The sequence below is a fragment of the Staphylococcus sp. HMSC059F04 genome (genome assembly GCF_001812565.1).
Classification (GTDB): domain Bacteria; phylum Bacillota; class Bacilli; order Staphylococcales; family Staphylococcaceae; genus Staphylococcus; species Staphylococcus lugdunensis.
This window is the reverse complement of the sequence record NZ_KV809472.1, coordinates 14,436-65,388: the sequence shown is the minus strand read 5'-3', so window position 1 is coordinate 65,388 and position 50,953 is coordinate 14,436. Positions and strand designations below refer to the sequence as shown.

Annotated in this window: 46 protein-coding genes and 1 tRNA gene; 3 read left to right on the top strand and 44 right to left on the bottom strand. The window is 34.7% G+C overall.

Annotated features, from left to right (window positions below):
• Positions 1-112 precede the first annotated feature (112 nt).
• The 31 genes from HMPREF2864_RS08375 to bshC form a co-directional block, all read right to left on the bottom strand.
• On the bottom strand, positions 113-529 hold the full coding sequence (locus HMPREF2864_RS08375) for a VOC family protein (RefSeq protein ID WP_002459339.1): 417 nt from the start codon (positions 527-529) through the stop codon (positions 113-115).
• Between the two features lie 319 nt (positions 530-848).
• Entirely contained in the window at positions 849-1,079 is a 231-nt protein-coding gene (locus HMPREF2864_RS08370) for a hypothetical protein (protein WP_002459340.1), read from the bottom strand.
• Between the two features lie 27 nt (positions 1,080-1,106).
• Complete coding sequence (pyrE, locus tag HMPREF2864_RS08365) at positions 1,107-1,718, bottom strand: orotate phosphoribosyltransferase (RefSeq protein ID WP_002459341.1); 612 nt, start codon at positions 1,716-1,718, stop codon at positions 1,107-1,109.
• Positions 1,719-2,411, bottom strand: coding sequence for an orotidine-5'-phosphate decarboxylase (pyrF, locus tag HMPREF2864_RS08360; RefSeq protein WP_002459342.1), 693 nt, complete (start codon positions 2,409-2,411; stop codon positions 1,719-1,721).
• Positions 2,412-2,600: 189 nt separating this feature from the next.
• Positions 2,601-5,774, bottom strand: coding sequence for a carbamoyl-phosphate synthase large subunit (gene carB / locus HMPREF2864_RS08355; RefSeq protein WP_002459343.1), 3,174 nt, complete (start codon positions 5,772-5,774; stop codon positions 2,601-2,603).
• Positions 5,767-6,867 carry a glutamine-hydrolyzing carbamoyl-phosphate synthase small subunit gene (gene carA, locus HMPREF2864_RS08350; protein ID WP_070572177.1) on the bottom strand — a complete coding sequence of 367 codons (1,101 nt, stop codon included), beginning with the start codon at positions 6,865-6,867 and terminating at the stop codon, positions 5,767-5,769. Before carA ends, carB begins: the two co-directional genes overlap by 8 nt.
• A gap of 1 nt (position 6,868) precedes the next feature.
• Entirely contained in the window at positions 6,869-8,143 is a 1,275-nt protein-coding gene (locus HMPREF2864_RS08345; protein ID WP_002459345.1) for a dihydroorotase, read from the bottom strand.
• On the bottom strand, positions 8,143-9,039 hold the full coding sequence (locus HMPREF2864_RS08340; RefSeq protein WP_037553650.1) for an aspartate carbamoyltransferase catalytic subunit: 897 nt from the start codon (positions 9,037-9,039) through the stop codon (positions 8,143-8,145). Before HMPREF2864_RS08340 ends, HMPREF2864_RS08345 begins: the two co-directional genes overlap by 1 nt.
• Positions 9,040-9,062: 23 nt before the next feature.
• Positions 9,063-10,373 (bottom strand): uracil-xanthine permease family protein, encoded by a 1,311-nt coding sequence (locus HMPREF2864_RS08335; protein ID WP_002459347.1) that lies wholly within the window; start codon positions 10,371-10,373, stop codon positions 9,063-9,065.
• A gap of 122 nt (positions 10,374-10,495) precedes the next feature.
• Positions 10,496-10,618, bottom strand: a complete 123-nt coding sequence (locus HMPREF2864_RS12330; protein ID WP_256277704.1) for a hypothetical protein — start codon at positions 10,616-10,618, stop codon at positions 10,496-10,498.
• A 43-nt stretch (positions 10,619-10,661) separates the two neighbouring features.
• The gene (gene pyrR / locus HMPREF2864_RS08330; protein WP_002459348.1) at positions 10,662-11,189 is read right to left on the bottom strand and encodes a bifunctional pyr operon transcriptional regulator/uracil phosphoribosyltransferase PyrR; all 528 of its coding nucleotides are present in this window, start codon (positions 11,187-11,189) and stop codon (positions 10,662-10,664) included.
• A gap of 304 nt (positions 11,190-11,493) precedes the next feature.
• Positions 11,494-12,411, bottom strand: a complete 918-nt coding sequence (locus HMPREF2864_RS08325; protein WP_070545161.1) for an RluA family pseudouridine synthase — start codon at positions 12,409-12,411, stop codon at positions 11,494-11,496.
• A gap of 13 nt (positions 12,412-12,424) precedes the next feature.
• Positions 12,425-12,898, bottom strand: a complete 474-nt coding sequence (gene lspA / locus HMPREF2864_RS08320; protein ID WP_002459350.1) for a signal peptidase II — start codon at positions 12,896-12,898, stop codon at positions 12,425-12,427.
• A 306-nt stretch (positions 12,899-13,204) separates the two neighbouring features.
• Entirely contained in the window at positions 13,205-14,002 is a 798-nt protein-coding gene (locus HMPREF2864_RS08315; RefSeq protein WP_002478325.1) for a VOC family protein, read from the bottom strand.
• A gap of 374 nt (positions 14,003-14,376) precedes the next feature.
• The gene (ileS, locus tag HMPREF2864_RS08310; RefSeq protein WP_070545163.1) at positions 14,377-17,127 is read right to left on the bottom strand and encodes an isoleucine--tRNA ligase; all 2,751 of its coding nucleotides are present in this window, start codon (positions 17,125-17,127) and stop codon (positions 14,377-14,379) included.
• 227 nt (positions 17,128-17,354) lie between these two features.
• Positions 17,355-17,987, bottom strand: coding sequence for a DivIVA domain-containing protein (locus HMPREF2864_RS08305; protein WP_002478327.1), 633 nt, complete (start codon positions 17,985-17,987; stop codon positions 17,355-17,357).
• A gap of 23 nt (positions 17,988-18,010) precedes the next feature.
• A complete protein-coding gene (locus HMPREF2864_RS08300) occupies positions 18,011-18,805 on the bottom strand; it encodes a YlmH family RNA-binding protein (protein WP_002459355.1) in 795 nt (264 codons plus the stop codon).
• Positions 18,806-18,867: 62 nt separating this feature from the next.
• Positions 18,868-19,164, bottom strand: a complete 297-nt coding sequence (locus HMPREF2864_RS08295; protein WP_070545165.1) for a YggT family protein — start codon at positions 19,162-19,164, stop codon at positions 18,868-18,870.
• Positions 19,165-19,175: 11 nt separating this feature from the next.
• Positions 19,176-19,754, bottom strand: coding sequence for a cell division protein SepF (locus tag HMPREF2864_RS08290; protein WP_002459357.1), 579 nt, complete (start codon positions 19,752-19,754; stop codon positions 19,176-19,178).
• A 13-nt stretch (positions 19,755-19,767) separates the two neighbouring features.
• On the bottom strand, positions 19,768-20,436 hold the full coding sequence (locus HMPREF2864_RS08285) for a YggS family pyridoxal phosphate-dependent enzyme (RefSeq protein ID WP_002478328.1): 669 nt from the start codon (positions 20,434-20,436) through the stop codon (positions 19,768-19,770).
• Between the two features lie 18 nt (positions 20,437-20,454).
• Positions 20,455-21,246 (bottom strand): peptidoglycan editing factor PgeF, encoded by a 792-nt coding sequence (gene pgeF / locus HMPREF2864_RS08280; protein ID WP_002459359.1) that lies wholly within the window; start codon positions 21,244-21,246, stop codon positions 20,455-20,457.
• Positions 21,247-21,402: 156 nt separating this feature from the next.
• Positions 21,403-22,584 (bottom strand): cell division protein FtsZ, encoded by a 1,182-nt coding sequence (ftsZ, locus tag HMPREF2864_RS08275; RefSeq protein ID WP_002459360.1) that lies wholly within the window; start codon positions 22,582-22,584, stop codon positions 21,403-21,405.
• A 29-nt stretch (positions 22,585-22,613) separates the two neighbouring features.
• Entirely contained in the window at positions 22,614-24,023 is a 1,410-nt protein-coding gene (gene ftsA, locus HMPREF2864_RS08270; protein ID WP_002459361.1) for a cell division protein FtsA, read from the bottom strand.
• Between the two features lie 102 nt (positions 24,024-24,125).
• Positions 24,126-25,400 carry a cell division protein FtsQ/DivIB gene (locus tag HMPREF2864_RS08265; protein ID WP_070545167.1) on the bottom strand — a complete coding sequence of 425 codons (1,275 nt, stop codon included), beginning with the start codon at positions 25,398-25,400 and terminating at the stop codon, positions 24,126-24,128.
• Positions 25,401-25,415: 15 nt separating this feature from the next.
• On the bottom strand, positions 25,416-26,765 hold the full coding sequence (murD, locus tag HMPREF2864_RS08260; RefSeq protein WP_002478330.1) for a UDP-N-acetylmuramoyl-L-alanine--D-glutamate ligase: 1,350 nt from the start codon (positions 26,763-26,765) through the stop codon (positions 25,416-25,418).
• 1 nt (position 26,766) lies between these two features.
• Positions 26,767-27,732, bottom strand: a complete 966-nt coding sequence (gene mraY / locus HMPREF2864_RS08255) for a phospho-N-acetylmuramoyl-pentapeptide-transferase (RefSeq protein WP_002493096.1) — start codon at positions 27,730-27,732, stop codon at positions 26,767-26,769.
• A gap of 359 nt (positions 27,733-28,091) precedes the next feature.
• A complete protein-coding gene (locus tag HMPREF2864_RS08250; protein WP_037540435.1) occupies positions 28,092-30,395 on the bottom strand; it encodes a penicillin-binding protein in 2,304 nt (767 codons plus the stop codon).
• Entirely contained in the window at positions 30,376-30,777 is a 402-nt protein-coding gene (ftsL, locus tag HMPREF2864_RS08245; RefSeq protein WP_002459366.1) for a cell division protein FtsL, read from the bottom strand. Before ftsL ends, HMPREF2864_RS08250 begins: the two co-directional genes overlap by 20 nt.
• 13 nt (positions 30,778-30,790) lie before the next feature.
• Positions 30,791-31,726, bottom strand: a complete 936-nt coding sequence (gene rsmH, locus HMPREF2864_RS08240) for a 16S rRNA (cytosine(1402)-N(4))-methyltransferase RsmH (RefSeq protein WP_002459367.1) — start codon at positions 31,724-31,726, stop codon at positions 30,791-30,793.
• Positions 31,727-31,740: 14 nt separating this feature from the next.
• Complete coding sequence (mraZ, locus tag HMPREF2864_RS08235; protein ID WP_002459368.1) at positions 31,741-32,172, bottom strand: division/cell wall cluster transcriptional repressor MraZ; 432 nt, start codon at positions 32,170-32,172, stop codon at positions 31,741-31,743.
• A gap of 143 nt (positions 32,173-32,315) precedes the next feature.
• Positions 32,316-33,929: a bacillithiol biosynthesis cysteine-adding enzyme BshC gene (gene bshC, locus HMPREF2864_RS08230; RefSeq protein ID WP_070545169.1), complete on the bottom strand. Its 1,614-nt coding sequence runs from the start codon at positions 33,927-33,929 to the stop codon at positions 32,316-32,318.
• Between the two features lie 173 nt (positions 33,930-34,102).
• Here bshC and HMPREF2864_RS08225 point away from each other — a divergent pair, with 173 nt between their 5' ends.
• Positions 34,103-34,549 carry an N-acetyltransferase gene (locus HMPREF2864_RS08225; protein ID WP_002459370.1) on the top strand — a complete coding sequence of 149 codons (447 nt, stop codon included), beginning with the start codon at positions 34,103-34,105 and terminating at the stop codon, positions 34,547-34,549.
• Positions 34,550-35,018: 469 nt separating this feature from the next.
• Here the strand turns inward: HMPREF2864_RS08225 and HMPREF2864_RS08220 are convergent.
• A tRNA-Arg gene (locus HMPREF2864_RS08220) sits at positions 35,019-35,092 on the bottom strand.
• A gap of 246 nt (positions 35,093-35,338) precedes the next feature.
• Here HMPREF2864_RS08220 and HMPREF2864_RS08215 point away from each other — a divergent pair.
• The gene (locus tag HMPREF2864_RS08215; protein ID WP_002478336.1) at positions 35,339-36,031 is read left to right on the top strand and encodes a YjjG family noncanonical pyrimidine nucleotidase; all 693 of its coding nucleotides are present in this window, start codon (positions 35,339-35,341) and stop codon (positions 36,029-36,031) included.
• A 168-nt stretch (positions 36,032-36,199) separates the two neighbouring features.
• On the opposite strand, the gene HMPREF2864_RS08210 is transcribed toward HMPREF2864_RS08215, so the two are convergent.
• The 12 genes from HMPREF2864_RS08210 to zapA all read right to left on the bottom strand — a co-directional run bounded on the left by HMPREF2864_RS08210 (position 36,200) and on the right by zapA (position 49,379).
• On the bottom strand, positions 36,200-36,709 hold the full coding sequence (locus tag HMPREF2864_RS08210) for a YfcE family phosphodiesterase (RefSeq protein WP_002459372.1): 510 nt from the start codon (positions 36,707-36,709) through the stop codon (positions 36,200-36,202).
• Positions 36,709-37,290: an XTP/dITP diphosphatase gene (locus HMPREF2864_RS08205; RefSeq protein WP_070545170.1), complete on the bottom strand. Its 582-nt coding sequence runs from the start codon at positions 37,288-37,290 to the stop codon at positions 36,709-36,711. Before HMPREF2864_RS08205 ends, HMPREF2864_RS08210 begins: the two co-directional genes overlap by 1 nt.
• Before the next feature lie 11 nt (positions 37,291-37,301).
• Positions 37,302-38,102, bottom strand: coding sequence for a glutamate racemase (racE, locus tag HMPREF2864_RS08200; RefSeq protein WP_002493101.1), 801 nt, complete (start codon positions 38,100-38,102; stop codon positions 37,302-37,304).
• A gap of 406 nt (positions 38,103-38,508) precedes the next feature.
• Positions 38,509-39,345, bottom strand: coding sequence for a succinate dehydrogenase iron-sulfur subunit (gene sdhB, locus HMPREF2864_RS08195; protein WP_002459375.1), 837 nt, complete (start codon positions 39,343-39,345; stop codon positions 38,509-38,511).
• A complete protein-coding gene (gene sdhA / locus HMPREF2864_RS08190) occupies positions 39,345-41,111 on the bottom strand; it encodes a succinate dehydrogenase flavoprotein subunit (protein ID WP_002459376.1) in 1,767 nt (588 codons plus the stop codon). Before sdhA ends, sdhB begins: the two co-directional genes overlap by 1 nt.
• A 51-nt stretch (positions 41,112-41,162) precedes the next feature.
• Entirely contained in the window at positions 41,163-41,777 is a 615-nt protein-coding gene (gene sdhC / locus HMPREF2864_RS08185) for a succinate dehydrogenase, cytochrome b556 subunit (RefSeq protein ID WP_070545172.1), read from the bottom strand.
• A gap of 344 nt (positions 41,778-42,121) precedes the next feature.
• Positions 42,122-43,900, bottom strand: coding sequence for an excinuclease ABC subunit UvrC (gene uvrC, locus HMPREF2864_RS08180; protein WP_070545174.1), 1,779 nt, complete (start codon positions 43,898-43,900; stop codon positions 42,122-42,124).
• 89 nt (positions 43,901-43,989) lie between these two features.
• Positions 43,990-44,304, bottom strand: a complete 315-nt coding sequence (gene trxA, locus HMPREF2864_RS08175) for a thioredoxin (RefSeq protein WP_002459379.1) — start codon at positions 44,302-44,304, stop codon at positions 43,990-43,992.
• Positions 44,305-44,466: 162 nt separating this feature from the next.
• Entirely contained in the window at positions 44,467-46,818 is a 2,352-nt protein-coding gene (locus HMPREF2864_RS08170; protein ID WP_060795262.1) for an endonuclease MutS2, read from the bottom strand.
• 9 nt (positions 46,819-46,827) lie between these two features.
• Positions 46,828-48,540, bottom strand: a complete 1,713-nt coding sequence (gene polX, locus HMPREF2864_RS08165) for a DNA polymerase/3'-5' exonuclease PolX (RefSeq protein ID WP_002459381.1) — start codon at positions 48,538-48,540, stop codon at positions 46,828-46,830.
• Positions 48,541-48,595: 55 nt separating this feature from the next.
• Positions 48,596-49,117, bottom strand: a complete 522-nt coding sequence (locus HMPREF2864_RS08160) for a CvpA family protein (protein ID WP_070545175.1) — start codon at positions 49,115-49,117, stop codon at positions 48,596-48,598.
• A 1-nt stretch (position 49,118) separates the two neighbouring features.
• Positions 49,119-49,379, bottom strand: a complete 261-nt coding sequence (gene zapA, locus HMPREF2864_RS08155; protein WP_002459383.1) for a cell division protein ZapA — start codon at positions 49,377-49,379, stop codon at positions 49,119-49,121.
• Positions 49,380-49,609: 230 nt separating this feature from the next.
• On the opposite strand from zapA, the gene rnhC reads away from it, so the two are divergent.
• Positions 49,610-50,542, top strand: coding sequence for a ribonuclease HIII (gene rnhC / locus HMPREF2864_RS08150; RefSeq protein ID WP_002478344.1), 933 nt, complete (start codon positions 49,610-49,612; stop codon positions 50,540-50,542).
• The last annotated feature ends 411 nt before the right edge of the window (positions 50,543-50,953 follow it).

Genomic DNA, 50,953 nt, shown 5'->3' with positions numbered 1-50,953 from the left:
ACGCTTATACCAAGCTTTTTTCAATCCTAGTCAATCTTGCCGGGTCGGGACTACAAATTCATTATGAATTCTGTCCCGCTCCCATAAACTTATAACACGTGCAAAACTAGCTTCAGTTTCTTTTTGTTGGAGGCTCCTGTGCGAGCTGAAAGCTAACGCCATACTTGTCTTGAACCCAAGCAAATTGTTTATATGGCGGCATTTCTGTTTTAGGCATGAGGATTGCGCCTTCTTTTTTTAGTCCATTATATAGCCGTTCCATTTCGGCGTTGTCTTTTACTGTAACATATAGTGATATCGCTGGGTTCATTGGAAGTTCTTGGCCACTGTTTGCATCAATAGCCATAAAAACTTGACCATTTAATGTAAAGATGGAATGTTGAACTGTTCCAGGTTCTCCTGGACCATCTTCATCATATTTAACCATCGTTATAATCTCGCTATCATCAAATAATGACGTATATAAATTTATTGCTTCTTCTGCTTGATTATTATACATAAGAAATGTCGTAATTTTAGGGATTTCCATTTATCTTGTCCACCTTTAAGTTTATTTTTCTTTGCTCTTATTTTAATATATATACAAGTCATAAATAAATTAAACTTATGCTTTATTAAATTACGTAACTCTAGATGTTGATTTTTATATAAAAAGGTAAAAATCAATTCTAAATGAAGGGAGTCTTATTAATGTCAATTGGCATTATTTCGCTATTAGCCTTTTTTATCGTTTTGTTTCTAGGATGGTTATGCGTCAAATTCTTTATTCGATAATTTAATCACTTTTATTAAAAATGCATGTCACATAAACGCGCACTTACCTGCTTATGTGACATGCATTTGTTTAATTATATATGACCCTTTTCTCTTAAATTAGCTTTGGCTTCTTTAAATATATCACTTGGACGTACAAAAACATCAATTTCTTGGTGTATGCCTTGACTTTGTGACGTATGTTGTTCATATTCTTCAACATTTTGTGCAATCGGAGAGTTAAAGTCTTCTGGTCTTTGTAAAAATTCATTTACATGCTTAAGCTGATGATAAAAATCATTGCCTTGGTTACTTTCATTAGACATTATTGTCCCCTCCTTTTATACACTATATTATGCTAAATTATCGCGCCAATCAACTAATGTTTTTATATCTTCTTCCTTAATTGCACCCATTTCACGTGCAACCTGAATTAACTCATTGTAATGGCTCAACGTGTAAAACGGCAATTTTTGTTCCTCAAACATTTCATCTGCTTTAGCTAAGCCATAAGTAAATATAGCAACAACACCTAATACTTCTGCACCAGCCTCTTCCAATGCTTGTACGGCATTGATAGAAGAACCACCTGTAGAGATTAAATCTTCAACAACAACAACCTTTTTCCCTTTGCTTGCAGCACCTTCAATTTGATTTTGTTTACCATGACTTTTACTTTTAGAGCGCACATAATTCATTGGTAGATTCATTGTTTCTGAAATATATGCAGCATGTGGAATACCTGCTGTAGCTGTACCAGAAATAACCTCAACCTCTTCAAAATGCGCTTGAATTAAATTAACTAATCCATCTCTAATTTGACGACGTACTTTTGGAAAACCTAACGTTACTCGATTATCACAATATATCGGAGATTTAATACCTGAACTCCAAGTAAATAACGCATCAGGTGATAATGAAACTGCTTCAATTTGTAATAAAGCTTTTGCAATCTCTTTTGCCATTTAACTTAACCAACTTTCTTTTATAGAATGATAACTTTCAACTGGGTGTTCACTTTGTGTAATTGGTCTACCCACAACAATATGAGTTGAGCCTAACTGCTTAGCGTCTTCTGGTGTTGTAATACGCTGTTGGTCGTCCGCTGTTACGCCTTTTGGTCGAATCCCTGGTGTCACTTTTAAGAAGTCAGCACCTAAATGTTCTGTAAGTAATCTGGCTTCTAGCGGTGAGCATACCACACCATCTAAGCCAGCTTGTTGTGTAAGCTGTGCATAGTTTAATACGGCCTCTTCAATTGATGTTTGAATATTTTGCTCTTGATGTAACATCGCTTCAGTTGTAGAAGTTAGCTGTGTAACAGCAATTAGTTTAGTGTTTTGATTAAACACGCGTAACCCTTTCATTGCTTCTTGCATCATAAGTGTTCCACCTGCTGCATGCACGTTAACTAAGTCTACATCAAGCTTGGCTAAACCTTGCATCGCTTTATTAACGGTATGTGGTATATCATGCAATTTTAAGTCTAAAAAAATATCATGGCCTCGTGCTTTAATATCGCGAATAAACTGTGGTCCACTTTGATAAAATAATTCCATACCTACTTTTACAAATAATGGCTCGTTAAATTGATTTAAAAAGTCATTGACTTTGTCTGTAGACTCAAAGTCTAATGCAATAATTGGTAGATTTTTCATATTAAATTTCCACCTCCAATTCTATCTTGAAATATGGGTATGGGACACCATTATGTTTTAGGATACAAACTAAATATTGGCAGTAGTTGACTGGATTGAAAATAAACTTTTACCAAGTTTTTCTCAATCCTAGTTAACCTTGCCAGGGCGGGACTACGAATTCATAATACATTCTGTCCCGCTCCCTAATTACATATTTCTCATTGTAAAGGTCATGCTCTCTATCACATTTGTTAATGCATTTGCTGTATCTAATGATGTTAAGCAAGGCACACCATTTTCAACTGTTGTGCGACGGATTTGGAAGCCGTCTCGTTCTACTTCTTTACCTTTAGTCATGGTGTTAATAACAATTTGAACATCACCATTTTGAATGCGCGTCAACAAATCATTTTCTCCACCAATTTTACCAACTACTTCAGCTGGAATATGATGCTGAGCAAGTTTATCCGCTGTGCCTTTCGTCGCTAAAATTTTATATCCCACTTCATTTAAGCGCTGTGCGAGTTTAACTATTTCTTCTTTGTCTTTATCACTCACTGTCATGAGCACCGTTCCGTGATCTTTAACTTCAACACCACTGCCTGTCAAGCCTTTGAACAATGCCTTTTCAAGTGTTAAGTCTTTACCCATCACTTCACCTGTTGATTTCATTTCAGGTCCGAGTGTTACATCGACATTTTTTAGTTTATTAAAACTAAACACCGGTGCTTTAACAAAAACACCTTCACTATATGGTTGCACACCTGGTTGATAACCTAAATCTGCTAATTTCTCACCTATAATTGCACGCATTGCTAATTGTGCCATTTGTATATCCGTAATTTTACTTAAAAATGGCACCGTACGACTAGAACGCGGATTTACTTCTAATACGTAAACACCATCATGAGCTATCACAAACTGAATATTAATCAACCCTACAATATTTAACCCTTTGGCTAACTTGATTGTATAATCTTCTAACGTATCAAGTTCTTCTTGTGATAATGTTTGCGGTGGATAAACAGCGATTGAATCACCACTGTGCACGCCAGCACGCTCAATATGTTCCATAATACCTGGAATGATAACTGTATCGCCATCACTAATAGCATCGACTTCTATTTCTTTACCCGTCAAATATCTATCAACTAATACAGGATGTTCTGGACTAGCTTTTACCGCTTGTTCCATATAATTTTCTAATTCTTGATCATTGTCGACAATTTCCATAGCACGTCCACCTAGTACGTACGACGGTCTTACAACTACTGGATAACCAATTTCACGTGCATTATTTAAAGCTTCTTGTGGTGACGTAGCCGTTTTTCCTTTTGGTTGTGGCACATGAATATCTCTTAACAATGCTTCAAATTCTTTTCGATCTTCAGCTCTATTCAAGTCTTCTAGTGAAGTACCTAATATTTGAACACCATGCTTTGTTAATTTATCCGCTAGGTTAATTGCTGTTTGCCCACCAAATTGCACAACCACACCTTTAGGTTGTTCTAAATTAATGATATTCATTACATCTTCTTCTGTTAACGGTTCAAAATATAATTTATCTGAAATTGAAAAGTCTGTTGATACGGTTTCTGGATTATTATTAACAATAATTGCTTCATAACCTGCTTGCTGAATCGCCCATACAGCATGAACGGTTGCATAGTCGAATTCTACACCTTGACCGATACGAATAGGCCCAGAACCAAGTACTAAAATCTTTTCTTTATCTGTTACAACTGATTCATTCTCAGTTTCATATGTTCCATAATAATATGGCGTTGATGATTCGAATTCTGCAGCACATGTATCTACCATTTTGTAAACTGGTTTAATTTGATGTGCCATGCGCAGTTGATAAACCGCTTCTGTTTCCATATCCCAACGATGGGCAATAACTCGGTCACTAAAGCCATAATCTTTAGCATATTTAAGATAATCTAAATCTCCAGGATGTGCTTTTAATTCATGCTCAATATTGATAATGTTTTGGAATTTATGTAAGAAGAAATAATCAATTTTAGTCATTTCATGTATTTCTTCTAATGTTGTACCCCTACGAATTGCTTCACCAATAAAGAATAAACGTTCGTCATCTTGATGACTAATTCGCTCTTTAATATAGTCTAAATCAAAACTTTCACCATTAGGTAGTCCAAGGTGATGCACCCCATATTCTAACGAGCGAATCGCTTTCAATAACGATTCTTCATACGTGCGCCCTATCGCCATCACTTCACCTGTAGCTTTCATTTGTGTACCTAATTCACGTTCACCTTTTTCAAATTTATCGAATGGAAAACGCGGAATTTTCGATATAACATAGTCTAATGTAGGTTCAAATGCTGCATAAGATGTGCCTGTAATAGGATTAAGCATTTCATCTAATGTTAATCCTACTGCAATTTTAGCGGCTAATTTCGCAATAGGATATCCCGTTGCTTTAGAAGCTAATGCTGATGAACGAGACACACGTGGATTAACTTCTATAATGTAGTAATTAAATGAATGCGGATCTAAAGCGAGTTGAACATTACAACCCCCTTCTATTCCTAAGGCTCTAATCACCTTCAGTGAGACATCACGCAACATTTGATATTCAACGTCTGATAATGTTTGACTTGGTGCTACAACAATAGAATCCCCAGTATGAATACCTACTGGATCAATGTTTTCCATATTACAAACCACGATAGCATTATCATTTTTATCGCGCATCACTTCGTATTCGATTTCTTTAAATCCTGCGATAGACTTTTCAATCAAACATTGCGTTGCTGGACTATAATGTAAACCATTGCTAACGACTTCTTTTAGTTCTTCATCATTGTGACAAATGCCGCCTCCGGTACCACCCATCGTAAATGCTGGTCGCACAATTAACGGATAACCAACCTGTTCTTTAAAACTAAACGCTTGTTCAACCGTATTAACGATATCACTTTCTGGTACTGGCACATCCAAATCATTCATCAAAGTACGGAATAGTTCTCGATCTTCTGCTTGTTGAATTGACTTTAATTCTGTGCCTAACAATTTAACATTATTCGCCTCTAACACACCACTCTCATGAAGTTGAATTGCCATGTTTAATCCCGTTTGACCACCTAATGTTGGCAATAAAGCATCGGGTTGTTCTTTGCGAATAATACGCGCAATAAAATCATGTGTTAACGGTTCGATATATACTTTATCTGCAATTTCTTTATCAGTCATAATCGTAGCAGGGTTAGAATTAACTAGAATGACTCGGTAGCCTTCTTCTTTAAGTGCTAAACACGCTTGTGTACCTGCGTAGTCAAATTCTGCTGCTTGTCCAATGATAATTGGTCCTGAACCTATTACTAAAATCGTTTTGATATCGTCACGTTTAGGCATGAGTATTACGCTCCTTTTCTTTAAACTCATTAATCATTGCTATAAAATCATCAAACAAATAATTAGAATCACTTGGACCTGGTCTTGCTTCAGGGTGATACTGCACTGAAAAAGCTGGTAATGTTTTGTGACGTAAACCTTCAACCGTATCGTCATTTAGTGCAATATGTGTAATTTCTAAATCAGTTTGTGCTAATGAATCTTTGTCAATCGCATAGCCATGGTTTTGACTTGTAATATCTACTTTTCCAGTTCTCAAATCTTTAACTGGATGATTAGCACCTCGATGACCAAATTTCATTTTAAATGACGATGCCCCTTGTGATAATGCAAATAGTTGATGTCCTAAACAAATACCAAAAAATGGTATTTTCCCTAAAATTCCTTTTATCATGTTGATGGCAACTTCAACAACATCTGGATCACCTGGTCCATTTGATAGCATGACGCCATCCGGTGACATCGCTAAAATTTCTTCAGCAGTTGTATCGTAAGGAACCACAATCACATTACATCCTCTTAAATTGAGTTCACGTACAATATTTTGTTTTTTCCCAAAGTCTAATAATACTACGCTAAGATTCGAACCAGTAGATACATATGGTGTCTTTGTTGATACTGTCATTACTTCGTCTCTCGGTAATTCCGTTGACTTTAATTTGTTAATAAGTTCATCAATATTTTCTCTGCAATCTGTAAACGCTGCGCGTAATACACCATGCTGACGAATTTTGCGTGTAATACTACGTGTATCTACGCCAGAAATTCCAGGTATCTTGTATTGAACAAGTACTTCGTGCAATGTTTTTTGCTGTCTAAAGTTACTTGGATGTGTACTAGCTTCTTTGACGACAACACCATTTAAAGTTGGTGTTAACGCTTCAAAGTCATCTCTATTAATTCCATAATTACCAATAAGTGGATAAGTAAAGGTAATAATTTGTCCAGTATATGACGGATCAGAAATCGTCTCTTGATAACCAGTCATAGCAGTGTTAAAGACGATTTCGCCTATTGATAGTTCATCAGAACCTAACTTATAACCTTCATAGAATGTTCCATCTTCTAATACAAGATAACGTCGTTCCAGCATATTACACTTCCTCCTTATATTTAACATCGCCTGCTACCATTGTTAACACAGGGTTCCCGTATACTTTATACCCTATAAATGGTGTGTTATCAGCTTTAGACAAGAAATCTTCTCCTCTGATTTCTCGCTCTTCATCAAGGTTGATGATTGTTAAGTCAGCAAAACTTCCTTCTTCTAATCGTCCGTATGGCAAATCAAAAGTTTGAGCTGGTTTAATAGTTAAATAATCAACTAATTGTTGTAATGACCAATCCCCATTTTTAACAAAATGTGTGTAAAGTAATGGAAAAGCTGTTTCACTACCAACGATACCAAATGGCGCTTTCGTCATTGGTTGTGCTTTTTCTTCTTTTGCATGAGGCGCATGATCTGTTGCAATACAATCAATTGTACCGTCTAACAAGCCTTCTAATAACGCCTCTCTATCTTCTTTACTTCTTAAAGGAGGATTCATTTTAAAAATCGCATTATCTCCAGGTACATCATCTTCTGTTAATAGCAAATGATGTGGCGTTACTTCTGCAGTTACATGAATGCCCGCTGCTTTAGCATCACGAATGGCTCTAACGCTTTCTTTTGTTGAGACATGACAAACGTGATAATGGCAATGAGCTGCTTCAGCTAATAGCACATCTCTCGCAATTTGAACGGCTTCACAAATATTGGGTATACCTGGTATGCCTAGTTCTTCACTCCGCTTACCTTGATGCATTGCACCACCGTATATTAAGCTATTATCTTCACAATGTGCAACAACCGCTTTATTAACTTTGGCAGCGGCCTGCATTGCTTCGTACATCATTGCAGATTCTTGAACACCTACCCCGTCATCAGTAAAAGCAAATGCACCATCTTGAGCTAACGCTTCAAAATCAACATGTTCTTTACCTGCTTGTCTCACTGTAATAGCAGCATAAGGTAAGACTCTAACTTGTGCAGTTTCTTTAATTAATTGTTTTAAATTATCAAAATGCGTCACTGAATCAGGCACTGGACGCGTATTGGGCATAGGACATACTGTTGTAAATCCACCGCGTGCGGCTGCCTTAGTTCCTGTTTCAATTGTCTCTTTATGTTCTCCACCCGGTTCTCTCAAATGAACATGAACGTCTACAAATCCTGGTGCTACAAATTGTCCATGAGCATCTATCACTTCAACGTTATCATCTATGTTAATCGTGTCATTGATTTCTTTAATGTATTGTCCATCGATTAAAATTGACTTTTGTTTAAGTTCGCCATTATCTAAGATTTGTGCATTTTTAATTAATTTCATTAGTGATTCTCCTTTTCCTTTAAAAGTTCATTAATGACTGCCATGCGTAAGTACATACCATTTTCCATTTGCTTAAAAATACGAGATTTAGGTGCTTCAACCAAAGATGTATCGATTTCAACACCACGATTTACTGGTGCCGGATGCATAATAATCGCACTATCTTTTAATCGTTCATATCTTGACTTTGTCAAACCAAATTGTTCATGATAATGCTGCGCTTCAAAAGATGTTTGTGACGCTGCTTCATGACGTTCATGTTGCACACGGAGCAACATCACGATATCTACTTCTTCAATCACATCATCGATATCAACATATGGTGCTGATAATGTATCATCAATCCATTGTGGTGGACTTGAGAAACAGACATGTGCACCTAGTTTAGTCAAACTATCATAATTGCTACGTGCAACTCTCGAGTTCTTAATATCACCACAGATGAGTATGTTTAAACCAGCAAAATCTTTAAATTCTTCATAAATGGTCATAATGTCTAATAAACTTTGAGTTGGATGTTGACCACTACCATCTCCTGCATTAGCTATTGGGATATTAATATCTGCAAGTTCTTTGTAATAAGCATTCTGCGGATGTCTGATAACTAATAAATCTACCCCTATATGCTCTAATGTCTTACATGTATCATATAAAGATTCACCTTTTTGAACTGATGAAGTTGCTGTTTCAAAGTTAACTAGTGATAAACCTAACTTTTGTTCTGCTACTTCAAAACTACATTTCGTGCGTGTTGAATTCTCGAAGAATAAATTAGCAACAAACTGTTGTTGATGCGCCTTATCAGGATAATGTCCAGCTTTATATTGACTCGCAGTTTCAATTAAATGATAAATTTCTTCAATACTTAATTCTTCCATAGACAGTAGATGCTTCATCATTCATCCTCCTTATACATTCATTATTTTATTTGCTGTGCTTTTTCTTTTGGTAAAATCAAATTAAGTATAATTCCAGATAAAGCGGCTAAAGCCATACCTTCTAATTGAAGATTGATGCCAATGTCCTTTAAATTAATCACTAAGTTTCCTATACCCACAACTAAGACAACAGAAGCAATCACAAGATTACGATTATCCGCGAAATTAACATTGCTCTCAACTAACATGCGTAAACCACTTGCAGCAATAATTCCGAATAATAGAATGGACACACCGCCCATAACTGGTGTCGGTATAGATGAAACTAAGGCCGTGAATTTACCTATAAATGCTAAAACAATTGCGATGACAGCTGCACCACCTATAACATAAATGCTATATATTTTCGTAATAGCTAGTACACCAATATTTTCACCATAGGTTGTACTTGGTGGTCCACCAATAATACTTGCAAACATAGTCGAAATACCATCACCAATAATTGATCGATGCAAACCTGGATCTTCGAAAAAGTTCTTCCCTACAATCTTATTTATTACTAATTGATGGCCAATATGTTCACTTACAGTTACAAAGACAACTGGTATTAAAACCAAGATAAGCCCTAAATGAATAGACGGCTCATAATCTCTAAACGGTAAATAGATATGAGGCACATCTAACCATTTAGCTTTAGCTATAGGTGCAAAATGTACAAGCCCCATAAATATTGCAACGATATATCCAACAATAATACCGCATAATACTGGAATTAATGATAAGAAACCTTTAAAGAAACCTTGAACAACAATCGTAACTAGCAAAGTGATAAGTGCTACGACTAAATAGCTCAAGCTATAACCTTTCATATGTGCTGAATCTTGATAAACAGCCATATTCACTGCAGTTGGCGCTAAACTTAAACCGATAACCATAATTACTGGTCCTACAACTACAGGCGGTAAAAGATGCATTAACCACCCTGTTCCACTTATTTTAATTAAAATACCAATGATAATGTACATCACACCACTCATAAATAATGCGACAAGCATATCACCTAAACTATGTGTACTTAATCCAGTAATAATTGGCGTAATAAACGCAAAACTAGATCCAAGATATGCTGGAATCTTAGCTTGTGTAATCAATATGTATAATAATGTCCCAATACCAGAAGCCAACAAGGCTGCTGATATAGGAAGTCCAGTCAAATAAGGAACCAATACTGTTGAGCCAAACATTGCAAATAAATGTTGCAAACTTAACAGTCCCCACTGAGCCGGTCTAGGCTTATCCTTTACATCTAACACGGGTTTAACCGTGCGTTCAAACATTTGTTCATTCTCCATATTTGTTCTTCCTTTCTTATAAAAAAAGCTCTTTACATTAATTAATGTAAAGAGACTAAAAATCAAATTTATAGCACATTCTTACTCAAGTCGTGCTCAAATGATTAAAATGAAGTATGGTATTATACACAATCGGTAACGGTTAAATCTACTTTGCAACTAAATACAGAAATACTTATCAAGGTTAACTTCTGATATTGTTGCGCTGCTTTCATTAATACAATCGGATTTTTGTGTATATTCATTTACTTCACCTTTTCCAGTCTCTCGTACTGCTTTAAAAGGCGGCTATGATATAACGACTGCCGTACGCGAATCTTTTTCTGCTAAAAATACTGAAACTGATTCGTTTTTGGAAGTCGGTATGTTTTTTCCAACAAAATCTGCGCGAATTGGCAATTCTCTATGTCCTCTATCGACAAGTGCAGCTAAGCCAATTTTGATTGGCCTTGAATGTTTAAGTATCGCATCAAGTGAAGCTCTAACAGTCCTACCCGTATATAGAACATCATCAATGATAATAACTACTTTACCAGTAATATCGACATCGATATCATAAGCAAGTTGCGAAGACGTTTGCTCAGTCAGTTCAATATCATCTCTAAATGATGTAACATCAATTGTTCCAGTAGGCACGAGTTGTTGCTCAATTTTTAATATACGTTCTTGAATGCGTTGTGCTAAAAATTCTCCACGCGTTTTGATGCCTAAAAGCACTAAATTGTCAGTGCCTTTATTATATTCTAAGATTTCATGTGCTATTCTTGTCACTGTACGTTGAACAGCTGCTTCATCCATAATAATACGTTCTGACACATTAACACCTCTTTTAAGAATTACAACACAAAAACCTCATGTCTTACAAGACATGAGGTTATCTATACAAAAGGTGTACAATATTTCTCAAGCAACTATAGTGAAATAGGCTATTTAAAATCGACAAATACACCATACATATATTAAACGTTATCATGCCTTTGAAGTCTCTCTGGACGTTCAATTAAAGACGTTGTTGGTTTTAAACTGTCCTTAGTTTACCGTTATTTTAGTAGCTTGTCAATCATGTTTTAATGCTACAGTTATCTCATTTTAAACCTCAAAGAAATGGTCACATCATACGCTACGCATCTCTCTTGCGAATGTCTTCAAGCAACTGTTCAAATGCATCAGGAAGTGCTGCTTGACGTTCAATATACTCCCCAGTTACCGGATGTTCAAAGCCAATTAAACCAGCATGCAAGGCTTGACCACCGATATCTAAAGTTTTTTTCGGGCCATATTTAGGATCTCCCACCAAAGGATAACCTATATACTTCATGTGTACTCGAATTTGATGTGTTCGGCCAGTTTCTAATTGACATTCTATCAACGTATAGTCCTTAAAGTGTTCTAATACATTGAAATGTGTCACAGCATCCTTTCCGTCATCTACAACATCCATAGACTGACGATCTTTTTTATTACGCCCAATCGGAGCATCAACTGTACCATAGTCATGAGGAATATTACCATGAACTAACGCAGTATATTTACGTTTAACCGATTTAGCTACAAGCTGATCAACTAGACTACGATGCGCAATATCATTTTTAGCAACCATTAACAATCCCGATGTGTCCTTATCAATTCGATGTACAATGCCGGGTCTGATTTCACCATTGATGCCCGATAAATCTTTGATTTGATACATCAAACCATTGACTAACGTACCGCTATAGTGACCTGGAGAAGGATGAACCACCATGCCTTTAGGTTTATATACAATAGCAAGATCTTTATCTTCGTAGTAAATATCTAAATTTAAATTTTCTGGTTGAATATCTGCATCAACCACTTCCTTTTCGGTAATGACAATAGAATCATGTAACTTAACCTTATAATTTGCTTTAATTGCTTTCCCATTCACGATTACTAATTCATGTTTTATCCAATCCTGAATTTGACTTCTGGACCAGTCATGATCATAGTCAGACAGCAACTTATCTATGCGTTGTCCTGTGTGTCTAGTATCTGTAATTTCTATACTATGCGTTGTCATTAAATTAACCTCCCTATTCTTTTTTAGTGTCTTTAAGTAAAGCGATTATGATGAGTAACACACCTATAGTTAAGCTAGAATCCGCAACATTAAATATTGGAAAGTCATATCCAAAAATATTGGTGTCAATAAAATCTACAACTTCTCCATTAACGATACGATCTATAAAATTCCCTAATGCACCCGCAAAGAGTAGACTAATTGCTATTTGCATAAATAAATGATATTGTGCTTCTTTAATAAAAAAGAGGACAAGGATGGCTAAAATGATGATTGTTATAATATAGAAAAATACCATCTTCCCACTCAATATACCCCAAGCTGCACCATTATTGCGGTGTGATGTAATATTTAAAAATCCAGGAATTACCTCATATGAATCTCCAATAGACATTGATTTTACAATAAGCCATTTCGTTAATTGATCAAATATAACTAACGCTAATACAACCAATGTTGAAATGCCAACATAGAATTTCTTTTGCATCTATGTTCCTCCATTCGATACTTGTTTCTTTACAACACACTTCATTATAGCTTACTCAACCATATAAAAAAAGAGAGAGTGACATTCAGTCAGAGACCTGCCACGCTCATCATACTTTATAAAATAAAGTGCAATGAATTCATGTTGTATATTCTTCTAAATGATTTAGCCTTTAATGCAAACAAAACCAAACATTTACTTTCATTAGCGAAACCTTTCATCATATCTTTATTTTCTATGACGACAACTATTGCTAGTAATATCATTAAAATGCTGGCGACGATTAGGATGATTTCTTTGTTCGTATCATGATTCTACTTTTATAAAATTAAAGCGAAATTGTAAACCATCTGGTCCTTTTAACCAAAGATGTGTTGTTTCTGGATAATAAAAATCAATCAATGCTAAACCATAAGTGTGTTCATTATCAACGCGCTTAACTCTAGATATCCAATGATTGAGTGCGATGTGATGGTGATAATACTGTGAAGCTAAAAAAAGAGACATCTTATCCAATTGGGCGCTTTTCTTTAAACCAAAGTAGGCTTTATAATATTGTTCAACTTCAGATAATCGCGTTGTTTTTAGATGAATATTGCCGATTTTTGTATCTTTAGGTATACCCTGCCAGCCAACTTCTGTCGTGTAACTCAGTAATTTAGGAATATTCATAGCTTTAATATGCATTGAATGCAGATGCGTGCGATATAGCCAATCTTCAAGAGGATAATCAACATAAAATTTTAACATGTTGCCTTCTGGATCTTCGACAAAGAGTGATGTTGATGTACTTTGCTCCCCGCCATTCATCGGAATATCAAAATCACTAAATTGAACCATAAGATTTGCTAAATCGCTATTATGCGGCAATAATATCCCTATGTAAAATAACCCTGCCTCAGTTAGTTGAGGTTCACGTCCAGATGATATCTCTTGTAAGGTAAGGATATGATGAGATAAGCCTACATCATACTGCACACAATTAATAGAAGCAGTTACTACTTGAAATCCAATAACATCCTCATAAAAAGGCCGTAAAGCTGCTAAATTTTTTACATTTAATGTTATGCCATTAACAAAACGAGCTTCTGCTGAATGAAACATAGGTCACGCTCCATTTTTATTGAATCTAAAACATATATGGTATATTTTACCTTTACAGTTTAAGTGTACATATTTAAAATTATTTTAGCTGTTTCCTACATTATATTATGAAACCTACAATGGGATATCAAGCATAAACTTAAATTTCAAATTTAACACGATGACATTGAAAGAAAAAAGCAGCAGTGAAAATTAAAATCTGTGTAGACTTAATTAATCACTACTGCTTTTTATATAAGTTATTTACTGTTATATCAGTGTTATTTTATAATTTATTACTATTTAGTTATTGTGAAAACAATCCGTCTATGCCAAAGTTTTTACTTTTAAATCTAAATATTTTCAATTATCACAGCGTTATACTTCTATCATCTTTAAACTAACGTTTTTACAACTTCTTGACAACGTGGACAAAGATGATCTAATTCACCTACAGAACCTAAATGTTCACTATAATTCCAACATCTTTCACATTTATCGCCTTGTGCCTGTTCAATACGGATATCTCCATGCTGATATGTTATACCATTATCAACTGAATCAACAACTTCAACTTGAGACACAATAAACAATTGATGCAAATCAGCAAATTGTGCTAAGAAGTCAGTAGCATTGTAGTTATCATTGTTTCCAATAATGACTTTCGCTTCTAATGATTTTCCAATGACTTTATCATTACGTGCCGCTTCTAATGCACGATTAACGTCATCACGTAAATACATAAATTGATTCCATTTATCAAGAAGCGCACGATCGACATCAACGACTTCAGGAATATCAGCTAAATGTACACTTTCTTCTTTAACATGTGGCGTATGTGACCAAACTTCTTCAGCAGTATGCACTAAGATTGGTGCTAATAATTTAGTCATATCCACTAAAATTTGATATAACACCGTTTGCATACTACGACGTTTATGTGAATTTTTCTCTTCGATATAAAGAATATCTTTACCATAATCTAAGTAAAAGTTACTTAGTTCAACATTGATGAAGTTTTGAACTTCTTGATAAATATTTAAATAATCGAAGTTATCATAGTGATGGATAGTACTTGCTGTAAATTCTCTTAAACGATTTAAGAGGTAGCGATCAACTTCAAGTAAATCTGATTCTAATACTGCATCTGTATCTGGATTAAAATCATTCACGTTACCTAACATAAATCTTAATGTATTTCTAATTTTACGATAAACATCAGATGTTTGTTTCAAGATTTCATCGGAGATACGTACATCAGCTAAATAGTCCGTACTACTCACCCATAAACGTGCAATGTCAGCACCTTTTTGTTTTACAACTTGGTCTGGAACAATAACGTTACCAAGTGATTTACTCATTTTCTTACCTTCTCCGTCCATAACGAAACCATGAGATAATAAGAATTTATATGGCGCTTGACCTCTCGTAGCTACTGCTGTAGTGATTGAAGAGTTAAACCAACCACGATATTGGTCACTACCTTCAAAGTATAAGTCCGCAGGGAAACTGAGTTCTGGACGTTTTTCTAATACACCTCTATGAGATGAACCTGAATCAAACCAGACATCCATGATATCCGTTTCTTTCGTGAATTCACCGTTAGGACTACCAGGATGCGTAAATCCTTCAGGTAAGAGTTCCTTAGCTTCACGTTCAAACCAAACATTTGAGCCATATTGTTCAAATAAATCAGCAACATGATTAACTGTTTCTTTAGTCATAATAATATCGCCATTTTCCGCATAAAATACTGGTAAAGGTACACCCCAAACACGTTGACGTGAGATGACCCATTCACCACGGTCACGAATCATATTATAAATACGCGTTTTACCCCAGTTAACTTTAAATTCAGTTTCTTCTATAGCATCTAAAATATCTTGTCTTACTTTATTGATTGATGCGAACCACTGAGGTGTTGCTCGGAAAATAACTGGTTTTTTTGTACGCCAGTCATGTGGATAACTATGTGTAATAAAGCTTAATTTTAATAATGCATCTTTTTCAGTTAATAAATCAGTAACTGCTTTATTAGCTTTGTCATAAAACATACCTTCAAATTGACCGCCTTCTTCTGTGAAGACACCTTTATCGTTTAGCGGACTAATAACTGGCAAGCCGTATTTTTGTCCTACGATATAGTCATCTTCACCGTGTCCAGGAGCGGTATGAACACAACCTGTACCTGCATCTGTTGTAACATGGTTACCATTGATAACTAATGAGACACGGTCTAAGAACGGATGTTGTGCTTCGACATATTCTAGTTCTTTACCCATAAACTCTTTCTCTAATTTGATGTGATTTTTATCCCAGTCTAATGCTTCAGCAACTTCGTCAGCTAATGCTTCGGCAATAATATATTTTTTGCCATTCACATTATACTGACCATATTTAAGTTCTGGATGAACTGTAATAGCAACGTTTGATGGAATTGTCCAAGGTGTAGTTGTCCAAATAATGAATTGTGCATCTTCATCAACAACGCCTTTTGAATCTTTGACATCAAATGCAACATAAATAGATGCTGAGCGTTTATCATGATATTCAATTTCTGCTTCAGCAAGTGATGATTCACTTGATGGTGACCAGTAGACTGGCTTTTTACCTTTATAGATTAGGCCTTTGTCAGCCATTTCACCGAATAGGCGAATTTGAGCTGCTTCGTATTCTGGTTTTAAAGTGATATAAGGATTATTGAAATCTCCACGAACCCCTAAACTTTTAAAATCTTTCTTTTGTAATTCTACTTGCTCAAGCGCAAATTCTTTACATTTTTCTCTGAATTCGGCAATTGACATTTTTTTGCGGTCTACACCTTTTTTGGTCAATGCTTGTTCTATAGGTAAGCCATGCGTGTCCCATCCTGGCACGAAAGGTGCATAATACCCTTGCATTGTTTTATATCGGACAATAAAATCTTTAATAATTTTATTTAAAGCATGTCCCATATGAAGATTACCATTTGCATATGGCGGACCATCATGAAGTATATATGTTTGATTACCTTTATTTTTAGCTAAAGCTTTTTGATATTGATTGTCAGCGTCCCATTTTTCTTGTATTTGAGGCTCTTTTTTCGGTAAACCTCCTCGCATTGGAAAATCTGTTTTAGGCATTAATAATGTTTCTTTATAATTCATACTATTACTCACTCCTTATAATTAAAAAAGAACTCTAAGTTCAATTAATAGGGACGGAAAATGCCGCGGTACCACCCTGCTTAACTCAACTTAGAGCTCTCTCTTGTCATAATTCTTTTTTATTAAATCAGTGATATAAGAAGTCATCGTTTGTCAGGCTTCCACCAACTCCTGACTCGCTTTAAAACGTGATATCCTTCTTACGTGTCTGACTTAAATATTATTCATTATTTAGGTGATGACTGATCAGTGTTATCTTGCGTTGTTTCATCTTCTGCTGATTGAGATGTATGATCTGGTTGCTGCTGTTCAGCTTTAAGTTGTCGTTCTTCTGCTGTTAAATCTTGATCATTTAAATGTTGCACGTTCTCTCGTGTAATTTGTTCAGCATCTAAATCATAGTTTAATAAGTAGTCCCAATCATCATTTTTTAATAAATCAAGCTGCGCCTCAACTAACATGCGGAAGCGTGATCTAAACACTTTAGATTGACGTTTCATATCTTCAGTTTGGAATGATAAGCGACGTGCCTTTTCGATAGCATCGTTAACAATTTGATCTGCTTTCGCTTGTGCTTGTGCCAACGTTGCTTCAGCTTGCTTTTCAGCTGCTGCTTTCGTTTGTTCACCTGCTTGTTGCGCTTGAACAAGTGCATCACTTACAGATTGATGAACACTTTGATAAGACTTAATATTAGTATCGCGCTCTTCTATCACTTTTTCAAGTTGTTTTTTATCTTCTTTAAGTCTTTCAATTTCATTGCTTAATTGTTTTAAATAATCACTCACTTCTTCAGGTTCAAGACCATTTTTTACACGAGTGAATTCTTTATTTATAATTTCATTAGGTGTAAAAGGCATGCTATATCCTCCTTCGATTTACACTATTTAAATAATGTTTGATACGTAATGTAGTATTTATCCTTTTTAGTTCTACCACCGATTTCCAACAATTGTGCACGCCCATAGCCTTGAATAGATAATAAGTCATTAGGCTCCAGCTGAAAATCCGATGCTTCAACAATTGTATGATTCACCTTGACGCGTTTTTTCTCAATCAATTGTTTCGCAATTGACCTTGATTTATGAATCATATCTTTTAATACAACGTCTAAGCGCATTGCGCTGACTGTAGTATGTTGAATTTTCCAATTCTCTTCTGATTGTATCATATCTTGTAATGGAATAGAATTAAGTTTTACTGTTGCGCCTTTAATTCGAGTTAATTCCATCATGATATACGATTCTAACTGTCTTGTCAAAACAAATTGAATACGTTGCGCAACATGTATATCTCCTACTTGCTCTCGTTCAATACCTAAAGACATTAATGTTCCCAGCACATGTTGATGTTGCAACGTAACAAATTTTTCCGGATAGTCAATCTCTAAACAACATAACTCAAAGTCTTCAACACGCGGTTCATAATATGACGGGGCAATGATAGCTCGCTGTCTTTCTGCATAAAGCCCACCATTAAATGCGACTTGTATATCTTCATAACTTCCCACTATCACTGATAGTATATATTGTCCTCTTGGATCTAGAAAATTTGTTAATACCGGGGCATATTGTTGTGCTGCCTGATCGCATTTGTCAATTAATCGATCTATAAGCTCATGTTCTTCAGGTCGAAAATGCTGATAAATATCGATGATAAGTCCTCCTAAACGTACCAATAAAGTTCGATAACGTAATAAAACGAGGTTAAGTAGATTGTACTTCCCTCGTTTAACCGCAACTAATGCGCAGCTACATAAATAAGAATTGCTCTAAATATACTATCTAGTCCCCATTGGAATAAAATAAGTACAAAGAGTGCTACTAAAGATGAAATATCTATCATACCAAGAGGTGGAATGATTTTTCTGAAAGGTTCTAAATACGGTTCATAAATACTACTCAAAAAGCGGCCTACGACCGACTCACGTATATTAGGAACCCATGAAGTAAAGAAATAAATAATCATACCAAAATAATAAACAGTAACTAAAAATGATATGAAGTTAAATATCGTTGCTAACAAGCTAATGCTCATATTTAATCTCCTTATTCGTACGGTTGTTCCATATTTTCAATATGGTCTGTAATACTACCAGCCACTTCAACATTGTCCGGTGTGCATAAGAAGATATCTGTGCCCACGCGTTGGATATCGCCGCCAATAGCATAAACTGTTCCACTTAAAAAGTCTATAATACGTTTAGCTGATACTTTATCGATTCTTTGTAAATTAACTAATGTTGCGCGTCGATTTTTTAATTCGTCTGCAATATCTTGTGTATCAGAAAAGACACGTGGTTCAAATAAACACATTTTAGAACTTTCTTGTGACGAATAGTCTGATGATTGATCCATAGTAACGACGTTTTTAGAGCCTGATTTTGATAGTGTGTTCATTCGATAATTCCTTTCTTCATTATTTTGATTTCTTGAAGATCTTCTATTAGGTACTGATCTTAGTTCGCTTTGATTAGCTGAGAAATTCGAATTTGACTGTGTTGCTTGTGGTGTACGTGATTGTGATGGTTTTTGTGATTCTTTTTCACGATATTGTTCTGGTTCTTCGACAACTTCTTCTTCGTCAGTAAACTCGAAGAAATTATTAAATAAATCTTTAATTGCCACTGATGGCTCACTCCTATTCTCCTACCAATTTAGTTCCAATTCTTATATATGTTGCGCCTTCTTCAACTGCTACAGGGTAATCATTACTCATTCCCATAGATAATTCCGTACACGGTGCATAAGTTAATTGTCGTTGTTGTATGTCATCCCGTTTTAATCTTAATTTCTTAAATAATTCTTGAATATATTGTGTATCATCTGTAAATGGTGCCATTGTCATCAAGCCTACAATTTTAATATTCTCATAAGCTTTAATATCATCTATAAACTTGTCCACTTCATTTAAATGGATTCCATGTTTAGACGCTTCACCTGAAACATTAACTTGTAAAAAACAAGAAATAGTATGGTTCGCACGTTTGTTGATTTCTTTAGCTAAACTCATTCGATCTAGCGCATGGAAATAATCAACTTCATTGATGACATCTTTAACTTTCCTAGATTGCAATGAACCAATAAAATGCATAACAGCATCTTCTGGTAATGCAGCTTTCTTTTCTAAAAATCCTTCTAAGCGATTTTCACCAAAATGTCTCAAACCTGCATCGTATGCTTCTTTAGCTCGCTCTATTGTAACATATTTTGTAACTGCTATCACATTGATATGGCTATCTATTGTGCTTTTTTTCTTATGACTTTCAATTTCTTGTTGAATATGTGCTAAATTGGATTTCACATCCATATCTATTCATCGCCTTCCTTACTTGCGTCCGATAAAAGCTAACATTCTACCTGTATGCCCTTCTTCAAGTCGATATGAGAAAAAGAGATTTAAATCTTCAGACGTTGCATATTGTGTAATATAAATATTATTTTGAGGTACTCCCATAGATTGTAATAGTAATGCATTGGCTTTTTTCAAGTCAATGCCATGACGATTCGTTCCTCGTGTCTCAATATAACATTGACTATCAATCGGCAGCGTTTCAAACTTTTCTTTAATTTCATCATTGATTTCATAAGAATTAGACGTTGCAGGTCCTATAACAACTTGCAAGTCAGATAACGGAAATTTAATTTGATTTATCATTTCAATAACGATTTGACCATATGTTCCTCTCCAACCAGCATGCGCTAAACCTACAAAGTCATGAGATTCACTATAAAAGTATATCGGTACACAATCCGCATAACACATCGTCAGCAGTACATTTGAGTCATAAGTATATAGGCCATCAATACCATATAGCTTGTGACTAAGCGCATCGATATTTGTACCTTGGTCTCGTACGGTAACCTCAGCCACTTTGTTCTCGTGTGTTTGTATTGGAAATACCCAATGCGCTCTAGGGAAATCAATAGCTGCTGCTAATAGCTGCTGGTGCTTAGTCACATGTTCTGGCGCATCATCAATATAACGAGCCATATTAAATGCTCGTTCTGGATAAGGGCTGCTACCGCCTTCTCTTGTAGTAAAACCTAACGTTACATGTTCAAGTTTGTCATCTTCATATCGCAATAGATGTGGTTCTTTTTTAAATCTATCTTTCATATCAAGCACCTCAATTTAACCGTCTTCTTCGCAGTTATAAGCAACGTATACATTACAATTATATACTAAAATTACAGTGATTTTAAGATTAAAATAAAAAGTCATCAGACCGCTATGACCCGATGACTTTTTATGAATTTTGTATTTTTCTTTAGATTAACGTCTTGTTCTTCTAGAACGTCTTTCTTCTCTATTTCTAATAAAGCTAGGAATGTCATCATCCTTAGTCGTTTGCGTACGCTCTGCTGAAGCTTCAGTGTTACGTGAAGAATGATTCGCCTTGAAAGAAGGCTCTTCTTTAGTTGTATTTGCTGTTCCAGGTGCACTTGAAGATGGCGCGCTTGAACCAAAGCCAGTGTTTGCTTTACGTCCTTGTGTTGACGGTTTATCTTCGAAACCTGTTGCAATAACTGTGACAACAATTTCATCTTGTAATTCTGGATTAATAACTGTACCGAAAATCATATTAACATCTTCGTCAGCAGCATCTTGAACAATATCTGCAGCTTCTTGTGCTTCGAATAATGATAATGATTCGCCACCAGTAATATTCATTAACACACCTTGAGCACCAACAATAGATGTTTCAAGTAATGGTGATGAAATTGCTTTTTTAGCAGCTTCAACAGCTCTATTTTCACCTGATGACACACCAATTCCCATTAATGCAGAGCCTTGGTTAGACATGATTGTTTTAACATCAGCAAAGTCTAAGTTAACTTCACCAGATACAGCGATTAAGTCAGAAATACCTTGTACACCTTGACGTAATACATTGTCTGCTTCTTTAAATGCTTCCATCATAGGTGTAGATTTATCTACGATATCTAATAAGCGATCGTTTGGAATAACGATTAATGTATCAACAGCTGCTTTCATTGCTTCAACACCAGCTGCTGCTTGAGTTGAACGCTTACGTCCTTCAAAGCCGAATGGACGAGTAACAACACCAACTGTTAATGCACCCATTTCTTTAGCTATTTTCGCTACAACTGGCGCAGCACCTGTACCAGTTCCGCCACCCATACCAGCAGTAACAAATACCATGTCTGCACCTTGAATGGCATCTTCAATTTGTTCACGAGATTCTTCAGCAGCTTTTTTCCCAATTTCAGGGTTTGCGCCAGCACCTAAACCACGTGTTAATTTTTCACCAATTTGAATTTTAGCTTCAGCTTTTGATAAGTTTAAAGCTTGTCCATCTGTATTAATAGCAATGAATTCCACATTGTTCATACCATGGTCAATCATACGATTTACCGCGTTATTTCCGCCGCCACCTACACCGATGACTTTTAGTGTCGCTAAATGATTAAATCCTTGTTCAAATTCTAACATTTAATTTTCCTCCTAGTTTTTATGGCCAATCATTCAAATAGAGATTTCATAAGTTTTTTAAATTTACTTTCTTCTTTATCAGATTTATCGTGCCCATCATGATGTTCTTCTTCAGAATTTTGATCTGTTGTATGGTCATCGTAATTTTCATGGTATTCTGGCTCATCTTTATTTTGTGTAGAATCATTTTTATTTGATTTACCTTTGAACCAGTTAAAACCAATTGATCTAGAAGTATTTTCTTTTTCTTCAGAAGCGATGACTTCTTCTTCAAATTCCTCATTATCTTGATAATTTATTGTAACATAATCTAATAATTCATCAAAAGTGATACTGCTAGAAATTGTAGAAATTGCAGATGTAAATTCAGGTTTTCTTATACCCATTTGTGATGGTGTATGTATTCTGATTTTTTCAGTTACTAATATAGTTAGTAAATCTTTCACACCTAATAAATTAGATGATCCACCTGTAACAACAAATCCGCCATTCACTCGTGTCAATTCTAAATTAATTAGAATATCAAATACGCAATTGAAAATGTCTTCCATTGTTGCTTGAATAATGTGACTTAAATCTTTTTGAGAATATTCTACCGTTTCTTCACTATCAACTTGATCTACAGTAAATACATCTTGATCTGAAGCGCTTTCTGCATAAGCATGTCCATATTGTTGCTTAATCTTTTCAGCCGTTTCATATGAAGTATTGAATGCTTCTGCAATATCACTGGTTATATCTCTACCAGCAAGTTTAATTGAAGCAGCATCAAGTAATTCACCACGTTCATAGAAAGCTACCTGTGTTAAATCTTCACCAATATCAATAACACATGTGCCTAGTTCCTTTTCCATTGCGGATAAAATGAAACCGTAATTATAAGCATCAGAATAAACATCTAATACATCTACGCCACATGCTTCAACACATTTGATCATATTGATTAAAATTGATTTTTCAATTGCAATCACGCCTGCTTCAACTTTAAGAGAATGTCTTGCAATAATTTCTTTAGGATCTGAAACTTCGTTATTCCCGTCTAAGATAAATTTACTAGGAAATACGTTAATAATTTCCGTACCAGGGACATCATTTTTATCCCGAATACCATCTAAAACACTTTCAATGTGTGTGCCATTAATCTCAGTATCTTCATAAAATTCAATTTCATTAGTTTCATCGAACACTTCTGTTGAAACGATTGGCAATTTTAAAAACACTTCTTTAATATCTACACCAGAAGCAATAGAAGCCTTTTTGAGCGTATCTTTAATCGCTTGTTTCGCAATGTCAAAATCGTCAATCAGACCGTTTTTAATACCATTTGTGTAGGTTTGTCCTGTACCTATCACATTTATACCATTGTGAAATTTTTCGCCTACTATTATTTTTACGCTTGATGAACCAATATCTACACTAACGTAGTAATGTTCCTCCATAGATAGGCACCTCCTGACAAATTACTATTAAAATGCACTATGTTTAGTTTACAATACGTCGTTACACTTGTGAACTATAAAGACATAATATATCGGAATTTTTTAATTATTTTTTTTAGATTGTTCGTTTATTTTGTTAAGTACACTTTGTAATTCACTTTTTGCCTCATTTTCTTGCTGAGAGTTTTTTGTCACATCTTGTTCAGTTTGTGATTGTTGTGCTTCTTGATTTTTATAAGGTATGAACGATGCTCCTACTGATAAATCAATGTATCCATCTGTTGTTAAGTTACCTGATTGATCACGTGACAACGATTGAGACATTTGTGGGTAGTACTTCATTTTATCTGCTATCGTTTTAATATTGCCAATTACTTGCATATCATCTTTCGTATACAATTTAATTCGATTTTGCTTATTCTTTTGTGGTTCGTATGTTACTTCAGCAATCATACTTCTAATTTTAGGAGACATTTCCGCTAAGGCGTGAACAATTTCTTGTTTTTTATCACCTTTAAAACCTTCAATGATAGGTCCTCGGTCTGTTAATTGCCCTTTATAGTTTTTTAATTCCGTATTCCCTTCTAATATTGGAATATAATCATCCTTATCTTTAATCATACCTACAACTTGATTTTCTTCTATTGTAACAGATAATGTATTCGGCAAATGTTTCTGTATATCAACATTTTTTATCAAAGGATTGTCTTTTAATTTGGCCTTAGCCTTACTATTACTAAATGTATACATTCTTTCGCCACTATTCGCATTTAATTGCTTATTTATTTCTGATGTTGATACATTATGATTACCTTTAATTGTTACATTTGCTATGCGACTAATTGGCGTAAACATATAAAACAGAAAAAGTATGATGATAAGGATCAGCGCTGTTATAACAATGTATTGGATTGTCTTTTGACGTTTTCTACGCTGTCGTCTTTTTTGTTCTCTTAGTTCTTCAGGTGTAAGTGGCGGCGGTTTCTCAATATCTTCATTATCTTCTGTCACATCGCCGTCATCAGTATTATGTTGGATTGCTGTATCATCTTGTGTTGTACTGGATAAGTCTTCTTTAGATGGTTCATTTTGTTGCTCATGCAGATTGTTTTCTAAAGCACTGTTGTTTATTTCATCTTCTGTGTTTTGGATTTCCTCATTATTTTCATGTTGTGTAGCCGTGTTGATGTGATTTGAAGAATCATGATTGTCTATGTTTGATTGTGTGTTATCTTCTTGCTCCGTTGAAGTATCGAAGTTGTCTTTATCGCTAAATAAGCGGTTTCGTCTGCGCTTTGTACTAGATTTACGGCGCTGTCGTTCAAAATCGTTGGCATTGATATGTCTTATTTTACTATCTGATTTTTGTTCATCCATGTTTATTCACACCCTTTAATATGATGGTAAGTGTGCTTTAAAACTTTCAATAAATTTATCCCCTCGTTCTTCAAAGGTTTGATATTGATCCCAACTTGCACAAGCCGGAGAGAGTAATACGACATCATTTGGTTCTATCACATCTTGTACTTTATCGACTGCATCTGTAACATCTGTGGCTTTAATTACATATTTACCTTGACTCGTTCCTAATTTAACAAATTTCTCTTGTGTTTCGCCAAACACAACCATTACTCTGACATGTTTCATATAAGGAATTAGTTCATCAAAATCGTTACCTCTATCTAACCCACCACATAACCAAATGATAGGTTGATTAAATGAATTAAGCGCGAATTGTGTTGCTAATGTATTAGTAGCCTTTGAGTCATTGTAATATTTATTAGTTCGATTTGTACCAATATACTGCAGTCTATGTTCAATGCCTGAGAATGTAGTCAAACTATCAATGATAGCTTTAACAGGAACACCTGCCAATAATGATGCTAAGACTGCCGCCAAAATATTTTCCAAATTATGTTCACCAGGTAACACTAAATCATCAATATTTATAATTCGCACGCCTTTATAAATAATAAAGTTATCTTTAATATAAATGCCATCTACTTCTTGTTGTGTAGAAAAATAAAGTGTCTTAGCTTTTAATTGTTCTGATTCAATCAAATGGCGTTGGTGATAATTACAAATAAGATAATCATCTGCTGTTTGATTTTTATATATTTGCTTTTTAGCATTTTGATAATTTTCAAGTGTACCGTGATAGTCTAAATGCGCCGAATAAATATTTGTAATAATAGCGATGTGTGGACGATACTTATCTATGCCTAGTAATTGGAATGAAGACAATTCTGTAATTAAATATTCATCTGGGTGTGTATCTTGAGCGACTTTTGATGCAACATAACCAATGTTACCAGATAAGCGTCCAGTCAACCTGCTCTTACTAAACATATCACCTATAAGTGAAGTTGTCGTTGTTTTACCATTTGTACCAGTCACCGCGATAATGGGCGCTTCAGAAACTAGATAGCTTAATTCAACTTCAGTTACGATTTTCAAACCACGTTTTTGCGCTTCGATTAAAATAGGTAAATGATATGGAATTCCTGGATTTTTAACTATCATCGGGCTTTTATCTAATAATGACAGTGGATGTCCACCGCCAACGACTGTAACACCCATTGTTTCCAAGTCTTTTGCATGTGGATCTTGAGATAAATCTTTGCCATCATTAACAGTGACAATAGCTCCAAGTTTAGTCAACAATTTTGCTGCCTCATATCCACTTTTAGCTAAACCAAGAACAAGAACATCTTTATCTTCTAAACCTGTATAATTCTGCATGTTAATGCACTCCAATCCATAAGCCTATAAGTCCTGTAACCAAGCCAACAGTCCAAAAAACAGTAACGACTTTCCATTCGTTCCAACCACACAATTCAAAATGATGATGAATCGGACTCATCTTGAAAATACGCTTTCTAGTTAATTTATAAGAAGCTACTTGTAAAATAACTGATAATGTTTCAGCCACAAATACAAATCCAACAAACAGTAATGATAATTCTGCATTTAACATAATCGACAAGGTAGCAAATATACCACCAAGCGCTAAGCTACCCGTATCCCCCATGAAAACTTTTGCGGGATTAAGATTAAATGGTAAGAAACCTAGTAATGCAAAAATCATGATAACACAAAATGTCCCTATGGCTGGGGAATCTAAGATAAAGCTCATAATCGCGTACATTGTGAATCCAATAATAGACAATCCAGTTGCTAAACCATCTAAGCCATCTGTTAAGTTAACTGCATTGGAAAAACCAACTTGCCAGAAGACAATGAAAATCACGTAGAAAATGGATAAAGGAATGTCCACTTCTGTAAAAGGTATGTGAATCGCAGTTGAAAAATGAATTAAATGGAATACATAACTTAATACAAAAAATATAACTGCAATACCTATTTGAGCCAAAAATTTCTGTTTGCTTGTTAAACCTTGATTGTTTTTCTTTACCACAATGATGTAATCATCAATAAAACCAATCAAACCGAAACCAATTGTTACAAATAATAACAAAATGATTGGATTGGATTTGTCGACGAAGAATACAGCAATGAGCGAAGTTATTATAATGCTAATTAAAAATGTCAATCCACCCATTGTTGGCGTTCCTGTCTTTTTCATATGACTCTCTGGACCCTCTTCTCGTATACTTTGTCCAAATTTCATTCTCTTTAAAGTTGGAATAAGTACAGGTACTAATACGAATGTGATAAGTAGCGCAATAATCGCAAATAAAAAAAGCATAATTTTCTCCTTTTTAACTAAGATACAAAATTTTATACACATCATTTTCACTTTATTATTTTAACAATATGACTAACACTTCACATCATTATTTAGATGTATTTTATGTTGCCATGTGATAAGTAATATTTCATCATTACTCAATGATCTAGCCAGATAATCACGAGGAGAAGAAGCTGACAAACATTGTTATTCTGAAAATTGTTCTACAATTTACTTATAGAACAGGCATAGGGGCTTCTAGCTCCTCCATATCTAGCTGCGCCGTTAAACATAAAGCGCAAAACTGTGTGATACGTGTTTATATCTTAATTTACAAATTAAATTTTTAGTTAACTCACATCATTAATTGAAGCAAGCTAATCTTCACTGTCTTTAGCTGCATTGTCTTGTTGATCTTTTGAATCCTCTTTTGACTCTTTTGACTTAGATGTATCTTTTTTATCTTGCTTTTGGTTATCGGTTGAATCATTCTTATCCGATGAAGTAGCTTGCTCTTCTGATTGACTGCCATCAGCATCTTTTGCTGAAAGTGTAAGCTCAATTTTATCGCTTTTTTTCAGCTTCGTACCATTTGAAATAGACTGGTCAGTAACAAAGCCGGTTCCTTTTGTGATGACTTTAATATTCGTTAAACTTTGGAATGCCAATACGTCATCTTTCGTCCAACCTTTCATATCTGGCATTGTAACATCTCCATCAGTAAGAAGAAGTACTTTACTATGTGGCAATAATTCACTTCCAGATTTGACAGATTGCGTTTTTACTTTTTGACCACTGCCAATAACGATTGGATTTAACGATTTATCTTGTAGTTTGGATTTCGCATCTTGAGTGGCATCACCCTCAACATTTGGAACTTTACTATATTTTGCTTTGTTTGTTTTGTCTTTTGAGCTGCCGACATTTAAATATTTAAGTGTGTTTTCCATAATTGGTTTAAAAGCTTTACTAACACCTAATTCATATGCTTCTTGGTCATTCTTTTGTGCAAGTTTCATGCCCGCATAAACAATGATACGTGGATTTTTCTTAGGTGCATCTCCAATAAAACTTACAAAGTATGGGTTAGGCCCTTTAACATAACCACCGCTTTTTTCATCCGCTACTTGCGCCGTTCCCGTTTTACCTTCGATATCATAGCCTTCTACACGATAATTCTGTGCATGACTTTTTTCACTGTTAACAACTTTATCAAGTTCAGTTTCTACTTTATTGGCTGTCTCTTCAGTTATTGGCTTACCTGCATAAGATTTTTCGCCTTTATAGAAGGTTTTTTTAGAAATAGGATTGTCTACTTTATTCACAAACCATGGTTTCAACATATTTCCCTTATTAAAAAAGGCTGATTGCGCTTGAATCATTTGTACAGGAGTTACAGTCGTTGATTGTCCAAATGCTGATGTTTTTTGTTGTAATTCATTAGACCATGCAATATTACCACTTGCTTCACCATCAAACATGCCGCCAGTCGTTTTACCAAAACCAAAGCGTTCATACCAAGATTTCATCTTATCTGCACCAACTAAATCTTGCAATTGCATCATAAGTGTATTTGAAGAATAAGTAAATCCTTGTGTCATAGGTATTCTACCCCAACCAACTCTATTCCAGTCAGATATTCTTGATCCCATAATATCCATGTGACCTGATTTATACTTTTCATTTGGTTTAAATTTACCTTCTTGAATGGCAGCTGCTAACCCATAAGTCTTAAATGTAGATCCTGGTTCATAAGTGTTTTGATATAAATCATTTGCCCATTTTTTTCCAAAATCTTTCCCCGTTTCAGGATTAAATGTAGGTCGTTGACTAAAAGCTAAAATCTCACCTGTTTTAGCATCCATTACAACGGCAAACAAATCTTTAGGTTGATAGCGTTCAACCATACCATCCAAGGCTTCTTCCACAAATACTTGTATATTGGAATCAATCGTTAAATGTACATCATCTCCACGTTTAGGTGAGCTTTCATGTTTCGTGTTTGGTGCAATATACCCCCATATATCTTGTATATATGATAGTGCACCTTTTTTACCATTTAAATAACTATTAAATATCTTTTCAACACCCAGTGCACCATTCAGTTCACCCGTATCTGGATTCTTCTGTGCACGTCCAATTAAATGAGAAGCAAAATTTCCATTTGGATAGAACCGCTCTGTTTCTGGATATAGTGTAATGCCTGGTAAGTTCATCTTTTCAATTTTTTCTTTTTGTTGATACGTCAAATTCGTTCCCTTTTGACCAAACTCAACTTGAAACGCCTTTTTCTGATTTAATTTTTTCTCAATATCATCTGCCTTCATATCGATGACTTCTGCTAATTTTTTAGCAGTTTTCTTTTTATCTACGACATGTCGAGGCTTTTTACTATTTTCACTGGCCTTCTTATCAATCACTGCCGTTAATTTGAAACGCTCAACATCTTCAGCTAACACTTTCCCATTGCGATCATAAATTTTACCGCGTTCGGGTTGTTCTTGATTTTTAACAAGATACGTTTCATTTGCTCGTGTTAGTAAGTCTTGTCCAGAAGAATGTCCGGTCACCATGATATATGAGTATCTTAAAACCAATATAAAAAAGAGCAGTCCGAATAAACTAACAAGGAGGACTGCTCCTAATTTATTTTTTTTAATTTTAATTTTTCGCTTCGCCATCATTACGCACTACCTTTACATTATCATTCTTAAGGCTCATACCTTGTGCTTTTGCCTTATCGTAAATGCGTTCATAAGAAGAATTCTTTTTAATTTCAGATTTAAGTGCGCTGTTCTCACTTGTTTGCTTTTCAATCTTTTGATCTAAATCTGCAATCTTTCCTCGCGTATCATACGCATCCATTTTTAAAGATAGCACATAAATACTAATCAAGGCAATGACAGTAATCAATGATATGTATAAGACCTTTTCAAATCTAGTAAGTTGTACAACTACTTTTCTTTTTACAGTTTGTCTTCTTGGTTCTGCTTGTGGTTGTTGTTTAGGAATGCTTGTTTGAGAAACATCCTGATATGGTTGGTAAATTTTTTCTACAGCCATCGTCCATTACTCCTTATTTCAATATTTCTGCAACACGTAATTTGGCGCTACGTGCCCGATTGTTTTGATTTAAATCTTCTTCAGTAGCAGTGATAGGTTTCCGATTAACTCTTTTTAACTTTGGTGTGTATTCTTCTGGAATAATTGGTAAACCTCTGGGTACCTCTGGACCCTTCTCATATTCTTGGAAAATCTGTTTGCATAATCGATCTTCTAATGAATGGAAAGTAATTACTGAAATGCGTCCATTAACCTTTACAAGTTCAATTGCCTGTTCAATTGAATCTTCAAATGCTGACAATTCATCGTTGACGGCAATTCGAATGGCTTGGAACACCCTTTTAGCTGGGTGACCACCTTTTCGTCTCGCTTTGGCAGGTATCCCTTCTTTAATCACATCAACCAGTTGTAATGTCGTTTCTATAGGCTGTAATTCGCGATGTGCTTCAATGCGCCGTGCAATTTGTTTTGAAAATTTTTCTTCACCATAGCGATAGAATATTTTTACTAATGCTTCATATGACCATTCATTTACCACTTCATAAGCACTAAGCGTTTGTGTTCGATCCATACGCATATCTAATTTCGCATCATGGTGATAACTAAATCCTCTTTCCGGGACATCTAACTGTGGACTTGAAACACCCAAGTCATAGTAAATGCCATCTACTTTTTCAATATTTAGTTCTTTTAAAATGTGTGTGAGTTCTCGAAAGTTATTATGAACAAAGGTCACTTTATGTAGATGCGCTTTAAGCACTTCCTTTGCGTTATCTATTGCTGTTGTATCTTGATCAATAGCAATCAAATGACCTTCATCATTGAGCTGATTTAATAAATAAAGGGCATGTCCTGCGCCGCCTAGCGTACAATCTACGTATACACCATCAGGCTTTATATTTAAGTAATCTATGGTTTCGTTAAGCATAACGCTGACATGATGAAACACGTTTATTCCCCCATTTAAAAATCAAAATCTATTAAATCTTCAGCAATATCCTCGAAACTATCTTCTGATTCTTCATAGAAATCATTCCATGTTTCGCGGTCCCAAATCTCGATTCGATTTGACACCCCTATTACTGTACATTCTTTTGTTAAGTTGGCGTATTTTCTCAAATTTTGAGGTATGTTAATACGTCCTTGTTTATCTAGTTCTACTTCAATCGCACCAGAGAAGAACATACGCATAAACTTACGTGCATCCTTTTTAGTCATTGGTAAGGTTTTCATTTTCTCTTCAATTTGTTGCCATTCTTCTAACGTGTAACCAAATAAACATTTATCAAGGCCTCGAGTGATAATAAAACGCTCATTGAGGTCATAACGAAACTTGGACGGAATAATCATTCGTCCTTTTGTATCTAATTGATGATCGTATTCTCCCATGAACATTTTTTCTCACCTCACCTTATTTATAATTTACCACATCTCACCACTATCCTCCACTAATTCTGTAAAATATCTTAAAATTTATAAAAAAAGACATAAAAAAACCGTTTCGCCAAAAAGACGAAACGGCTATAAACCTTGATATATCAAGGTTTTACAACAATATGATCAAAAGTGTAAGAAAGTGGTGGATAGGTGGAGGGGTTGAACACATCCATCCCAAAATCATTCATTATTTGTAATGGATTCCATATTCTTTCTTGGAGTCCTCCCATTGGATGGAGTGATTCACTGATTTCCTTAAAGTGTTTCATGCTAATCACATTTTCACGTTCAATATTTAATAAGTATCTTTGTTCTAAATAATTAAGTTGTTTATGGTGGATTTCATGATTTTTATCAACTAAGTTACTATTATTTTGGTTATGTTGTACTTCTCGCTTTAATTTTTGATACATTTCTTCATGAATCTCTTTTAATTGTGAAACTTGATCTAAAAATGTTTGCGATGCTTGTTCACGTATAAATTTTTGACGCTTTTCTTCAATTCCATTAGTTAATACATCAGCTATATCTAATTGGTATTGTTGTAAAAGTTTCTCTATTCTAGTATAGAGATAAGTTATTTTTATACGCGGTAATACAATAGGCATTTCCACATCTAACGTGTTAAATACTTCGCTTAATTCTGCCCAATATTTAATTTCACTTGGGCCACCTATAAACGCTACAGTATTGAAGAGCCATTCTTCCATTACTGGACGTGTAACAACATTATTTGAGAATTGCGCTGGATTTTGTTCAATCAAGTCTAATAATTCATCTTCACGATAAGTAACTTCTGATTTACTTAACTTATAAATACCATTTTCTTCCGTAAGTAATTGTCTCATATTATCCTGATGTAAAAATAAATGGACGTTTGTGTCAGTCACAATCATCTTTGATAGTTTATTGTTTTCAGTCTCACGTTGCTTTTGATGAAATGCTTTATTTATATCATTATGTTTGCGCAACATATCCTTTAAAATAGGACGTTCTAACTTTCTAAGTGGCTCATATTGCGCATCTATAAATAACACACCATACACTTTGAACACTTCATGTACAAGTGCTTTAAACATATTCGACCACGTGTCATAGCGTTCTATGATTTGCAAACACATATGATACAATTCAGCAGTATGTGTTGTTTCAGCTAATTCCTTGAAATATGCTTGCAGTGCATTTTTCATTTGAACTTTGTCCGGGACATATCGACTTACGTTACTTTCCGGTGGAGTCAAAGTATGATATTTAATCTTTTCCACAGAAGCCAATTGTTGATCATAAGCAAAAGTATGATTAACTTCATCAAAATCATGGTCTTCCCCAGCTATCCAGAATACTGGAACAACGCTACAATCATAGCGCTCTCGCAACTCATTAGATAACGTTATCAAAGAAAATATCTTGTGAAAAGTATATAAAGGTCCTCCAAACAAACCAGCTTGTTGACCACCAATAACAACTTTAGCCCCTGCTGCTAAGTTATCAATATTTTTTTGCTGTTGCTCTGATAAAGTTAAATCCGACATATAATCTTGAATAATTTGTGCAAGTTGTTGTTCTCTACCATTATTAGGCTTGTTCATCTTAACATCAAAACTTGTTTTCTTCATCGCATCATACTGGAAAAATGATGTTAGCGATGGATCACTGTTTTTTAATTTTGTCATGAATGAATCATTATCATGTAATTTAGTAATTAAACAGTCCATACATTTTCTCCTTCAGTATCGCTATTATGAATACAGTATAAAGATTATACAACACATTGACAATTTAACGGCTTACACTTTTTAAAATTTTCGGTGCTTCGTGTTTCAAAACTAAATGAATTACACATATTTTTTAGGGTATAGTAAAATAAAGATGCTAAGGGGGATATGTTATGGTAGAAATTAAACGATTAGAAATTAATTATAAAACAGATGAACTTTTTGAAGCTTTTCGAGAGTATGGCAATAAGGATTTATATATGGTCGATGAATTTCAAGGACAAATGATTGATGCAAGTTCTGAAACACCTTTCTATGGCATTTTTCACGGAGATAACTTGGTAGCGCGCATGGCACTATTGCGTAAAGGTGACGTGGAAGAACTTTATTTCCCAGATTACGATAATTACATACTACTGTGGAAATTAGAAGTGCTCCCCGAATATCAGCATCATGGCTATGGACGTGCACTCATTGACTTTGCTAAAGAGAAAGGTCTTCCAATCAAAGCTATTGGACGCAATCAATCAAAAGATTTCTTTACTAAATTAGGATTTGAAGACGTAAACGCTAAAAATCCAGAAGGCCATGACGTGTTAATATGGTCACCTAAAGTTTAAAATGATCAGTTTAGGACATCATTATGTTTTAGACTGTGAACGATATATTGGCAGTAGTTGACTGGATTGAAAATACGCTGATACCTAGTTTTTCCAACCCTAGTCAATCTTGCTGGAGCGGGACTACGAATTCGTAACGAATGCTGTCACGCTCCTTTTTTTGAATGTACTCATATTAAGCTTGAGGACAAAATACATATTGCTGATTAAATTATGTAATTGTGATCATTTATAATAACATTTATATAGTTTTAGCACTCCACATCGTAATCATTTATGTTTTAAAATTAACCGAAATAGATGATAAAGTTATTTCAGCTATTGAACACTTTATTATTTTATAGTGGCACTAAAATATACCTAGCTATTCCGTGACATAAAGTTTTATTTTCTCTTTTTATATAAAATAAAAAATCCCGTGTTACCAATGTTACAAACTAACATGGTAAAACGAGATTAATACAAATAGCGTCCTGGGAGGGATTCGAACCCCCGACCGATGGCTTAGAAGGCCATTGCTCTATCCAGCTGAGCTACCAGGACAAATTTTTAACACAAGAATTATTATATCTAATTCGACGCTATTGCGCAATAGTTACTATCTAAAAAAAGGTTATATTTTTCACTATTAATGCTATTTTAATCCATTAACGCTACTTTAATAACTTGACCCAGATAATGATTTTAAACTTAACATCAAGTTTCCTCACATTTATCCAACTTATTACCTTTTCAGCATATCTTCATGTTAAAATGCATTTAATTCTACTTTTTAAGGAGTATTTTAATATGAAATATACAACGTTGTTATTAGACTTTGACGATACATTAGTAGATTTTGATGATGCTGAAGAACAAGCCTTTTTCAATATGGCCCAAAATTACCAGTCATCTCCTACTTATGATGACTTCACTTTATTCAAAAAGATTAACCAAGCACACTGGGAAGCTTTTCAAAATAATCAACTTTCAAAAGAAGACGTGTTATCTCAACGCTTTATTAAATACTTTAAGCACCATAATATAACTGTTAATGGTCATGAAGCCGATGAGTGTTTTAGAGATGAATTGGCTAAAGCACCAGTTAAATATTTCAACGACACATTAGCTACATTAGCTCAATTACGTCAGCATTGTTCACTTTATATTGTGACTAATGGTGTCGCTATAACACAACAACGCCGTATTGCACAAACACCGTTTGATGATTTATTTGAGGGTATCTTTATTTCTGAACACACAGGTTATCAAAAGCCTATGTCTGGATTCTTTGATTATGTTTTTAATCACATTAAACCTACTGCGAGATCCACAGCAATGATTATTGGAGATTCTTTAACATCAGATATATTAGGTGGTCATAATGCTAACATTGCAACATGCTGGTTTAACTATAGAAACAAAACAAATTCAACAGCAATTAAACCTGACTTTGAGATTCGAACATTAGCCGAATTGTTGCCTATTATACAATCTACTTAATGTTTTAAAATATTGTTGCATCTATCAATAACAATTTGATAAGCCATACAAATATCTTTTTTAGTATGCAAGTAGTGATAATAGCATTGCTTTTATAGTTATTTTTGGCATAAAACCCGATAACCTATAAGCTGGAATGACATACAGCTCGAAGGTTATCGGATTTCTTTATATCTTTATGTGTATCGTGTCTAAAATTTCATTATTCCGATTGCGAAAATGCAAGACTGCACGCCTTTTATTATCATCAATTAATAGTTCTGCAAAAGTCTCTTCTTTTTGACTTCTAGATTGTGAGATACTACCAGGATTAATCACATGAACAGATCCAATCTGTTCATATTTAGCCACATGAGTATGTCCGTAAAAAGCAAATTGACAGCCTTCCTGAGCTGCTCTTTCTGCCAATTGTTGGCGTCCACGATTAACAGAATACAGATGGCCATGAGTATAGAACGCTTTAATGTCATCAGATGAGATAAGTTCTTCATTTGGAAATTCTGGATAAAAATCGCAGTTCCCTTTAACACGTTGGAATAAACTTAGTTCCGTATCATGATATTCAAATTCTGAATCTCCCAAATGCAAAGCAACATCATAATCTTGATGCCAAGCGATAATTTGATATAAAATACCAGCTTCAGTATGATTATCACTTACAATAATCCATTTTGACATTATACATTACCCTTTAAGTATGCTTGAAGTTGTTTTATAGCTTCTCCTCTGTGACTAATTTGACTTTTTTCTGTTGCACTCAGTTCAGCCATTGTGCGTCCTTTTTCAGGTACATAAAAGACAGGATCATAACCAAAACCATTATCTCCTCTACGTTCATCAGTAATTCGACCAGATACCGTCCCTTTAAATGTCCGTGTTGGTTGATCTGGTTCACTCATACTAATCACACACACGAACTGAGCTTCACGTTGCGTGATATCAGTTAATTTAGATAATAATTTGTCTATGTTGTCATCATCATTTTTGTCTAAACCGGCATATCGTGCAGAGTACACCCCTGGCTCACCGTTAAGTGCAAAAACTTCCAAGCCACTATCATCAGCAATCACTCGTTTATTCAATCTTTTAGCTGCTGCTTCTGATTTTAAAATAGCATTTTCTTCAAAGGTTGTCCCTGTTTCTTCAACATCAAAGTCTTTCAACAATTCTGAAATACCGATAACATTATCGTTTGGAAAAATCGCTTTAAAATCATTAATCTTTCCTTGGTTATTTGTAGCTATCACAATATCGGTCATCGTTTATCCCCCTAATTTGTTAATTTAATCTGTTCTACTTTTACTTTCATATGCAACCACTCAGCAATAATATTAGTAATATGCGTCGTATCACCTGTAGAAAAAAAGCGATGCTGTGGCTGGGCTGTATAGCTGGCGTGCTCATTACTAAATGTTAACAAAGCACTTACTTCCCTAGCTGTCTCTAGACCAGAAGAAATGACCGTTTTGTCTCCACCGAAATAATCATTCAACGGTTGATATAACAAGGGATAATGCGTACATCCTAATATGACAGTGTCCGCTATACTGTTTCGCCAGTGTTTTAATGTCTGATGAATAATAATACTCGTTATTGTTGGATCATTATAACGCATTTGTTCGACCAAAGGTACAAATCCTGGACAGGCCACACCTGTTACCTCAACATTAGGATTAATGCGTTTAATGTGATGTCGATAAGCTTCAGATTTAATAGTTCCCTCTGTTCCAAGTATAAGCACATGTTGATTTTTGGTCGTCATAATAGCAGTACGTGCACCTGGTTCAATAACACCAATAACTGGAATAGACAGTATGTGTTGTAAATGCTCTAAAGCGACTGCAGTTGCCGTATTACAAGCAATAACCAGCATTTTAATGTCAAATTCCATTAATTTATTAGCTAGTTCAGTGGTGAAAGCTTTAACTTCCTCTCCAGGTCTTGGTCCATATGGACACCGTGCTATATCACCTAAATAATATATAGTCTCATTTGGTAACTGGCGTATAATTTCTTTAGCTACAGTTAATCCTCCAACTCCTGAATCTATAACACCAATGGGTTTATTCATATTTTTCATCCTCAATTAATTGCAATAGTATTTTTATTTTAGCACATTAAATATAGTGAAATCATCTAAGGCTATTTTAAAAATGATATCCCTACACATAAAACATCATTCTAATGTGAAAAACCATATTAATTAAAGTAGATGAAAACACACCAAAAATTGATAAAAATCTGTTGTACTTAACAGTAACATCTTTTGTTATTTGTTACACTTTAGCATCTATGTATCATCATTAAAATAAATGATATCTAAATAACTATTTTAAAGGATCATACACTGAAGCTTTGCGTTACGAAAAACACCTATCAAAGCTCGGCTATAAAATAAGCCCAAAAACGAAATCAATTGACTTCATTTTCAGGCTTATTTATTTTAGAAATCTATTTTTCTAAAGCTTGTACAGCGATTATTCCACTTTATGATCTGAACCAAAGAATGATTTGAACATATGAAACGTTGTTTCTCTGTTCATTGCTGCAATTGACGTTGTTAATGGGATACCTTTAGGACATGCATTTACACAGTTTTGAGAATTACCGCACTCTTGCAATCCACCTGTCCCCATTAATGCATCTAATCGTTCATCCTTTGTCATAGCACCTGTCGGATGTAAATCAAATAGACGAACTTGTGAGATGGCTTGTGCACCGACAAACTTATTATTAGGTGTTACATTCGGACAAACTTCTAAACACACACCACATGTCATACATTTTGACAGTTCATACGCTGTTTGTCGTTTTTTCTCCGGCATACGAGGTCCAGGACCTAAATCATAAGTTCCATCAATAGGAATCCAAGCTTTCATACGTTTTAAGTTGTCAAACATTCGTGTACGGTCAACTTGTAAGTCACGAATAACTGGAAACGTACTCATTGGTTCTAGACGAATAGGTTGCTCTAATTGATCAACGATGGCTGAACATGATTGTCTTGCACGACCATTAATTACCATCGAACATGCACCACAAACTTCTTCCAAACAATTCATGTCCCAAATAACGGGTGTTGTTTTCTTTCCTTCTGCATTTACTGGATTACGTCTAATTTCCATCAAACAGGCAATGACATTCATGTTATCTTTATAAGGGATTTCAAACGCTTCATCGTATGGCTTAGAGTCTTGATTATCTTGACGTTTTATAATTAATTTAATTGTTTTTTGTTTTTCTTTTTGTGGTTGTTGATTACTGTCTGCATGTTGGTCTTTTGGAGTGTTATTTGCTGATAGTGTTTCAGTCATTATTTTTTACCTCCTTTAGACTTGCTAGTGTAATCACGTTTACGTGGTGGGATCAAGCTTACATCTACTGGCTCATAAGTAAATTTTGGTGCTTCATCTTTACCCATATACTCTGCTAATGTTGTTTTTAACCATTCTTCATCATTTCGTTCTGGAAATTCTGGTTTGTAATGCGCACCGCGTGATTCATTGCGATTATAAGCACCAATTGTGATAACACGTGCAAGTATAAGCATATTCCATAATTGACGAGTAAAGAACACGGCTTGGTTACTCCATGTCTGTGTATCTTCCATATCAATATTTTGATAGCGTTCCATGAGCTCAACAATTTTCTTATCGGTTTCCAATAATTTATCATTTTCTCTTACAACTGTAACATTAGCTGTCATAATTTCACCGAGTTCACGATGTAATTTATAGGCATTTTCTGTGCCACGCATATTAAGTAAATTATCGAATCTTTGTTGTTCTTCATCTACCCGTGCTTGATAAATTGAATCATCTAAATCAGCATAAGTTTTATCAATATTTTCAACATATTTTACCGCATTTGGTCCAGCGACAGTACCACCATAAATTGCAGATAATAATGAGTTTGCACCTAAACGGTTACCTCCATGTTGTGAAAAATCACATTCTCCTGCAGCAAATAAACCATCAATGTTGGTCATTTGATCGTAATCAACATAAAGTCCTCCCATTGAATAGTGAACTGCTGGGAAAATCTTCATTGGTACCTTACGAGGATCGTCACCAGTGAATTTTTCATAAATTTCAATGATACCACCTAATTTAACATCTAATTCATGTGGATCTTTATGAGACAGATCCAGATACACCATATTTTCACCATTAATACCTAATTTTTGATTGATACAAACATCAAAAATTTCACGCGTTGCAATATCACGAGGTACTAAGTTACCATAATCCGGATATTTTTCTTCTAAGAAGTACCAAGGCTTACCATCTTTATATGTCCATATACGACCGCCTTCACCACGTGCAGATTCACTCATTAAACGTAATTTGTCATCACCTGGAATCGCAGTCGGATGAATTTGAATAAATTCGCCATTTGCATATTTAGCACCTTGTTGATAAACAATTGAAGCTGCTGACCCAGTGTTAATCATAGAGTTCGTTGTTTTACCAAAAATAATGCCTGGACCACCTGTAGCCATAATGACCGCATCTGAACCGAAAGATTGAATTTCTGAAGTTGTCATATTTTGAGCTATAATTCCTCTAGCTGCATTATCTTCGTCTTTAACAATTCCTAAAAATTCCCAGCCCTCATATTTTGTCACTAGTCCATCTACTTCAAAGGAACGTACTTGTTCATCTAACGCATATAATAGTTGTTGCCCTGTTGTTGCACCAGCAAATGCTGTTCGATGATACAATGTCCCACCGAAGCGTCTAAAGTCTAATAAACCTTCCTTTGTTCTGCTAAACATGACGCCCATGCGGTCTAATAAATGAATAATTTGTGGTGCAGCTTCAGTCATTGCTTTAACTGGTGGTTGATTTGCTAAAAAATCTCCACCATAAACGGTATCATCAAAATGAATCCACGGAGAATCTCCTTCACCTTTTGTATTTACCGCACCATTGATACCCCCTTGGGCACATACAGAGTGCGAACGTTTAACAGGTACTAATGAGAACAAATCCACATGAGCACCTTGTTCTGCAGCTTTAATTGTTGACATTAAACCGGCAAGTCCGCCTCCGACAACAATAATTTTCTTCTCTGCCATAGAATTGTCACTCCCCTAAATATTGAACTAAAACTTACGCTAAAACGAAATTTACATAAATGCTACAATTGCTGATACACCAATATAAAACAATATCAAAAAGACAATGAGTGATACCCAAGTGAAAACTTGTTGAGATTTTTTAGATTGTAAAATCCCCCATGTCACTAAAAATGACCAAATACCGTTAGCAAAGTGAAAAACGACTGCCACGATACAAATCATATAAATAATTGCCCACAAAGGGTGTTGTAATGTCTGATGCATCATATTATAATTAACTTCTTTACCGAAAAATGCCTTTTGTAAGCGCGTTTGCCATAAATGTACGAAAATAAAAATAAACGTAATTACACCCGTTACGCGTTGTAATGCAAACATCCAGTTTCTAAATATTGAATAATGCCCAATATTTTCCTTTGCTGTAAATGCGATATGAATACCATACAATCCATGATATAAAATTGGGATATAAATAAATAGAAACTCAACGATAATTAAAAACGGCAATGATTCCATAAACATAGATGCTTTATTAAATGCTTCAGCACCTTGAGTAGCTTGATGGTTTACCATCAAATGCACTACTAAAAATGCCCCGATTGGAATAATACCTAATAACGAATGAACACGTCTTAAGTAAAATTCGTTTTTTGTATGAGCCAAAAGAACTCCCCCCTGAAGAAACAATAATTAAAATTAGCTAATTTAAATGATGTGATACCACTAAGACATCCTATTTCTTGCTAATTGAAAAATAAAAATTTTAAGTTTTCAAATTTTTTTAAATACAATTTGCAAGTATTATAAAATGAACTGGATGGTGGATTTAGCATTTGTGTATTTTTCAATTAAAACATTATCAGGAACACTTAAATGATAATGTTTATCAATTAGAAAACGCTTCCACAAATCTATAAAAAAATTAGCTGTTTGTTAACTATATTGTAACATTTTTTACAACACTTTGGGACATGAGAATGATTCTCACGTCCCAAAATCTTAATTTTTTAATTATTTAATGCTTCTTTCAAACTTTTAGCTACTTTTTCAGGAAGGCCACAATTTTGCAATTCTGGTAAAGTTGCTTCTTTCATTTTCTTGATAGAACCAAAAGTACGCAATAATTTAGTTTTTCTTTTGCTACCTATACCATCAACGGTATCAAGTATAGAACGCATGCCTTGTTTCTGCCGTGTTTGTCGATGGAAAGTAATGGCAAAGCGGTGCACTTCATCTTGAATACGCTGTAAGAGATAAAATGCTTGACTATTTTTCTTCATAGGTACCACTTCAGCTTCTGGCCCATAAAGCAGTTCAGAGGTCTGATGTTTATCGTTTTTACGCAAACCAGCTATTGGAATGTCTAAGCCTAATTCATTTTCTAACACGTCTTTAACCCCTGACATGTGTCCTTTACCTCCATCTACAATAATAAGATCTGGTAAAGGAAGGCCTTCATTTAACACTCTTGTATATCGACGACGTACGACTTCTCTCATAGATTTATAATCATCTGGACCTTCTACTGTTTTTATTTTATATTTTCGATAGCCACGCTTATCTGGTTTACCATCAACAAATGACACCATAGCTGATACTGGATCAACACCTTGAATGTTTGAATTATCAAAAGCTTCAATACGTATTGGTGATTGAATGCCCATACGCTCACCTAACTCTTCAATTGCCTTCACAGTCCGTGATTCATCACGAGCAATTAATTCAAATTTATTATCAAGCGCTACCTCAGCATTATGATTTGCTAAATCAACCATTTCTTTTTTCGCTCCACGTGCCGGCTGCACAATTTTAGTATCAACGACAGAATGAATTAATTTAGCATCTAAGTGTTTTGGTATATGCACTTCTTTGGGCAATATATGTTGATTTAAACTATAAAACTGGCCAATAAAGGTATAAAATTCTTCTTCTTCCGTTTGTTGAATCGGAATCATAGTGGCATCCCGTTGAATCATATTACCTTGGCGAATAAAAAATACTTGAACACACATCCAGCCCTTAGACACGTGGTAACCAAACACATCACGAATCGTATTATCTGATGACATAATTTTTTGTTTCTTCGTTAAATTATGAATGTGTTGAAGTAAATCTCTATATTCTTTAGCACGTTCAAAATCTAATTTTTCGCTTGCAGCCATCATTCTCTGTTCTAAATTTTGTAAAATGGTTTTATCTTCACCATTAAGAAAGTCAGATATCTCTTTTGTCATTTGGGCATATTGCTGTTGATCAACATCATAAACACATGGACCTAGACATTGACCAATATGGTAGTACAAACATAATTTATCTGGCATCGTATCACATTTTCTAAATGGATAAATACGGTCTAATAGCTTCTTGGTTTCTTGTGCTGAATAAGCGTTAGGGTATGGTCCAAAATATTTACCTGTCCCTTTTTTAACTGTACGTGTTACCAATAAACGAGGATACTTTTCTTTAGTGATTTTAATAAAAGGATAACTCTTATCATCCTTTAATAATATATTATAACGCGGTTGATATTGTTTAATTAAATTTAATTCTAATAGGAGGGATTCTGTTTCACTAGATGTTACGATATATTCAAAGTCACGTATTTCCCCAACTAAACGCGTTGTTTTAGCATCATGAGCCCCTGTAAAATACGAACGTAAACGATTGCGTAAACGTTTAGCTTTACCGACATAAATTACCTGTTGTTGGCGATCTTTCATCAAATAACACCCTGGTTCAATAGGTACAACACTTAATTTTTCACGAATAGCTTGCTGATAACTCAACGTATCACACTCCCCCTTTCTCGATTATTACACACAAAAAGAAGAGGCAATTACATCAGATGTAATGCCCCGTCCCCATTTCTGTGTGATTATAAATGTTTATCCAATACTTCTGCTAAATTTTCTTTTGGTTGGAAACCTACAACTTTATCTACAGGTTCTCCATCTTTAAATACAATTAAAGTAGGAATACTCATTACTTCAAATTTAGCAGCAGTTGATGGGTTTTCATCAACATCTAATTTTAAAATATCAGCTTTACCTTCATAATCTCCTGCTAATTCTTCTAATACTGGAGCAATCATTTTACAAGGTCCACACCAAGTTGCCCAAAAGTCTACTAATTTAACGCCATCTTGAATATTTTCATCAAAGTTTGAATCCGTTACTTTTACGATTGCCATGACAGCCAATCCTCCTTAAATTTAAATGATGAGCAAATTATAACAGACAATATCATCTATTGCATTGCAATTGCTCACATTTTTCTTACATCACTCATATTAACCGCAATATATAGTTGAAGTAAAGTTTATTCTATCATTTTAGTAAATGAATAGTGATGATTATTTTAATTCTGCGACAGTTACACCAAAGCCACCTTCACTTGGCATACCACCCCTAAATGATTTTACACTTTTATGTCGTTTCAAATGTTGTTGAACACCTTTTTGTAAAGCACCTGTGCCTTTGCCATGTATGATATAAACTTGTTCATAATTACTTAATACAGCTTGGTCTAAATATTGATCTAACTCAATTAACGCTTCTTCATAACGATATCCTCTTATATCCAGTTCCGTTTTAATCGTTTGACGATGTTGGCGTTTAATCATTTTAGTCGGTTTTTCTTGTTTCTTTTTTGTTTTTTCCAAATCTTCAATCGGCAATTTCATTTTAATGATACCCATTTGAACTACCGCTTCATCATTTCCAACTAACTCTAACACTTCGCCCTTTTGTCCATATGATAAAACTTTAACTTCATCTCCGGCTACAATTTTATCGTATTTTTGCTTTTGAACTTGTTGTTTAATCGATTTCGCTTCATATTGATTATCAAGTTGCTTTTTCTTGTCTATCAATTCATGTTCCTTAACATCGGCCCCTTTTTGATCTCTTAGCGTTCGTAACTCTTTTAATATCTCATCTGCTTCTTTTGTAGCAGCTTTAACACGTTGATTTGCTTTATCTTTCGCATCTTCTATTAATTGTTTTTCGTATGCTTGAAATTGATTATATTGTTTTTCAAGATCATCGTGTGTTTGCTGTGCTTCTTTCAATAAATGGTCAAGTTCTATACGCTGCGTATCTACACGTTTCGCATTTTTTTCAAGCGATTCTATCATTAAATTGATTTCTTGCTCATCTGTACCAATCATGGTTTTTGCTTTATTTATAATTGATAAGTTAAGACCTAATTTTTTAGATATATCAAATGCATTTGATCGGCCAGGAACACCCATTAATAATTTGTATGTGGGACTCAATGTATCAACATCAAACTCGACACTAGCATTCATGACACCTTCGCGGTTATAGCTATACGCTTTAAGTTCTGGGTAGTGTGTCGTTGCCATGACTAGCGCGCCAAGCGCTCTTGTATAATCAAGAATACTCATTGCTAATGCAGCGCCTTCACTAGGATCTGTTCCTGCTCCTAACTCGTCAAACAGTATTAAACTATGCTTATCTGCTTGTTGTAATATAGCGACAATATTTTTCATATGTGATGAAAATGTAGATAATGATTGTTCTATAGACTGCTCATCTCCAATATCACAAAAGACATCATGAAACACGCTTAACTGACTACCGTCTAATGTGGGAATTAACAACCCTGATTGTGCCATAATTATAATTAATCCTAGTGTTTTAAGCGTGACTGTTTTCCCACCAGTATTTGGCCCCGTAATAATCACTGTTTCCACATCATCAGCAAATTCAATCGTATTTGCAACAACAGTTTCTTTATCTAACAATGGATGAAAGGCATTGGGTAAATAAATTGTACGCGCTTCATAAAATGTAGGCTTTGTTCCCTTTATTGCACTTGCATAACGTGCCTTAGCTGTTAAGAAATCCAAGTGACCCATAACTTCTTCAGCTACTAAACATTGTTCAGCTTGTTGCGCAACCATTGTTGTTAATATAGTTAAAATTCGTTCTCTTTCCACAGCCTCATCGTTGCGTAAGCGACTCACTTGATTGTTCATTTCTACAATAGATGATGGTTCAATATATAACGTTTGTCCAGATGCTGATTGGTCATGCACAATACCTTTAAAATCTTGGCGATATTCAGCTTTTACTGGTATAACATTACGTTCATTGCGCACAGTTACTATAGCATCCGATAGTTTCTTTTGATTAGATTGATTTTTAACAATACGATCTAGATTTTGTCTAATGCGTTGTGTCGTACTTGAAATTTTACTGCGAATGCCTTGTAATTCGTAACTCGCATGATCATATAAATCATGTGTATCACATTTATCATTAATTTCTTGAAATAAATCAGTTAATACAGGTAAGCGCATCATATTATCATGCAGCAAAGGATAATAGACTTGTTGTTCATCATCTTCAAGCAATTGATTATAAAATGTTTTAAATTGGTTTTGAACTTGAATGAGCCTTTTTAACTGATTTAATTCTGTAACATTCAATACGCTACCAATCTTAGCGCGGTGAAGTAATGGAGAAACTTTTGATAATCCACTTAGACTTGGCATCCTATATTTATTATAAATTTGTGATATTTCATCAGTTTCATTCATTTGAAAAACAACAGTATCGTAATCAGTCGCAGGATGCAGTTGTAGTACTTTCTCCCTCCCCAAGTCACTAATTGTCTCATTAGCGATGAGTGCTTTAATTTTATTAAATTCTAAGACATCTAACGTTTTCTGTCTCATCAAATCCCTCTATTTCTTCATTTTAATATTGTTTGCAATGAATTTTTTAAAGTCTTCTCGCGATAAGGTATTGATGACTCTATCTTTAGTAACAAATCCTTTTTGCGCTGTTGCTACACCATATTTCATAAATTCCAAATGATCTGTATGGTGTGCATCAGTATTTATCGTCAACTTAACATTCGGATATTTTTTAACAATATCTGCATTTAAATCCAGTCGCTTTGGATTAGCATTGATTTCTAAAATTGTTTGAGTTTCTTCAGCAAGTTGCATTAATTGTTCAATATTAGGTTGATATCCTGGACGCTTCCCAATAATGCGCCCCGTTGGATGAGCAATGTGTCGTACATATGGATTTCGACATGCATGTTCTAGACGTTTCATGATATCTGCTTCAGATTGGTTAAAGCTTTGGTGTATCGCAGCAATAACATAGTCTAATTGTGCTAAAACATCATCATCATAATCCAGTGAACCATCTGGCAAAATATCCATTTCTGTGCCTGAATAAATATCAATTTCTTGATATTCTTGATTCAATTTTTTAATTTCTTCATTTTGTCGTAATAAACGTTCTACTTGCAGACCGTTGGCAACTTTTAGGCTTTGAGAATGGTCAGTAATAACCATAAAATGATATCCTTTAGCAATGTTAGCCTCAACCATATGTCGAATAGAAAATGCGCCATCACTATAAGTCGTATGCATATGGATATCACCATTGATATCATCTAAGGTAATAATATCACTTAAATCTCTTTCAAATTCACTGCCGTCTTCACGCATCGCCGGTGCAATCCAATTCACGTTAAAGTGTTTATAAATATCAGTTTCATTATTATATTGAATCAGTTGTCCATCTGACGTTTCAATTCCATATTCACTTACTTTTTCTCCCTGCGCTTTAGCAAGTTGTCGAATGCGAATATTATGTTCTTTTGAGCCAGTAAAATGTTGTAATGTATGATAAAATGCTGCTGGTTCAATGAGTCTAAAATCTACACCAATTGTTTCATCATCATATTCTATTTCTAAAGAGATTTTTGTTTGTCCCACAGCCACTTCTTTTACTTTGTTGGGAATATTTAATAATTGCGCTTGAACTTTGTCAGGCTCCGTCGTACTTATGATGAAATCTAAATCTTTACTCATTTCTTTATAGCGACGAAAACTCCCAGCTGATGAATAATTATCGATAGCAGTCAGCGTCTTAATATAAGCGACAATTTGCTCGTTCAACCCTCGCATCTGATCAATAGGATACCGTTCTTTTTTAGCACCTAACGCTTTGACAGCCTCTAAAATATTAGTTTCTGTTTTTTTAGCGAATCCTTTTAACTGACTTACTTGACCAGCTTCACATGCACGTTGCAAACTTTCTTTATCTTCAATGCCCAACTCTTGATATAGCTTTGCGATTTTCTTGCTACCTAAACCTTGAATTTTCAACAGTGGAATCAGACCTTCAGGCACACGTTTTTTCAGATCAGATAAGACCTCTGACTCACCGGTTTGACGATATTCATTAATCACTTCGCCGACACCTTTACCAATTCCTTTTAGCTCCGTCACATCATCAATTTCTTCTAAAGGGCGTTCATCCATTTCCAAACTTTGCGCCGCTTTGCGATAAGCTGACACTTTAAAGGTATTTTCTCCATTCAACTCCATATAAGTAGCAATTTGCTCTAATAATTTAATAACATCTTTTTTTGTCATACCGTCACCTCATAAAAAGAAGACCAGGAAAAGAAATCCTGACCTTTATCAGATTTTATAAATTTAAAATATATGCTGAAACGATTGGTGTATGTAATAAAATTGCTTTACTAAGCCATGAATGAGCTAAACTCATCTGAACCCATTCATTAGGATAAAGCGCCAGCATATAAAGTAGAATTTGCACAGATATCAAGGCTAATAGCAATCCAAACAAGGCCCCTAACCAGCGACTCCAATTATATAATTTTTTGTACGTTACTATATTATCAAATGACACTACAAGAAGATACAAAATAATCTTGCTCAATATAGCAACTAGTGCAAAAGCTACAATTGCATCAAAGCGTTGCTGAACTTGACTAAAAGGCACAGCGTAAGTCATATCATAAGCTACAGTTTTCGGGAACGGTAAAAAAACTAATAATCTTTGTGCAATACCTTGATAATTGTTATGTGCAATCCACAAGGCAACCATCGTCGTCATAACGTGTAAACAATTTAACCACCATCCACGGCGATATCCCATAAGCATGACATAACCTACAAATAATAATACAATTAAATCTAGTATCATATTATAGCTCTCTACGTCTAAATTGATTCACTTCTTCTTGGAGGCGACGATTTTCTTCTTCTAATAGTACCTTTTCGTGCATTATATTGACGGCCGTTAATACAGACTTTCGTGTTGTATCAAGACCAGAAGTTTTTAGCGCCTTGATTCTCTCATCTACTAAATGAGCGACATAACGAATATGCTCAGGACTGTCTTCACCAACAATAGTATAATGTTGATCATTAATCGTTACATTAATTCTGTTTTTAAATTCACTCATAATTATGTCTCCTGACCTTTTTTATAAACTTCAGTTCTATTACATTTTTTCATCAGCTAGTTTCTATGTAATGTTATATTAAGTACATTATACATGACAGCATCTAAATTTGTAAGCCCATCCATCTGATTCAGTAAGTTATAGTGTTATACTAGAATATTACTACATCATTAATTTCATGATATGATATTGCTGGTTAATATTTTTTAAAGAAAGGATTTCTGACATCTATGGCAAATGTCGTCCAAAAACTAACAAACGAAGCAATAGAGCAGCTCTTAAATCAAATTGACTTTGAACAGCATAACTTACCACAAGGGATGCGTGCACGCACTAATTATAAACAGACAACCATTAATATCTATAACTCTGGCAAAGTCATGTTTCAAGGTAAACAAGCTGAAAATATTGCTCGAGAATTACTTCCAAATTATCACGATGCTGCCATGGCAGCAACAACTTCAAAGCAATCATCAACTCATACACTTCAATATGACAAATATGATTGTATTGGTAGCGATGAAGCCGGAAGTGGAGATTATTTTGGTCCTTTAACCGTATGTGCTGCTTATGTCACTCAATCACATGTTGCTATTTTAAAAACATTAGGTGTCGATGACTCAAAAAAACTAACTGATACTAAAATTATTGACTTGGCGGAGCAGTTAGTGACATTTATTCCACATTCATTGCTAACATTAGATAATATTAAATATAATGAGCGCCAAGCTTTAGGCTGGTCTCAAGTAAAAATGAAAGCCGTTCTTCATAATGAAGCTATTAAAAATGTTACTCAAAAAATTCATCCAGACAACATCGATTATATTGTGATTGACCAATTCGCTCAGCGTGAAGTTTATCAACATTATGCCTTAAGTGCATTACCATTTCCAGAAAAAACAAAATTTGAAACAAAAGGAGAGTCAAAATCTCTAGCAATTGCAGCTGCCAGTATTATCTCTCGCTATGCATTTGTCAAATATATGGATCAACTCGCTCGCAAAATGCATTGCGAAATTCCTAAAGGTGCTGGTAATAAGGTTGATTTAGTTGCTGCTAAAATCATTGATAAGAGTGGAATTAACAAATTAGATAGTATTTCTAAAAAACATTTTAAAAACCGAGAAAAAGCACTGAAATTAGTAGAAAGAAAGCAAAATTAGTAAGCAATAACAATTTAAGATATAAATGAAATAGATTAAAATTGAAACGCCAAAATCTTTTTATTGGATATGGTTTCCACCATATTAATTGAAACTATTAAAATTAAAGTCTCTAGTGGTAACATCTATTGCTTCAAGTTATCGCTTATATAAGGCACCTCGTTCATTTCATTTAGTGAAGTCGACTAAACAATGTGAAAGTGCCTTATTTTTTTAACCATTTAACGTTGAAATTACATGTTAATACGTAGTATTTATGGCGAGACTCCTGAGGGAACAGGACAAGCTGAAGACAGAGGCCCCAACAGATAGGCTTTCGAAAAGAAAGCCAACGGACAAAGCAATTTGGAGTGGGGCCCCCAACACAAAGAAATGCAACAAGCATTTCCGCGAACAACGCAAGTTGGGGTG

Coding starts and splice junctions, on each gene's coding strand:
- HMPREF2864_RS08375 (WP_002459339.1), bottom strand. CDS start 529: ATGGAAATCCCTAAAATTACGACATTTCTTATGTATAATAATCAAGCA.
- HMPREF2864_RS08370 (WP_002459340.1), bottom strand. CDS start 1,079: ATGTCTAATGAAAGTAACCAAGGCAATGATTTTTATCATCAGCTTAAG.
- pyrE (WP_002459341.1), bottom strand. CDS start 1,718: ATGGCAAAAGAGATTGCAAAAGCTTTATTACAAATTGAAGCAGTTTCA.
- pyrF (WP_002459342.1), bottom strand. CDS start 2,411: ATGAAAAATCTACCAATTATTGCATTAGACTTTGAGTCTACAGACAAA.
- carB (WP_002459343.1), bottom strand. CDS start 5,774: ATGCCTAAACGTGACGATATCAAAACGATTTTAGTAATAGGTTCAGGA.
- carA (WP_070572177.1), bottom strand. CDS start 6,867: ATGCTGGAACGACGTTATCTTGTATTAGAAGATGGAACATTCTATGAA.
- HMPREF2864_RS08345 (WP_002459345.1), bottom strand. CDS start 8,143: ATGAAATTAATTAAAAATGCACAAATCTTAGATAATGGCGAACTTAAA.
- HMPREF2864_RS08340 (WP_037553650.1), bottom strand. CDS start 9,039: ATGAAGCATCTACTGTCTATGGAAGAATTAAGTATTGAAGAAATTTAT.
- HMPREF2864_RS08335 (WP_002459347.1), bottom strand. CDS start 10,373: ATGGAGAATGAACAAATGTTTGAACGCACGGTTAAACCCGTGTTAGAT.
- HMPREF2864_RS12330 (WP_256277704.1), bottom strand. CDS start 10,618: ATGAATATACACAAAAATCCGATTGTATTAATGAAAGCAGCGCAACAA.
- HMPREF2864_RS08325 (WP_070545161.1), bottom strand. CDS start 12,411: ATGACAACGCATAGTATAGAAATTACAGATACTAGACACACAGGACAA.
- lspA (WP_002459350.1), bottom strand. CDS start 12,898: ATGCAAAAGAAATTCTATGTTGGCATTTCAACATTGGTTGTATTAGCG.
- HMPREF2864_RS08315 (WP_002478325.1), bottom strand. CDS start 14,002: ATGTTTCATTCAGCAGAAGCTCGTTTTGTTAATGGCATAACATTAAAT.
- ileS (WP_070545163.1), bottom strand. CDS start 17,127: ATGAATTATAAAGAAACATTATTAATGCCTAAAACAGATTTTCCAATG.
- HMPREF2864_RS08305 (WP_002478327.1), bottom strand. CDS start 17,987: ATGCCTTTTACACCTAATGAAATTATAAATAAAGAATTCACTCGTGTA.
- HMPREF2864_RS08295 (WP_070545165.1), bottom strand. CDS start 19,164: ATGAGCATTAGCTTGTTAGCAACGATATTTAACTTCATATCATTTTTA.
- HMPREF2864_RS08285 (WP_002478328.1), bottom strand. CDS start 20,436: ATGGATGTGAAATCCAATTTAGCACATATTCAACAAGAAATTGAAAGT.
- pgeF (WP_002459359.1), bottom strand. CDS start 21,246: ATGAAAGATAGATTTAAAAAAGAACCACATCTATTGCGATATGAAGAT.
- ftsZ (WP_002459360.1), bottom strand. CDS start 22,584: ATGTTAGAATTTGAACAAGGATTTAATCATTTAGCGACACTAAAAGTC.
- ftsA (WP_002459361.1), bottom strand. CDS start 24,023: ATGGAGGAACATTACTACGTTAGTGTAGATATTGGTTCATCAAGCGTA.
- HMPREF2864_RS08265 (WP_070545167.1), bottom strand. CDS start 25,400: ATGGATGAACAAAAATCAGATAGTAAAATAAGACATATCAATGCCAAC.
- murD (WP_002478330.1), bottom strand. CDS start 26,765: ATGCAGAATTATACAGGTTTAGAAGATAAAGATGTTCTTGTTCTTGGT.
- mraY (WP_002493096.1), bottom strand. CDS start 27,732: ATGCTTTTTTTATTTGCGATTATTGCGCTACTTATCACATTCGTATTA.
- HMPREF2864_RS08250 (WP_037540435.1), bottom strand. CDS start 30,395: ATGGCGAAGCGAAAAATTAAAATTAAAAAAAATAAATTAGGAGCAGTC.
- ftsL (WP_002459366.1), bottom strand. CDS start 30,777: ATGGCTGTAGAAAAAATTTACCAACCATATCAGGATGTTTCTCAAACA.
- mraZ (WP_002459368.1), bottom strand. CDS start 32,172: ATGTTCATGGGAGAATACGATCATCAATTAGATACAAAAGGACGAATG.
- bshC (WP_070545169.1), bottom strand. CDS start 33,929: ATGGACTGTTTAATTACTAAATTACATGATAATGATTCATTCATGACA.
- HMPREF2864_RS08225 (WP_002459370.1), top strand. CDS start 34,103: ATGGTAGAAATTAAACGATTAGAAATTAATTATAAAACAGATGAACTT.
- HMPREF2864_RS08215 (WP_002478336.1), top strand. CDS start 35,339: ATGAAATATACAACGTTGTTATTAGACTTTGACGATACATTAGTAGAT.
- HMPREF2864_RS08210 (WP_002459372.1), bottom strand. CDS start 36,709: ATGTCAAAATGGATTATTGTAAGTGATAATCATACTGAAGCTGGTATT.
- HMPREF2864_RS08205 (WP_070545170.1), bottom strand. CDS start 37,290: ATGACCGATATTGTGATAGCTACAAATAACCAAGGAAAGATTAATGAT.
- racE (WP_002493101.1), bottom strand. CDS start 38,102: ATGAATAAACCCATTGGTGTTATAGATTCAGGAGTTGGAGGATTAACT.
- sdhB (WP_002459375.1), bottom strand. CDS start 39,345: ATGACTGAAACACTATCAGCAAATAACACTCCAAAAGACCAACATGCA.
- sdhA (WP_002459376.1), bottom strand. CDS start 41,111: ATGGCAGAGAAGAAAATTATTGTTGTCGGAGGCGGACTTGCCGGTTTA.
- trxA (WP_002459379.1), bottom strand. CDS start 44,304: ATGGCAATCGTAAAAGTAACGGATTCAAACTTTGATGAAAATATTCAA.
- HMPREF2864_RS08170 (WP_060795262.1), bottom strand. CDS start 46,818: ATGAGACAGAAAACGTTAGATGTCTTAGAATTTAATAAAATTAAAGCA.
- polX (WP_002459381.1), bottom strand. CDS start 48,540: ATGACAAAAAAAGATGTTATTAAATTATTAGAGCAAATTGCTACTTAT.
- HMPREF2864_RS08160 (WP_070545175.1), bottom strand. CDS start 49,117: ATGATACTAGATTTAATTGTATTATTATTTGTAGGTTATGTCATGCTT.
- zapA (WP_002459383.1), bottom strand. CDS start 49,379: ATGAGTGAATTTAAAAACAGAATTAATGTAACGATTAATGATCAACAT.
- rnhC (WP_002478344.1), top strand. CDS start 49,610: ATGGCAAATGTCGTCCAAAAACTAACAAACGAAGCAATAGAGCAGCTC.